52 protein-coding genes and 3 pseudogenes (2 of these 55 cut by a window edge) are annotated in these 57,671 nt (G+C 36.3%); 9 read left to right on the top strand and 46 right to left on the bottom strand.

Annotation, left to right across the window (positions count from 1 at the left end; all coding sequences use genetic code 11):
- The 8 genes from FCI53_RS09560 to FCI53_RS09535 form a co-directional block, all read right to left on the bottom strand.
- Positions 1-579, bottom strand: partial view of an amino acid ABC transporter ATP-binding protein gene (locus FCI53_RS09560; RefSeq protein ID WP_138418210.1) — the 5' portion only. The gene continues 144 nt to the left of window position 1, outside the view; 579 of the gene's 723 nt are visible here — the first part of the coding sequence; its start codon is at positions 577-579; its stop codon lies beyond the left edge, outside the window.
- On the bottom strand, positions 580-1,242 hold the full coding sequence (locus FCI53_RS09555; RefSeq protein ID WP_138418208.1) for an amino acid ABC transporter permease: 663 nt from the start codon (positions 1,240-1,242) through the stop codon (positions 580-582).
- A gap of 81 nt (positions 1,243-1,323) precedes the next feature.
- Complete coding sequence (locus FCI53_RS09550; protein WP_138418206.1) at positions 1,324-2,097, bottom strand: transporter substrate-binding domain-containing protein; 774 nt, start codon at positions 2,095-2,097, stop codon at positions 1,324-1,326.
- A gap of 190 nt (positions 2,098-2,287) precedes the next feature.
- Positions 2,288-2,506, bottom strand: coding sequence for an HIT family protein (locus tag FCI53_RS22040; protein ID WP_171038126.1), 219 nt, complete (start codon positions 2,504-2,506; stop codon positions 2,288-2,290).
- Positions 2,487-2,627, bottom strand: a complete 141-nt coding sequence (locus FCI53_RS22035; protein WP_281279521.1) for an HIT family protein — start codon at positions 2,625-2,627, stop codon at positions 2,487-2,489. The genes FCI53_RS22040 and FCI53_RS22035 overlap by 20 nt, the downstream gene beginning before the upstream one ends.
- A 193-nt stretch (positions 2,628-2,820) precedes the next feature.
- On the bottom strand, positions 2,821-3,687 hold the full coding sequence (locus tag FCI53_RS09540; RefSeq protein WP_138418204.1) for an Rpn family recombination-promoting nuclease/putative transposase: 867 nt from the start codon (positions 3,685-3,687) through the stop codon (positions 2,821-2,823).
- 18 nt (positions 3,688-3,705) lie between these two features.
- The gene (locus tag FCI53_RS22030) at positions 3,706-3,831 is read right to left on the bottom strand and encodes a hypothetical protein (RefSeq protein ID WP_281279520.1); all 126 of its coding nucleotides are present in this window, start codon (positions 3,829-3,831) and stop codon (positions 3,706-3,708) included.
- Between the two features lie 234 nt (positions 3,832-4,065).
- Positions 4,066-4,413, bottom strand: coding sequence for an HIT family protein (locus FCI53_RS09535; RefSeq protein ID WP_138418202.1), 348 nt, complete (start codon positions 4,411-4,413; stop codon positions 4,066-4,068).
- 198 nt (positions 4,414-4,611) lie between these two features.
- Here FCI53_RS09535 and FCI53_RS09530 point away from each other — a divergent pair, with 198 nt between their 5' ends.
- Positions 4,612-4,827, top strand: a complete 216-nt coding sequence (locus tag FCI53_RS09530; protein ID WP_138418200.1) for a hypothetical protein — start codon at positions 4,612-4,614, stop codon at positions 4,825-4,827.
- Positions 4,828-5,209: 382 nt separating this feature from the next.
- On the opposite strand, the gene FCI53_RS09525 is transcribed toward FCI53_RS09530, so the two are convergent.
- From FCI53_RS09525 to FCI53_RS21850, 6 genes and pseudogenes are all read right to left on the bottom strand, one after another.
- Positions 5,210-5,506, bottom strand: a complete 297-nt coding sequence (locus tag FCI53_RS09525) for a hypothetical protein (RefSeq protein WP_138418198.1) — start codon at positions 5,504-5,506, stop codon at positions 5,210-5,212.
- Positions 5,507-5,737: 231 nt separating this feature from the next.
- Positions 5,738-6,838, bottom strand: a complete 1,101-nt coding sequence (locus tag FCI53_RS09520; protein ID WP_138418196.1) for a GerAB/ArcD/ProY family transporter — start codon at positions 6,836-6,838, stop codon at positions 5,738-5,740.
- A complete protein-coding gene (locus FCI53_RS09515; protein ID WP_138418194.1) occupies positions 6,835-8,055 on the bottom strand; it encodes a Ger(x)C family spore germination protein in 1,221 nt (406 codons plus the stop codon). The genes FCI53_RS09520 and FCI53_RS09515 overlap by 4 nt, the downstream gene beginning before the upstream one ends.
- Positions 8,056-8,078: 23 nt before the next feature.
- On the bottom strand, positions 8,079-9,803 hold the full coding sequence (locus tag FCI53_RS09510) for a spore germination protein (RefSeq protein ID WP_138418192.1): 1,725 nt from the start codon (positions 9,801-9,803) through the stop codon (positions 8,079-8,081).
- 369 nt (positions 9,804-10,172) lie between these two features.
- Positions 10,173-10,547: pseudogene (locus FCI53_RS09505) on the bottom strand (nucleoside triphosphate pyrophosphohydrolase).
- A gap of 69 nt (positions 10,548-10,616) precedes the next feature.
- Entirely contained in the window at positions 10,617-10,820 is a 204-nt protein-coding gene (locus FCI53_RS21850) for an HIT family protein (protein ID WP_246050072.1), read from the bottom strand.
- Between the two features lie 312 nt (positions 10,821-11,132).
- Here FCI53_RS21850 and FCI53_RS09495 point away from each other — a divergent pair, with 312 nt between their 5' ends.
- From FCI53_RS09495 to codB, 3 genes are all read left to right on the top strand, one after another.
- A complete protein-coding gene (locus tag FCI53_RS09495; RefSeq protein WP_138418190.1) occupies positions 11,133-11,348 on the top strand; it encodes a hypothetical protein in 216 nt (71 codons plus the stop codon).
- Positions 11,349-11,823: 475 nt separating this feature from the next.
- Positions 11,824-13,083, top strand: a complete 1,260-nt coding sequence (gene codA / locus FCI53_RS09490) for a cytosine deaminase (protein WP_138418188.1) — start codon at positions 11,824-11,826, stop codon at positions 13,081-13,083.
- 35 nt (positions 13,084-13,118) lie between these two features.
- On the top strand, positions 13,119-14,360 hold the full coding sequence (gene codB / locus FCI53_RS09485; protein ID WP_138418186.1) for a cytosine permease: 1,242 nt from the start codon (positions 13,119-13,121) through the stop codon (positions 14,358-14,360).
- A 243-nt stretch (positions 14,361-14,603) separates the two neighbouring features.
- Here the strand turns inward: codB and FCI53_RS21415 are convergent, their stop codons facing one another.
- From FCI53_RS21415 to FCI53_RS09385, 21 genes are all read right to left on the bottom strand, one after another.
- Positions 14,604-14,744 (bottom strand): hypothetical protein, encoded by a 141-nt coding sequence (locus FCI53_RS21415; protein ID WP_171038125.1) that lies wholly within the window; start codon positions 14,742-14,744, stop codon positions 14,604-14,606.
- Positions 14,745-14,817: 73 nt separating this feature from the next.
- A complete protein-coding gene (locus FCI53_RS09480; protein ID WP_138418184.1) occupies positions 14,818-15,984 on the bottom strand; it encodes an MFS transporter in 1,167 nt (388 codons plus the stop codon).
- Positions 15,985-16,012: 28 nt separating this feature from the next.
- Positions 16,013-16,465, bottom strand: coding sequence for a hypothetical protein (locus FCI53_RS09475; protein ID WP_138418182.1), 453 nt, complete (start codon positions 16,463-16,465; stop codon positions 16,013-16,015).
- Positions 16,462-17,490: an Ldh family oxidoreductase gene (locus FCI53_RS09470; RefSeq protein WP_138418180.1), complete on the bottom strand. Its 1,029-nt coding sequence runs from the start codon at positions 17,488-17,490 to the stop codon at positions 16,462-16,464. Before FCI53_RS09470 ends, FCI53_RS09475 begins: the two co-directional genes overlap by 4 nt.
- Positions 17,491-17,511: 21 nt before the next feature.
- Positions 17,512-19,005, bottom strand: coding sequence for a tripartite tricarboxylate transporter permease (locus tag FCI53_RS09465; RefSeq protein WP_138418178.1), 1,494 nt, complete (start codon positions 19,003-19,005; stop codon positions 17,512-17,514).
- Positions 19,006-19,017: 12 nt separating this feature from the next.
- Positions 19,018-19,473: a tripartite tricarboxylate transporter TctB family protein gene (locus FCI53_RS09460; RefSeq protein ID WP_138418176.1), complete on the bottom strand. Its 456-nt coding sequence runs from the start codon at positions 19,471-19,473 to the stop codon at positions 19,018-19,020.
- A gap of 76 nt (positions 19,474-19,549) precedes the next feature.
- Positions 19,550-20,509, bottom strand: coding sequence for a Bug family tripartite tricarboxylate transporter substrate binding protein (locus FCI53_RS09455; protein ID WP_171038124.1), 960 nt, complete (start codon positions 20,507-20,509; stop codon positions 19,550-19,552).
- 2 nt (positions 20,510-20,511) lie between these two features.
- The gene (locus tag FCI53_RS09450) at positions 20,512-21,381 is read right to left on the bottom strand and encodes a prephenate dehydrogenase/arogenate dehydrogenase family protein (protein WP_138418172.1); all 870 of its coding nucleotides are present in this window, start codon (positions 21,379-21,381) and stop codon (positions 20,512-20,514) included.
- Between the two features lie 43 nt (positions 21,382-21,424).
- Positions 21,425-22,090: an RraA family protein gene (locus tag FCI53_RS09445; RefSeq protein ID WP_138418170.1), complete on the bottom strand. Its 666-nt coding sequence runs from the start codon at positions 22,088-22,090 to the stop codon at positions 21,425-21,427.
- Positions 22,091-22,244: 154 nt separating this feature from the next.
- On the bottom strand, positions 22,245-23,192 hold the full coding sequence (locus FCI53_RS09440; RefSeq protein WP_138418168.1) for a hydroxymethylglutaryl-CoA lyase: 948 nt from the start codon (positions 23,190-23,192) through the stop codon (positions 22,245-22,247).
- 16 nt (positions 23,193-23,208) lie between these two features.
- Positions 23,209-24,417, bottom strand: a complete 1,209-nt coding sequence (locus FCI53_RS09435; protein ID WP_138418166.1) for a CaiB/BaiF CoA transferase family protein — start codon at positions 24,415-24,417, stop codon at positions 23,209-23,211.
- Between the two features lie 16 nt (positions 24,418-24,433).
- Positions 24,434-25,135 (bottom strand): FadR/GntR family transcriptional regulator, encoded by a 702-nt coding sequence (locus FCI53_RS09430; protein WP_138418164.1) that lies wholly within the window; start codon positions 25,133-25,135, stop codon positions 24,434-24,436.
- A 781-nt stretch (positions 25,136-25,916) separates the two neighbouring features.
- Positions 25,917-27,245, bottom strand: coding sequence for a 6-phospho-beta-glucosidase (locus FCI53_RS09425; RefSeq protein WP_138418162.1), 1,329 nt, complete (start codon positions 27,243-27,245; stop codon positions 25,917-25,919).
- A gap of 48 nt (positions 27,246-27,293) precedes the next feature.
- Positions 27,294-28,649 (bottom strand): glycoside hydrolase family 1 protein, encoded by a 1,356-nt coding sequence (locus FCI53_RS09420; RefSeq protein WP_138418160.1) that lies wholly within the window; start codon positions 28,647-28,649, stop codon positions 27,294-27,296.
- A 159-nt stretch (positions 28,650-28,808) separates the two neighbouring features.
- Positions 28,809-29,708 (bottom strand): ROK family protein, encoded by a 900-nt coding sequence (locus FCI53_RS09415; protein WP_138418158.1) that lies wholly within the window; start codon positions 29,706-29,708, stop codon positions 28,809-28,811.
- A gap of 171 nt (positions 29,709-29,879) precedes the next feature.
- Complete coding sequence (locus FCI53_RS09410; RefSeq protein WP_138418156.1) at positions 29,880-31,319, bottom strand: glycoside hydrolase family 1 protein; 1,440 nt, start codon at positions 31,317-31,319, stop codon at positions 29,880-29,882.
- Between the two features lie 111 nt (positions 31,320-31,430).
- A complete protein-coding gene (locus FCI53_RS09405; protein WP_138418154.1) occupies positions 31,431-32,972 on the bottom strand; it encodes a response regulator transcription factor in 1,542 nt (513 codons plus the stop codon).
- An 11-nt stretch (positions 32,973-32,983) separates the two neighbouring features.
- On the bottom strand, positions 32,984-34,726 hold the full coding sequence (locus tag FCI53_RS09400; protein WP_246050066.1) for a sensor histidine kinase: 1,743 nt from the start codon (positions 34,724-34,726) through the stop codon (positions 32,984-32,986).
- A gap of 33 nt (positions 34,727-34,759) precedes the next feature.
- Positions 34,760-35,632, bottom strand: a complete 873-nt coding sequence (locus tag FCI53_RS09395; protein WP_138418152.1) for a carbohydrate ABC transporter permease — start codon at positions 35,630-35,632, stop codon at positions 34,760-34,762.
- Positions 35,633-35,647: 15 nt separating this feature from the next.
- Complete coding sequence (locus FCI53_RS09390) at positions 35,648-36,523, bottom strand: carbohydrate ABC transporter permease (protein WP_138418149.1); 876 nt, start codon at positions 36,521-36,523, stop codon at positions 35,648-35,650.
- Between the two features lie 68 nt (positions 36,524-36,591).
- Positions 36,592-37,887: an extracellular solute-binding protein gene (locus FCI53_RS09385; RefSeq protein ID WP_171038123.1), complete on the bottom strand. Its 1,296-nt coding sequence runs from the start codon at positions 37,885-37,887 to the stop codon at positions 36,592-36,594.
- A 500-nt stretch (positions 37,888-38,387) separates the two neighbouring features.
- Here FCI53_RS09385 and FCI53_RS09380 point away from each other — a divergent pair, with 500 nt between their 5' ends.
- The 3 genes and pseudogenes from FCI53_RS09380 to FCI53_RS09370 all read left to right on the top strand — a co-directional run bounded on the left by FCI53_RS09380 (position 38,388) and on the right by FCI53_RS09370 (position 41,699).
- A complete protein-coding gene (locus tag FCI53_RS09380) occupies positions 38,388-39,134 on the top strand; it encodes an SDR family NAD(P)-dependent oxidoreductase (RefSeq protein WP_138418147.1) in 747 nt (248 codons plus the stop codon).
- 457 nt (positions 39,135-39,591) lie between these two features.
- Positions 39,592-40,401, top strand: a pseudogene (locus FCI53_RS09375) (RNA-guided endonuclease TnpB family protein).
- Between the two features lie 365 nt (positions 40,402-40,766).
- Complete coding sequence (locus FCI53_RS09370) at positions 40,767-41,699, top strand: glycine betaine ABC transporter substrate-binding protein (protein ID WP_138418145.1); 933 nt, start codon at positions 40,767-40,769, stop codon at positions 41,697-41,699.
- Positions 41,700-42,269: 570 nt separating this feature from the next.
- On the opposite strand, the gene FCI53_RS09365 is transcribed toward FCI53_RS09370, so the two are convergent.
- The 11 genes from FCI53_RS09365 to FCI53_RS09315 form a co-directional block, all read right to left on the bottom strand.
- Complete coding sequence (locus FCI53_RS09365) at positions 42,270-42,896, bottom strand: RraA family protein (RefSeq protein ID WP_138418143.1); 627 nt, start codon at positions 42,894-42,896, stop codon at positions 42,270-42,272.
- A 166-nt stretch (positions 42,897-43,062) separates the two neighbouring features.
- On the bottom strand, positions 43,063-44,412 hold the full coding sequence (locus FCI53_RS09360) for a dihydroorotase (RefSeq protein WP_138418140.1): 1,350 nt from the start codon (positions 44,410-44,412) through the stop codon (positions 43,063-43,065).
- 144 nt (positions 44,413-44,556) lie between these two features.
- Entirely contained in the window at positions 44,557-46,320 is a 1,764-nt protein-coding gene (locus tag FCI53_RS09355; RefSeq protein WP_210238490.1) for a CocE/NonD family hydrolase, read from the bottom strand.
- Between the two features lie 87 nt (positions 46,321-46,407).
- Entirely contained in the window at positions 46,408-47,457 is a 1,050-nt protein-coding gene (locus FCI53_RS09350) for a TRAP transporter substrate-binding protein (protein WP_171038122.1), read from the bottom strand.
- A gap of 14 nt (positions 47,458-47,471) precedes the next feature.
- On the bottom strand, positions 47,472-49,226 hold the full coding sequence (locus tag FCI53_RS09345) for a PucR family transcriptional regulator (RefSeq protein WP_138418136.1): 1,755 nt from the start codon (positions 49,224-49,226) through the stop codon (positions 47,472-47,474).
- Between the two features lie 24 nt (positions 49,227-49,250).
- On the bottom strand, positions 49,251-50,525 hold the full coding sequence (locus FCI53_RS09340) for a TRAP transporter large permease (protein WP_138418134.1): 1,275 nt from the start codon (positions 50,523-50,525) through the stop codon (positions 49,251-49,253).
- Positions 50,522-51,118, bottom strand: a complete 597-nt coding sequence (locus FCI53_RS09335; protein ID WP_171038121.1) for a TRAP transporter small permease — start codon at positions 51,116-51,118, stop codon at positions 50,522-50,524. Before FCI53_RS09335 ends, FCI53_RS09340 begins: the two co-directional genes overlap by 4 nt.
- Before the next feature lie 41 nt (positions 51,119-51,159).
- Positions 51,160-52,686, bottom strand: coding sequence for an aldehyde dehydrogenase (locus tag FCI53_RS09330; RefSeq protein ID WP_138418131.1), 1,527 nt, complete (start codon positions 52,684-52,686; stop codon positions 51,160-51,162).
- Position 52,687: 1 nt separating this feature from the next.
- Positions 52,688-54,316, bottom strand: coding sequence for a carbon-nitrogen hydrolase family protein (locus FCI53_RS09325; protein WP_246050071.1), 1,629 nt, complete (start codon positions 54,314-54,316; stop codon positions 52,688-52,690).
- A 62-nt stretch (positions 54,317-54,378) separates the two neighbouring features.
- A complete protein-coding gene (locus tag FCI53_RS09320) occupies positions 54,379-55,392 on the bottom strand; it encodes an amidohydrolase family protein (protein ID WP_138418127.1) in 1,014 nt (337 codons plus the stop codon).
- On the bottom strand, positions 55,373-56,041 hold the full coding sequence (locus FCI53_RS09315) for a cysteine hydrolase family protein (RefSeq protein WP_210238489.1): 669 nt from the start codon (positions 56,039-56,041) through the stop codon (positions 55,373-55,375). The genes FCI53_RS09320 and FCI53_RS09315 overlap by 20 nt, the downstream gene beginning before the upstream one ends.
- A gap of 1,065 nt (positions 56,042-57,106) precedes the next feature.
- Between FCI53_RS09315 and FCI53_RS22205 the strand changes: the two are divergent.
- Positions 57,107-57,651, top strand: a pseudogene (locus FCI53_RS22205) (YqcI/YcgG family protein).
- Positions 57,587-57,671, top strand: partial view of a YqcI/YcgG family protein gene (locus FCI53_RS21835; protein ID WP_246050069.1) — the 5' portion only. The gene runs 74 nt beyond the window's last position; only the first 85 of its 159 coding nucleotides appear in the window; its start codon is at positions 57,587-57,589; its stop codon lies off the right edge, out of view. The pseudogene FCI53_RS22205 and the gene FCI53_RS21835 overlap by 65 nt, the downstream one beginning before the upstream one ends.

The following is a 57,671-nucleotide window of genomic DNA, read 5'->3' as shown; positions in this document are numbered from 1 at the left end:
TGTCACTACAACCATTGTCATACCTTCTTCGGCTAAGTCTTTCATTACTTCGAGAACATCTCCTACCAATTCAGGATCAAGAGCAGATGTTGGCTCATCAAACAACATAACTTTAGGATTCATAGCAAGTGATCTGGCAATAGCTACACGTTGTTTCTGCCCTCCTGACAGACTATCAGGGTAATCATCTGCTTTATCTGATAATCCCACTTTATCAAGAAGTGGCAAGGCAACATCTTTGGCTTCTTTTTCAGAGAGATGTTTCACCTTTATTGGACCAAGTGTGATATTTTCCAAAACCGTTCTGTGCGGGAATAGATTAAAATGCTGGAAAACCATCCCCACCTGAGATCGCACCTCATTAATATTGACAGTAGGATCAGTTAACTGGGCTCCGTCAATGATTACTTCGCCCGCTGTAATGTCCTCAAGAAGATTGAGGCATCTAAGAAAAGTACTTTTACCAGAACCAGACGGCCCAATCACACACACCACTTCACTCTCTTCAACAGTTGCATCAATACCCTTTAATACCTCTAAATCACCAAACGATTTGTGTAAATTTTTTACTGTAATCATTTATACATCCAGCTTCCTTTCTAGTCTGTTCAAATAAAGCGCTGTTGGAATCGTTATACATAAGTAAAGCAAACAGACCATAACTAATGTTTCAAATATCTCAAATGTAGTATTGTAGTATTCTTTTGCCATAAATACGACATCATGTACTACTATAACAGAAAATACTGACGTATCTTTTAAACTAATAATAAACTGATTTCCAAGTGGAGGAATCATTCGCTTGAAAGCTTGAGGCCATACAATATATCGCATCGTTTGTTTTTCTGTTAGTCCCATAGATCTGCCTGCTTCATGCTGCCCTTTATCAATTGAGTACACGGCACCACGCACAATCTCTGCAATATATGCACCAGCATTAACTGCAATTGCAATAACACCCGCAGTAAAAGAAGTTATGTTCAAACCAATTAAATCTTCGGACACGCCATAATAAAGAAATAGTGCTTGTGCCAGTATCGGCGTCCCGCGGACAACTTCAACATACACCGACCAAAACCCTCGGATAAATTTGTTTTTAGAAAGTTTTCCCAAACCAGCTAATGATCCAATAATCATCCCAAAAAATAGACCTATAATCGTAATACTTACCGTAATCTTTAAGCCCTCTATTAAGAAAGGCAAACTTTTAATATATGCAGTATCCATAATCGTAAAAATCATTCCGTATCTCTCTCCTTAATAGAACAGCGTAACAAGCAATTACTTGTTACGCTTGATTTATAGTCTACATAGGTGACTATTCTATTCTGGTGGCTCTGTACCGAACCAATTCTTATAAATTTCTGCATACGTTCCATTTTCCTTTATTGCTTCCAATCCTTCATTTACCGGATCAACAAGATCTGAGCCTTTTGGCAATGCAATTCCATATGGCTGACCTTCCAATACATCCCCAACTGTTTTCAATTCGTCGGGTGCATTTTCTTTAATATAGTATTGTACGTTTGGTAGGTCATATAAAACTGCGTCAAGACGCCCTCTTTCTAAGTCCATGTATGCAGTAACAATCTCTGGGTATGCTTCAACCTCAGCATCTGTATTATTTTTTAAATAGTCGTTACTTGTTGACCCTTGACGTGTCCCAACTGTCAATCCGTCTACTTCATCTATTGATTCAATATCAGAATCTTCAGGAACAGCTAAAATCAACCCTGAATCGTAGTATTTATCTGAAAAATCAATAAACTCTTTACGGTCTTCCGTAATTGAAATCCCAGCGATACCTATATCATTTTTTTCTGTTCTCATTGACGCAAGTAATCCATCAAATTCCATCGTTTCAAATTCTACATTAAAGCCTGATTCATCAGCGATAGCTTCTATCAACTCAATATCAAAGCCTTCCATTTCACCAGTATCAGGATTTTTATATTCAAATGGCTGAAAGTTTGAATCTGTAGCAACTGAATAAGTTTCTTCTCCGTCTCCCTCACCACTACTTTCATCTGATCCACAAGCAACGAGTAGCCCAATAGAAATAATTGCAATAAGTAAAAAAAATAATTTCTTCTTCACCTTCCAAATACCCCCTATCTTTTCATCTTGTCACACGTCACATTATATTCCGAATTTTCAAAATTATGCTTGAAGCAATAGTAAAGTATAAACTTTTATATATCGGATTCTTATAAGTTTAGTGCCTTTTTTTACAATAAGTCGTATATACTCTAATATTATCCAGTAAGCAAAAATTCGGTTATTACACCTAGATTAAAGCGGTCAAATCACGGGTACTATGACTGATGTCAAACTTATATCGTGGAATCAGATGAAAATGAAGATGATGAATCGTTTGTCCACCATACTCCCCAACATTCACCCCAATATTGTAACCATATGGGGCATACGCATCATCAATTAGCTCTTTTCCTTGTTTTATTAATTCGTGAATAGCGGCTATCTGCTCACCTAAAGCATTCCACATGTTGCTTTGGAATGATTAATAGATGTCCTTTTTGAACAGGGTATTTGTCGAAAAAAGCTAGTGCTAGCTCGTTTTCTAATTCGATTGTTAACGTTTTAATATGACCAAATGGACAAGTCAATCTTATTTGCTCCTTTTTCTATTGTTCGCCCCATTTTAACACATTGAAAAAGGTACCTGGTACTATTGGTGGACAGGTGTCCATGTGTACCAGGTACCCTAATTCATTTGAACAGCAATTAACAATAATCTAACCCCACCCCCATTTTTGTAAAACACGACTTTTTTAGGTGGTGTCAAGCGCTGGTATATTTTTAGATATTTCGCCAAATCTCAAGCACTCTTTCTTTGGTAAGTTTCGTGTTTTTGGCAACCAATTCAATATCCATGCCGTTTTGTAATAGGCTTTTTGCAATTTCTTCCCTTGCTTCCTTCTCTGCACGTTGTTCAACTTGTTGTGCACGTTCTTCAGCCTGCTGTACACGTTTGTCAGCTTGCTGTATACGTTGTTCAGCTTCCTGAATACGTAGTTCGGCTTCACGTTGTGCAGCTTCTTCATCCAAAACTCGTTTTAGACGAGATTCATAAGCAAGATATTCCTCTTGTGTCATGCTTAATTCCTCCCAGTTTTGAAAAGCATTTTTTAATGATTTATCTTTCATAGAAATTTCCTCCAATTCACGAAAAATATCACGATAGACTTGATTATTCCGGTGATCAACCATCCCTAACATTAGCAGCCATCTTGCCAAAACGTTATTCCATGGATCTAATTTATCCTCTTTCCAATATTTTATCAATTTAACCATCTCGATAAAATGGAATTCCATCACATTTGTCAACTTAAATTTTTGTTTGTCTTCATACAAATGATACGTTGTATGAAATTGTTCTGTTTGTTGAAATAAGTTAAAGTTCAAAATGTTAATAGCGATGACTGGTCGCAATTCCTTATATGTTTTACCCTTTTTCATGGGCTGCCGGTACGCACCGGACCAATAGTAAATGGATCGTTTCACCATATCATACTTATTTGTGAACTGGATTTCTACATTAATCCATTCGTCGGCATTCGTGACAACTAACAAATCTAGAATTGCATTCAAAAACACAACCGTTATATCTTTGTTCTTTTCACTTCCAAACAGCTGTTTGAAGGCATAGTCCACTTTCAAATCCATCAGTCGTTCCAGTGGAATTCATTTGAGTAGTTTCGTTCTTTTCTCTGAATCTGGATCATGGTTAGAATAGTCGGTAGGTTCTTCTTTTACAGTGAATAGTGTAGCAGAATTTGGGGCATAAACTCGTTGTTTAATTAACGGCATTTTACACACATCCCTTTTAAACATGAGGACTTACAGAGGTGTGCTTCTGTTTCTATAATAGCAGAGAGAATAAAATCGAACAAGTGTTCTTTTTTGTTTTACTGAATTCACTAACGTTATATATATGGAGGAGATCGGGCCTGAAAAAGACAAAAGGGCGACAATTGAGAAAACAGTAACAGGTTCTCCTAACAACAATCGTACACTTCGTTAGCCAGGTATTGTTAGATTTCTTTATGGATACGGCACCAGTTTACGCACACCACCACGCGGATCCTCAATGTCACCCTTATACCGTGGAATTAAATGAAAATGAAGGTGGTTAATTGTTTGTCCACCATACTCCCCAATATTGTAACCATCTGGGGCAAACTGTTCGTCTATCAGCTGTTTTCCTTGTTTTATTAAATCATGAATGTCCGCAATTTGCTGACTGGAAGCATCGAAATAGGTTTCCACATGTTGCTTTGGAATAATTAATAGGTGTCCTTTTTGAACAGGGAACTTATCGAAAAAGGCTCGTGCTAGGTTGTCTTCTAATTCGATTGTTAAATTTCTTGTATGGCAGAAAGGACAAGACATTATTATTTACTCCTTTCCTTCATTGTTCCCCTATTTTAACACATCAAAAAAGTACCCGGTACTATCGGTGGACAGGTGTCCATGAGATGTAACAGGTACCCTAATTATTATGTTTCCTTTTTCACAATGGCAAAATAACCCGTATATTATTCTATCATTTGGACATAATAGTACTATTTTATGGAAGGATGATAATGTATGAACGTATCTTATTCTCGTTCTCGTGCACACGGGGATCCTGCATTGTGGAACACTTTGGAGGTAAAAAATGGTTTCAAACTACAACAACACGATTATATCGATTATTACAGAATTCTAGATCCTGAAGAATACCGCGTTGATATTGGCTTGGACGAGCAATCGATGTTGAACTCATTTTTGGAAATCGCAGAACAACACGATAGGATACATTAGGATGGCATGGGAACAGTTTTCTGGCCCATGTCCAACCTTACAACTATATTTATGGCCTAATGATATAGAGCGGATATCGATTTTGATGCTCCCCCTACTCTACTTTCCCTATACAACCGCGCCTATGGCCACCACTCGAAATATATCGAAAACGACAAAAAGAACGTGTGGTGCCACTATTCTAATGAGCTTCACTCCAAGTATTTATGCAAACGCGATCTGGTGCTAGGTAGTGACAGCACAAATTTTATTGCTTTAAGCTTTTGCATTTAACAGTACTTTGTTAAATCAAGAATTGATGAATAATTTTCGTGTGCCATAGGCAGTAATTCCGTTAAAATCTAAAATGGCAGGTCAAAATCATCTATAGATCTCCAATCTTTTACTTCCTCCCTAATTTCTTTTGTTTTCTAGCTACTTTTCTTCTCTCAGTTGCCCGTTGTTTATCGAGTTGGTCTTGCTTTAAGTTTTGCTTGTATGTATCACTAATTTGATAACCGAACTGTTCTAGCTCATATACCGCACATAAATGATTGACTGCAAAATGTTTGCTGTTTCCTTTCACCAAATTTTTCCCATTATATTTAGGTATCCAATGTGGTGCAGCTTGTAGCCTACGCGAACGGTCCATTCTTTTATGCCAAGGGGTATTTGAATTTCTCTTTTTCCGTTTGCCCATGATAGATCATCCATTTCTAGTATTTTTCGTTTTATACTTACTAGAATAAAGGATATAGAATTTAGCTGTCTAGAACCGGTGTCTGGCTTGCCCCGAACTTTTAATTGCATAAACGTCGCCATTTGTTACTTTAAAAACCACCACCGAATGATCACCGATTGTTACTGGAACACCCACACGGACAGGAATGTCTTCTATCGGACAAAGGGGGCAGACACCTCCTCCGCCCCACTATCCTTTTTCTGATTTGAACTTCTTTTTCAAAAAGAAGCCTAGAATCCAAACTACTCCAACCACTCCAAGGGTAATGGATAATGAGAGGCTAACCCATGAATTTTCAAGTATGTCCATTGCGTGATTATGACTTTGAACCACCCAATATCCGTATCCCCCCATGATAAGTGAAACAGGAATGATCAACGGACGGAAATCCTTTAGACCAAACAGCTTTGAAAGCGCCACAGAACCACAAAGAAGCGCTATTGCTATTTGCGTTAGAATCGAAATACCAAAAAAGGCAATCATAAACATTTCATACCTGTGTAAGAAAAATCCTAAATGTGCACTTCTGGCCATTTGCATACAGGCAATTAAGTATTGTGATGTTACCTGTGAGGTTAACACTCCTGTTTCTAAAATAGGCCACATTACAATAAAAATGAAAGAAAAGATAACTCCAACTAAACTTGATCTCCCCCACTCTTTTTGGTTATCTACCAAGGGTAAAATAATCAAGCACATCATAATTACAATCGACCAATCAGCTAAATGGTGACGACTAGCAATAACTGGCTTGGTTATCCCAAACTCAAAGACGGGTAGTAATTCACGAACATCAAAATCCTCTAGCGCCCCTAAGATTAACAGACCGTTTAATAATAGGATAGAAAACACACCTATTAACGCCATTCGTGCAATAACCTCAATTCCAAAATAAATAGCAAAGCCACCAACCAAAACAGCTATGAATACAAATAAGAAAAGAGGTGCTTCAGGTAAAAAGAAGTCCTTCAAATGAAAAACAAATGTCACCATAATTGGTCCAAATGAAAGTGTAAAAAAGATAAAAATTACTAGACAAATTAACTTGCCAACCCATGGGCCTAACATGGCTTTGCTTTGATCAAAAATATCAGCTTTAGGCATTCGACGAATAATCATAACTGTTAACAAAATGAGTAGCATAGCTGAAACAGTAGCAATAATAGTTGAAATCCACATATCACTTCCAACGTCTCTTGCTATGCTACCTTGAGTCACCCCGATTGATTTCGCATAGACCATATTTATTATTAAAGCCATATACATTCCATTCGTTATTTTTATCTTCATTCATCAGCCCTCTTATTTGATTCTGTTGGTTCGATTAGGAGCGCACCACTTTTAATCTCTGCAGTTATATCCACATGAAAGGTAGCATCCTGAAAATGGTCATCCCAATTCACTCTCATTTCTTTCCATTTACTTGGTAGTTTATTGTTAAATGAATTACCTGCTTCCAATATATCTACACCGTATTCCTGTTGAATTTTGTCTAGTACTTTGTTAATATCCTTTTTAAATTTTTCTTCGATGTTACTTTCCAACTCTTTTATTTTTTGGTCATCATCAAATCCAATAGCACAATCTGTTTCAACTAATTTTCCTGTTGTTTTGACTTTCAAAGTAAATTCAGGTGTTCCCTCTTTATAATCGGGAATCACTTTTAGTTCTTCATGAACCAATTCAAAGGTAGTGACATCTTCTTCATTCTCGGCACATGGAATAATGGATACCCCTGATTTGATATTTTCAACAAATAATAAAAGACTACGTGTTTCTTTTGCTGACAATGTTCCTACTAATTTGTCATCCTTAAATACACCAGTACCGGCATGCGTTACATTCTTATACATTTCACCTTGTTCTGGTGTCTGATTGGATAATTCATTAGTTTCAAGCTTTAAACGTGCAACGTACGGTTGCGTAGCGTCACTTAAGTAAGCTGCATGTAAATCAATCATTTGTGATCTCGGAGCCGCTCGAGTTATATCACTATATTTGAATAAACCTTCTATCGATTGCCCTGGGATAACCTCAAGACCAGTCAACGATGAAACTAGTTCACTTGCATCATCAGGGGTAACAGTGACCCACGTACGCATTCTTAACTCTGGATTTCGGATAAAAAAATCAATAATATCTTTAATCCCGTTTTTAGCAAGGTCTTCATTAATGACGATGACATACGAGTGCGCCCAAAAGATTCTTCGTGATGAAAGGTTTTCTAACTTCCTGATTGCTCCAAAAATTGATTTATCTGTAGCGGAAATAGACCATATTGGCTCCCCCGTTTGTCCAGATGGTGCACCTGTTTGACCTCTGGCATCTGCTGGCCTAGCAATTTGTGCTGTAACCTTAACCTCTTCTTCTCCGTTTTTATTTTCGACTAGGTCCAGCCCAACGCCCATCACCATAGCAAGGTCATCGATCTCCCTTTTTCCCACACAGCTAGTTAATATGAACATTATAGCCATTAAAATCACTAACTTATATAATTTTCTGATCATAGCCAACATTTCTCCTTAGGAGACTATTCATTGTCTTGACTTTTCTGGTCCTCATCATTTTTATCTTTCATTAAATCTTTTAATTTAACTGTTTTTCTCTTTATCCGCTTTGACTTCTTTCTTTGAACAGATGCATCTTTCTTATTTGCTGTACTAGTAGTATTCGCATCACTATTCATTTCATCGCTTATCTTGTTTGATGCGGTTTCGCTGTTTCCCTTGTCTGGAGGTGCTGGCTTCTCGTTTGCTTCACGAATTCCATTATCTGCTGCTAGCTCAGGTCTATTCTTCATATGCCACCAAGGAAAACGAATTAGCAAATCCTTTTGATCTTTCGGTTTAAATGGGGTAGCAGGTGCTAAGTATGATTCACCAAATGAACGAATGGATACGGCATGAATTGCTAGTAGAAAAAACATACCTATAAACCCTAACAATCCCAATGTTCCAGATGCGATCAATAAAGGAAAACGAATTAATCTAATTGAATAAGAAGCAGAAAAGTTTGGAATTGAAAATGAACTTATTCCTGTCAATGCTACAATAATTACCATAAAAGGAGATACAATCCCCGCTTGGACTGCCGCTTGACCAATGATAAGCGAACCAACAATACTAACTGCTTGACCAATAGGTTTGGGCATACGTAACCCCGCTTCTCTCATAAGTTCAAATATTATTTCCATCACTAGTGCTTCAAATAGTACAGGAAACGGGATGACCTCACGTCCGGAAGCGATCGTTAGGGCAAGTGCTGTTGGAATCATCTCTTGATGGAAACTCGTCAATAATACGTAAATAGATGGTATTGTTAAGCTAATAATGAACGCGATATAACGTACCCATCTAATAAATGTCCCAGTCAAAAAATTCAAGTAATAATCATCACTTGCCTGCAAAAAATCCCAAAAATGTGCTGGCACAACGAGCACAAATGGGGTGTTATCAACGAATATGGCCACTCGCCCTTCTAATAGTGCGGCGGCAACTTTATCCGGTCGTTCTGTGTTTAAGACTGTTGAAAAAGGAGAGTATGGTGCATCACGAATCATTTCCTCTATATAATTACTTTCCAATATCCCATCAATCTCAATTTTGTTTAATCTTTGTTTTACTTCTTCAACTAAACTTTCTTTTACAATACCGTTAATGTAGGAGACATTAATGGTTGTCTTTGTTTTTGTGCCTAACTCGAGCCCTTCTACTTTTAGATGTACATCACGAATTCTTCGTCTAACAAGTGCTGTATTTGTACGAATATCTTCTGTAAATCCATCACGTGGCCCTCGAACGACTTGTTCGGCCATCGGTTCTTCTACAGATCTTTTCTCTCCACCCTTTCCAGAGAAAATTAATCCTTGTTCCGATTGGTCAATAATGCAAAAACAGTCCCCTAGTAAAATACCATTTATCCCTTCTTGTAAGGTGTTTGCAACTTTTACTGATGAGTTATGGGACATATGGGTCTGGATAGACATTGCCAGGTTAGATTCAGTACTTGTTGTCTGTACAGCATTGCTATTTGCAGAGCTAGTGTACATCAGATCCTTCAATGCTCGTTCTATTTTATCGGTGTCAACAATTCCTTCCACATAAAATAAGGTACCTTTATTCCCTTGTTGATTAGGTAAATAAAATGTACGTTCGACAACATCATCATTTTGTTTCAGTAGACTTTGTATCACTTTGACATTAGTGTCTATATTTCGAGATAAATTTTGGTTCATTTTCTGCTCTACATTTGACATACCTTTCTCCTTTAAGAAGCTTCCTCTCTTCTTCTTTATTGCCCAATTATACTAAGTTTATAACATTTTTGAATAAATCGAAGAAAGGTTGGAGATTATTGTGGTAGGACATAGGGAAGGAGTATAGGCCATGAACTTTTATCACTTTTGGATTTACGAGAAAGTAATCAATACACAATGGTTCATGTGGAGCGTTGTGGTTGTAATATTTGCCTTAAATTTCATTTCTGCTATTTTATTATGGTTCATTATGAGTGGAACATCACTAAAGATTCATCTCAGAAAAAAGAGAAAGAGTAGGGACCAGGGATCCTAATTCTCCAAAAAGGTACCTGGTACTCCTTAAAGTACAAGGTACCTTTTTCGCGGTTATATCCTCGCCGTGATGTATGTTTCTTTTAACTCTCCAATCTTGAGTATATGACTTATTTTCAACCTCAACCTAGAAGTTTTGTCCTTTAACCCACCACGTTTTTCAGCTTTTTGCTGATGTACTTGTTCTACCTTTTCCATAGAAACACCATCTATATAAGCAAGGGCATGGATGACTTCTAAGACATCCGTTAACCTCTAAACGATCCTGGTCGTTATCGGCAGCAAAATATTCTTCCACTTCTTCCCCCAATTTAGAGCCTAATCTGTTATGTAATCCTCTTCATCTAGTATTTTCGTTTCATACTTTTTTCCCGATTGCTCAATGATTTGTGGAATCAAATCTCGCACTAATTTATTGTATTCTGGCATGGTTGTCTTCCTTTCTATTTATGGATACGGCACCAATTTACGAACGCCACCACGTGGATCCTCGATGTCTCATTTGTATCGTGGAATTAGATGAAAATGAAGGTGGCTGATTGTTTGTCCACCATATTCCCCGACATTCACCCCTATATTGTAACCATCTGGGGCAAACTGTTCGTCAATCAACTGTTTTCCTTGTTTTATTAAATCGTGAATTGCTGCAATCTGCTCATTGGAAGCATCGAAATAGGTTTCCACATGTTGCTTTGGAACAATTAATAGGTGTCCTTTTTGAACAGGGAATTTATCGAAAAAGGCTAGTGCTAGATTAGATTATTTTCTAGCTCAATTGATAACTTTTCTGTATGACAGAATGGGCAGACCATACCTATAACTCCTCTATTTCAACTTTTCACCATTTTAACAACACATAGTAAACTGTTCTTTAACTTCATTTTTTACACAAAAAGGAAGCATGAACCGCCCCGATGCTTCCTTTTATGTTTCTTTTACTTAATGGCACAATGACCCGTATATTATTCTATCATTTGGACATAATAGTACTATTTTACGAAAGGATGATAATTTATGGACGTGTCTTATTCTCGCTCTCGTGCACATGGGGATCCTACATTGTGGAGCACTTTGGAGGTAAGAAATGGTTTCAAACTACAACAACACGATTATATCGATTATTATAGAATTCTAGATCCTGAAGAATACCGCGTTGATATTGGTTTGGACGAGCAATCGATGTTGAACTCATTTTTGGAAATTGCTGAACAACATGATAGGTTACATTAGGATGACATGGGACTAGTTTTTCTAGCCCATGTCTAAGCTATCCACTACATTTATGGCAAAATGATATAGGGCGGATATCGATTTTGATGCTACATGTTTTATATAAAGCTTCTTTATAAAGTTAATGACAGCTATATCCTTTATATTCTCCATAAACTTCTTGACCACTTTCAATGTAAGACGACAGCACTTTTAATTTTACAAATTGATTAGGATATAATTCTCTAACCATACAACCACACAACGACTCAATTTTATTACCTTAAAATTAAAGTAAAAATGCAGGTGACTGCTTTTTTGTCCACCACACTCCCCTTCGTCGATCCCAATAATATAATGGGTGTCATCACATCTATCGATTTCTGAATTTTCATAAATTGTTTGTTAAGAAACCTTACATGATTGTAGAAGTGCCCTATTAGTTGATTTAGTATTTAATCTATCAAAAACACAAAAAGCAAGGAGATTAAATTTTATGATTATTAAAAATGCTAAATTATATGGGCAGGATGAATTCGTACATATTGAAATTCATGGAGATAAAATCCATAAGCTACTACCTTTCGAAACGCCTGTAGAGTCTAGTGGTCATGAAATCATGGATCTAAATGGAAAGATTGTGTTGCCTCCCTTTGTTGAACCACATATTCACCTTGATTATGCGTTAACAGCTGGAACGCCAAAGTGGAATCAATCTGGCACATTATTTGAAGGGATCCAACTTTGGTCTGAAAGAAAACAATTGGTTAAAGAAACAAAAGCTGATGTGAAAAAGCGCGCCAAAGAAGCACTAGAAATGCAGATAAAACATGGCGTGCAACATGTCAGAACACACGTTGATATAACAGAACCAAACTTTACCGGATTAGAAGCACTACTTGAAGTCAAACAAGAGTTGAAACCTTGGGTAGATGTCCAAATTGTGGCCTTTCCACAAGAAGGAATATATGCCTATCCAAAAGGGGCTGCACTGCTCGAGGAAGCATTAAAAATGGGGGCAGATGCCGTTGGTGGAATTCCACATTACGAGTTCACAAGGGAAGATGGGGTTCAATCCGTTAAAAAGGCACTAGATCTTGCCTATAAATATGACAAACTAGTCGATATTCATTGTGATGAAATTGATGATGAACAATCCAGATTCGTTGAGGTCTTAGCCGCAGAGGCCTATAAATTAGACATGGGAGAATTGGTTACCGCAAGTCATACAACTGCTATGGGATCTTATAATGACGCGTATGCTACCAAACTATTTAAGCTCCTTAAAAAATCCAATATCAATTTTGTTTCCTTACCAAAAGCAAACTTACATTTACAAGGAAGAATAGATAGTTATCCCAAACGAAGAGGACTTACTCGCGTAAAAGAATTGAAAGAAGCAGGTATGAATGTTTGTTTTGGGCTCGATTCAATTATGGATCCGTGGTATCCACTCGGAGATGGAAACCTATTAAGGGTCGTTGAAATGGGATTACACGCCAGCCATATGACAGGCTATAACGATATCAAGACCGCTTTAAACTTAGTAACTGAAAATGGCGCCAAAACGCTTCATATTGCAGAAGGTTATGGTGTAAAAGAAGGCAATAAAGCCAATCTTGTCGTGCTAGATACAACATCTGAGTACGATGCCATCAGACGTCTTCCACCGGTAATCTATTCGATTCGTAACGGCCATATAATCGCCGAAACCAAGCCAGCCGTCACTACAATTAATGAACCAATTTTTTCATAAAAAACATTTCATATTACAATAAGGGGGATTTTTCAGTGAGTAGCAATGATAAGGATTTTGCCTTACAACCTATTCCACAAGATAAACGAAAAGGATTTCTTTCGATGTTTTTTGTAATGCTAGGTTTTACGTTTTTTTCTTCCAGCATGGTTGCAGGGGGAACATTAGGTCAAGGGTTAGGAATGAGTGAATTTATCGTCATCATCCTGATTGGTAATTTGATTTTAGGAGTCTATGCTTCTTTACTTGGTTGGGTTGGCGCTAAAACTGGTTTGACCACGCATTTACTAACAAGTTACTCGTTTGGCACAAAGGGATCGTATTTGACCTCTTTTTTACTAAGTGCCATTCAAGTGGGCTGGTTTGGTGTTGGGGTCGCTACTTTTGCTTTAATGGTTAATAAAGCAACCGGCATTAACCTAACACTATTAATCATCCTATCTGGTATATTAATGACCTCTACAGCGTATTTAGGCATGAAAGCTTTGACCGTTTTAAGCATTGTTGCGGTACCCGCCATTGCGATTTTGGGGAGTTACTCCATTTTCGAAGCTACCGAGAATGTTGGTGGATTTAGTGCTTTAATGGGAATGGAGCCAACAGAAAGTATGGCATATACCGTAGCACTAACGACGTGTATCGGTTCATTTATTGGTGGAGCGACACTGACCGCAGATTTCACTCGCTTTTCCAAGACAAAAAAGTCCGGCTTCATCACGACCTTTATCGCCTTTTTCATTGGAAATTCACTCATGTTTGCTTTTGGAATGGTCGGTTCCCTTACAACAGGATTTGCCGACATTTCAGATATGATGTTAGCACAGGGTCTGATTATTCCAGCTATTTTAGTATTAGGCTTAAACATCTGGTCAACTAATGATAATTCTCTTTATACTGCAGGTTTGGGATTTTCACATATTACGAAATTTCCCAAAGATAAGATAGTCATTGTAAATGGACTACTCGGAACAGTACTTTCTATGGTCGTTTACAATAATTTCATAAGCTGGTTAACGCTTCTCGGCACAACGATTCCATCTATCGGTGCTATCATCATAGCAGATTACTTCTTGCTACGAAGAAAAGATGGATATGACCATAGCGCAATTAGAAGTCTGAATGCTAATGCAATTGTTGCATGGGTGATTGGTATTTTAGCCGGTAACTTCATGCCAGGCATCCCACCAGTAAACGCCATTGCAACTGCAGTCATTGTTTACACATTCGCAGTCATTCTCAAAAAAGTCGTCGTGCGAGTACCAGCCACCACTAGATAAGTGGGAAACGGGGTGCTGCTGAAAGGTACGTGTTACTCTCTCCATGTGAGTACCAGGTGCCTTAGTACGCTTTTTGTTACAGAACCTTCTCGACCTCTTCCATCGTTGTACCGTCTTTATGAGCAAGGGCGTGGATCACTTCTAGCACATCTGCTAGTTCCTCTAATCGATTCTGATCATTGTCAGCGCGAAGTATTCCTCGACTTCCTATCCTAATTTCGCTCCTACTGCGGTTATGTAGTCCTAATCATGATTAGCTTTTTTCTCTTTATGGACAGGCCGAAATTTTAGCAATGATTTTTTATAGTTCATATCTATAACTTCTTCTAATGTTTTTGATACATTTCCTGCTCCTTTTCGTTTTTCAAAGGTTAACAATTTCATGAAATCAGTTCCATTTTTTCAGGGTTTATTATTGCACAAAAATTGTAGAAGTATGGAAATAGAGCTTTTTTCCCTAAATAGAAGTACGAGAACTGTCCCCCACCTTCTTAAAATAGACTAATATACCACCTACTACAATAAATCCAGTAAAATAAAACACACCACCGATTCCAACGAAGCTTGCAATTCCTCCTAATGAGACAGGTGTTACTAATTGGGTTAGACGATTAATGGTTAACCTTAATCCTAACCCTTCTCCAATTTTATTACTAGGTAGGGATTCAACCGTTGTTGCAATAGATAATGGCTGACCGATCCCTAATCCTATCCCTAAAATAAAGGACAAAACGATTAGCAAAAAGGTTGAACTAATGAACGGGTGTAATAAAAAGATGACTCCAGATAATAGTATAGAACTATTAATAATTGTTCTTCGGTTCATGTGACTAATTAAAAATGGTAACATTAATCGAATCAATATACCTGCAGCTGCATTAAGAGAAACAATCAACCCAATCATTGATTCATTGATGCCATAATCCCTCGCTAATAATGGAAAAAATGCAATATAGGTGTCTTTTGCAAGCAATATTAGAGCACTTACGAGAAAAGCATATTGCAGTGACTTGATTTTAAACAAACCTACTAATTTAAAATCCTTTTCTTTCCTTTTTTCTTCTTTGGTCTGAGTTTTTTCATCATGGTCCTCAACCCATTTCACAAATGGGATCATACTAATTAATAGCACACCACCACCCAATAAAGCGATTGAGAAGCCATAAACTTCAGCTATAATCCCTCCAACCAAAGGGCCCAAGAAGCTACCTAAGGCCACACTAATACTAAACAAATTTATAAAATATTCTCTCCATTCCTTCTCGGCAAAACCACCCGCAAACGATTGCATCGCTACCACATAGACAATATGAGCCAATCCAGCAAAAATTTGGGATAAAATCACACCAACTAAGTTATCAAATAAAAAAGGGAATATTAAAGATATCCCCCCGACCAACAAACTTATACCTAGGAATTTTTTACTCCCAGACTCATCCACAATCTTTCCTAATTTGACCGATAAAAACAATGGTAAAAAAGAAAATAGTGCGACAATTAGTCCAATTAAATAGTTAGGAGCTCCTAAATCCTCTGCATACATAGGAATAAGTGGGCGACTTCCAGTTATGCTAAACATAAATACTGAAGTTAAAACAATAATTAAAATTTTTATTCTTCTCACCACACTCACCCCATCCTTCTAAATGTATCTATTTTAATTTAATCTTTAATGTCTTTCTGTATTTACGGTTGCTATATGCCACAAAGACATAATTCAAACAAAATAGCAGAAAATAATGCTGGTATTCATTGGAAGACCTTTTTTTTTCTCCGGGAAATTTTTTTTCCAAAAAAGCTCTATATTCATATGATAGACTTTGTTCCAACTCATGATCGATCACACACTGTTCGTTGTAAAAATCAATATATTCTTCGATCTTAGATAATTGACCTTGTGGAATAGTTTCACGTAGATACTTAACGATTAAACCATTCTCTCCTTTATTAAATGTAACTATTAATAACTGAATAAATTGTTTTAAGGATTGCCCTTTATCTACTGATTCATCAAATAACATTCTCATCTTTTCAAGATTATCTCTTGTACTATTATTAGTTTTGAATTTTGCAAAAATAATATAACCTCCTATCGAGTTACTCATACTTGTCTTTGTGTTGCTAAATTTAATATACCTTCATACACAATTTCATCTAAACAAATGATGTCTTTGACATTTTTTTTTCTATTATCCTCAATCTCCCCTGGGATATAAATTTCCTCAAACCCTTCCCGTGTCTTTGAATTTTTAAGATTTTGGAACCAATCTCCCATTCTAGTTTGAAAATTATCTAAAGGTATTAAATCATCAATATTTATTATATAGAAGAAGTGTCCAATATTGGCGTTCCTTTTAGCACTACCTACCGATACTGTTTCATAACTCAAAGAGGCACCTGATAAACCAGCACATAAAGAATCAATCATCATTGATAGACCATATCCTTTGTGATTTCCAATTGGTAGCATAGTTCCATTGATTGCTTGCTCTGGATCTTCTGTATCATATCCTTGATGATCTAAAGCCCATCCCTTTGGAATGGATTCTCCTTTATTTTTAATTGCTCGTATTTTTCCTTTTGCGGAAGCACTAGAAGCTATATCTAAAACAAAATTTGAATTTTCAGCAGGAAATGAAGCACCCAATGGATTCGTACCTAATAAAGGCTCATATCCCCCCCATGGAGCCATGGTGGGGCCCGCATTTGATGAAATGATAGACAAATAACCTTTGTCTGCTACTTGTTTGCTATAAAATGCAGTAGTTCCGAAGTGATTGCTATTCTTTACCACAGCTGTAACTGAACTATTATTTTCTAGTTTATCAAAACAGATCTTTAATGTTTTATGAGCCACCACCTGACCTAGACCATTGTCCCCATCGATAAGTAATACGGAGTCAAGATCTTTATCAATCCTGATATCAGGTTTCACATTAATAACTCCAGCCTCAATTCGTTGGGCGTACGATTTAAGCCGCATTAAGCCATGCGAACTTACTCCACTCAATTCAGCATCCAATAAAGAATTAACTGTTGCCTTTGCTTCCTCTTCTGTTATTCCATAAGAAACTAATATATTTTTTGAAAGGTTATATATTTCATTAATATTAACCTCTACTTCATTCATAATTTTTCCTCCATTCCTTGTTTAGGATGATTTAATTTTTCTATTTCTTAAATAGTCTCTTACAAATGGTGTGAAGAACGTAATGACAGCTAATAGAAGAAAGACGAATGCAATTGGTCGTGTGATAATGTAGGCGAAATTATCTCCTTGAAGTAGAGACTGTCTTAAGCTTTGCTCCGCAATAGGAGCTAAAATTATTGCTAAAACTATTGGGGTTACAGGTACATTTATCAATTTGAAGATATAGCCAATTATGCCAAAAGCCAACATAACCCATATATCAAAATAGTCATTATGAATAGCAAAGGAGCCAACTATGCTTAGTATTAATATAATGGGTCCCATTATTTGGGCAGGTACTTTTAAAATTGTTGAAAAATACTTGGCACAAGAAACACCAATGATTAAAAATAGCAAATTAGTAATAATCAAACTAAAGAATAATGAATAAACCACATCTCCATGTTCTTGGAATAACATTGGCCCTGGACGTAAACCGTGAATTAAAAGGCCACCTATTAGTATGGCTGTCACAGTATTACCTGGTATCCCTAAAGTTAATAAAGGGATCAAAGCACCACCAGTAACTGCATTATTAGCGGCTTCAGGTGCAGCTACACCACCTAGTTCCCCTTTACCAAATCGTTCAGGATGCTTCGACCAGCGCTTGGCTTCATTGTATGAGATAAAAGCTGCTGGATCTCCACCAATTCCAGGTATAATACCGATAAAGGTACCTATGATAGAAGACCTAAATATATTAGGTAAGATCTTAGTAACTTCTTTAATAGATGGTAACACTTGACCTTTAACGTCCTCTGAATCTTTTGTTTCTTTTCCTTTTTCAGACTTCTTAATTAAATGGAAAGCTTGAGAAGCTGAAAATAGTCCGATTAGAACAGGAATTAATGAGAATCCCGTTGCCAAGAATGGAGACCCAAAAGTAAATCTTGGATAACCATCGATCGGGTCCATTCCTACGGTTGCTATTAATATGCCGAACGTACCAGCGATTAAACCCTTTATAGGATTTATACCACCTAAACTCGAGACAACCGAAATCCCAAAGATGGCCAATGCAAAATACTCTGGAGCCCCAAATCGTAAAGCTTGCTCTGCAAGTATCGGAGCAGTAAAGGATAAAATTATTGCACTAATAACCCCTCCTAATCCTGAAGCAACTGCTGAGATACCAAGGGCTTTACCACTTTTTCCTTGTTTTGTTAATTCATATCCATCAATCACTGTTGCTGCGCCAGCTGGTGTACCTGGTGTATTTAATAGGATAGCTGAAATTGACCCCCCAAAAACTGAGGCACAATAAATGGAACTAAGCAATATAATTCCAGCAGCTGGTTCCATTGAAAACGTAAATGGAATAATAATCGCTACTGCCATTGTTGAACTAAGACCTGGTAATGAACCCATTAATATACCAAATATTGTTCCAAATAGGATAGTAATTAATATAGAAAAGGAAAACACATTCACTATCGCTTCGAACCACATTTGCATTGTCATACCTCCTTAAATAAAAATCTCTTCTAATATGCCTTGGGGTATTGGTATGTTAAGCATATATTGAAAAATAAGAATTACGGATATAGTTACACCAAATGCAATAAATAAAATAAGTTTATTAGATTTATAACCAATTAATTTAAAAAGCACTATTAAAAATATTGGGGTTAACAATAAGAAGCCAAAAAACTCTAATATTATTAAATACAGTATAGAACCAACAATGGTATAGACGACATAACTAGTCTTACCCATATCCTGGTTTGATTCACTCGCCTCACTTTTCTCTCGATTAGGATTTTTATGTGAATCTACAATAAGTGCTATACATAATAGAACTAGAATAACCACAAAGAACTGGGGCCATTGGGCTGCATCTTCTGTATAACTTAAGCTTAATACGTAGAAAAATAATGCTAATAAGCTCATAGTAATAGCAAAAATGTAATTAACCCTTAACATACTAAACCTCCTCCTACTATAAATAAATTTTATATGTGGTCCCTCAACATTATAAGGAGGGACCACAACATCCCAATTATTCTGTTGCTTGACTCATTCTTTCATAGTACTCTACTACTCTATCTTGAAAATCTTCAGGACCTTTATATTCAGTATCCATACCTAAATCACTCATTTGATTTTGATAATCCTCATCATCAAAACCTTTTTTAAACGCTTCATGAAGATGTTCTATAATTTCACTTGGAGTTCCTTTTGGTGCTGCGATCCCTCTCCAAGAAGCCTCCGTTACTTCTAAACCTTCTTCAATTGAAGTTGGCACATCTGGATAAACATCTGTTTGTTCATCTCCTAACACAACCAACGGCTTGAGGTTACCAGATTGAACTTGACCTTCAGCAGCTGCAAAGTTACCAATTGTAGCTTCATCATGACCTCCTGAGGTGGATGCAATTGCTTGCGATTCACCATCATAAGGAATTGCTTCAGCATCCAGACCTAGTTCTTCTATTATTTCTAGGGCTGCATAATGGTCAGATGCTTGTGCTCCTGATGTCGATATTGTAACTTCGCCTGGATTATCTTTTGCATACTCAGCAAATGATTCAAGATCATCATATGGTGCATCTGCATTTACATATAGATATGAAACATCACTAACTAGTTGAATAACTGGTTCAAAATCTTCATATGTGAACGAAGTTTTATTAAAAATAGGGTTTGTAACTGCTGAACCAGTAATTAAAAGTAATGTATATCCATCATTATCAGCAGAAGCTACATACTGTTGACCAGCAGAACCTCCACCACCTTCTCTATTTTCTATTACTAAAGATTCACCGACATGATCTTCCGCATATTCTGAAATGGTCCTAGCTGTTGTTGTAGCTCCACCTCCAGCAGCGAACGGAACAATTATCTTAACTGATTCTTCTGGATAATTTGATGCACTATCACCTGAGGAACCACCACACCCCGCTAATATAATAGACATTATAAAAGCAGTAACAATAGACTTCATACCTATTTTTTTCATTTTCATCTCTCCTCATTTATTTTATTAAACACGAGCTTCCAATCATCTGGCGCTTTACTATTAAAATGCTTTTTCAAACCTAATTTGGAGATCCATCTTAACTTATCTAAAGTTGCCTTTGACATATGGGCATGCTTATTATTCGTAGTTATAAGATTGATGACATTTTCCATTTCTTTCATCCTTCTTTCAGAATGAATTGCAGTTCCAGAGACTAACCTCGTTACCGTTTGTTCAAACGATCTACTATCAAGCGTTTCAGATATAGAATGTATCACATTATCTCCAACGTTTAGATGATCAGCAATATCTAAAACTTCATACAGTAGAGATGCCATACCTTTCATAAAGATACTTCTAACAAATTTGATATTTGTGGCATCACCAACTTCATCACTTATTTTTTCAATATTCATGTTGAATTCTCCCATTTGATCCACAAAAGCGCCTACTCCTCTACCACTGGCAATGATTGGGACTTTATGTTTATATATTGGAAGTGGCCCCATTAAGGCCGCATCTATAAACTTTTTGTCTTCACCTACTACTTCTTTGGAAATCTTTTGTTTTGTAGTGGCATCAGCTGTCGTCACGTCTACATATAAAACATTTGATTTCAGATATTCTTTTAAACCCTCCCAAACATTCCACGTTTTGTTAGCAGGAACTGCAACAATGACCATGTCAACTTTTTTTATTACATTCTTTGGTTGATCTACTAATGTAACGTCCACTTCTTTCGCACGATTTTGTATAAAAGATTCTTTATATAATGGGTCAAATGCTATTACTTGAATATTTCCTTCCTCTTTAAAACCTTTTGACATTTCATATCCGACTTCTCCAAATCCAATAAAACCGATCCTTTTCATAAAATCACCTATCTACTTTCGAATTTTATTTCTCTGTCGTTTATTAAATATATTGATCAATTTTTTCATCTAGCCATGATGGTTTTTTTAAATCAGCACTTTTTCCACTTTTATATTCATTAATTGAATTGATACGTTCTATTTCATATTTCAATTTGCTTTCCGCTTTAACTAAGGCTAAATCAATTTGATCTTTAGGTACTACAGTAACCCCATCATCATCACCAACAACTAAGTCACCTGGTATTACTTGAACATCACCACATTTTACAGGAACATTAAACTTCCCAGGCCCATTTTTGAAAGGTCCACTTGAAATAAACCCCTTTGCAAAGATTGGAAAATCTAGTGCAGATAACTCATTTCTATCTCGAACTAATCCATCTATTACTATTCCATCTAAACCAATTGCATGAGCAGAGTGTGCCATTAATTCGCCTAAATAAGCACGATCTGTATGACTTTTACCATCACAAACAATGACATAACCGCTTTCACCTGAATAAATTGCATGGTGTAAAAAAAGATTATCTCCAGGGGCGACATCTACAGTCAATGCTGTCCCCACAAAACTCATGCCACTTTTCACTGGCTTAATGTTATAATCCATTGTAGTTGTACCATTAAGGGCATCTGCCAACAATGTACTACTGAGCTCCTTTGCCCTGCTTATCACATCATTTGGTAATAAATTCGGTAATTTATTCATTCATAACCCCCCCCTTCAAAGAACATCATTACAGCGCTTACATTTTGATTTTTCATAGCCTTTATCCCCCCTAATGTAAAGTACTATATTTACATATCCCTGCGTAACATTCAATTTGATACTATTTATAATATTCCGAAAAATTTAAAGCAAACTAATACCTATTACCAATTTTGTTTTGACCCCTAGGAGATAGATGTAAATCTGAGTTCGTACCTGCTTTTAAAATAAAACTGTCAGTGTGCTGGCTAAATTTACTTTCAATATATTTGCTCACTTCAATTAATTTATTTAAAGAAATTCCTGTATTAATCCCCATTTCTTCAAATCCGTGAACCAAATCTTCTGATGAGATATTCCCACTTGCATTGGGGGAATATGGACATCCTCCTAACCCTCCAGCCGAACTGTCAAACTCTCGAACACCTTGTTCATAGGCCGCAACAGCATTTGCAAATGCCATTCCCCTAGTATTATGCAAATGTAAAGTGAATTTAAAATCATTAAATCTTCGTGTTAATTCTCGAATTACTTTTTTAGTTAAAACTGGATTAGCCATTCCTGCTGTATCTGCTAATGAAATTTCTTTCACACCTAGTTCTCCATATTTCTCACAGATAAATAACAATCTATCAAGTGATACCTTTCCCTCGTAAGGACAACCAAATGCAACAGATATAGATCCTGTTATTTTCACACTACTATTTAATGCTCTGTTTAAGATTGGTTTAAAATTTTCCAGTCCTTCTATAGTGCGACAATTAGCGTTACTTAAACTATGTGAATCCGTTGCAGATAACATTAACTTTACTTTATCGACGTTTGAATTAATTGCTCGTTCTAACCCTTTTAAATTAGGAACTAACGCACGTAAAGAGACATTATTATTTTTTTTCATCTTGTTAAATACTTCCTCAGCATCTTTTAATTGCGGTATTGCCTTTGGATGTACAAATGAACTAACTTCCATTTGCTTAAAACCGCAACCTATCAAACCATTAATGATATTTAATTTCTCCTCAGTGCCTATAAACTCTGGTAGACTTTGAAACCCATCCCTTGGACATACTTCTGTAATTACAACTTCATCTGTTTGAGTCATTATAAATATTCAACTCCTAAATCACACTATTTTTCTTGAAATTACGAATTTCATCACAATCATAACCAAGTAAAGAAGTTAAGACTTCTTCATTATGCTCACCTAAGTCTGGACCTACATGCTTCACTGAACCTGGAGTTTCTGAAAATTTTGGAACTATACCAGGCATTTTTATTTTTCCCAATCTAGGGTGGTCAACTTCAATTATATTTTCTCTTTGTTTGTACTGTTCATCCTCAAAGATATCCTCAATACTGTATATAGGACTAATTGGAACGCCATAATCATCAAGTAATTTTTGTAATTCATCTCTATTTTTTGTTTTAATCCAATCGGCTACTATTTTATTTGTTTGATCAAAATACTTTAGCCTTACCGAATTTGTACTAAATTTCTCATTATTTAACAAATCTTCTCTTCCCATAGCTTGAGTTAGCCTTTCAAAAGTACGATCTGAGCTTGTAACTAATACCACCCAATGATTATCCCGTGTTTCAAATGTTCCTGCCGGTGCCGAGTGACCGCTTAAACCTGGAGTCCTTTCTTTAATCAACCCATTTTGATCATAGTCGGCAACCAAGAATTCTAACATTCTAAAAACTGATTCATATAAACTTACATCTATATATTGGCCTTTCCCGTCTTCTATTACATCTCGGTAATATAAAGCTATCATTGTGGAAAACGCTACGTATATCCCCGTAATATAATCCGTTAAAGAGAAAGAAGGACTGATTGGTGGTCTATCAGGATAACCGTGTAGGTATGTGAAGCCACTAAATGCTGTAGCTGGAGTACCAAAGCCAGCCTTGTTTGAGTATGGTCCCGTCTGTCCATAACCAGTTACCCTTGATACAATTAAATTAGGATTTATTTTTTTTAACTCTTCATAACCTAACCCCCATTTCTCTAGTGTACCAGTACGAAAATTTTCAATAATCACGTCTGATTTACTAACTAATTTTTTTAAAATCTCCTTCCCCTCTTCTTTGTGCAAATCTAAAGTTATTGATTTTTTATTCCTAGATAATCCAGACCACCTCAGAGGTTCTTTTTCCGAAAACGGTCCTAAACTTCTCAAAGGATCGCCCTTTCCAGGTAATTCTACTTTTATTACTTCTGCTCCAAAGTCACCTAACAAAGTTGCTCCAAATGGTGCTGCGATAACTGTTGATAAATCAATAATTCTAATACCACTAAGCGGCTCTTTTATATTCAATTTCATTCTCCTTTCTATGCATTTATTTTAAATCGCAATTCTTAATAACGTTTTCTTTTAAATTCCGTAAATGTGTGTTAGTCTTCTCTACTGCTTGTAAAACATCTCTATTTTTTATAGCATCAAATATCTCCGTATGTTCTTTTACAGATTCTTGATATCGATCAGGATTTTTCATAATTTTTTTTCTTACTTCCCTAATCATATTTATGTTAGTTTCCATCATCGATACAAACACAAAATTGTGCGTAGCTTCCGCTAGAGAAACATGAAAGTTATTATCTGCGGATATTTTAATATCAGGATATTTTAATTTTTCCTTCATAATTTTTAAAGCGTTTTCAATTTTGCTGATATCTTGATTATTTGCTCTTTTACAAGCAAGTTCCACTATGCGAGGTTCAAATGCTTCTCTTGCTTCAATGAAATATACCATTGCTGACTTTTCTAACAAGTCTAATGTATTAAAATTCTCGCCATTAATGATTTTTTGATCTACATTTTGAACAAACCTTCCACCGCCAGCCTTAGATATAATCAATCCTTTTGATTCTAGGACCCTGAATGCTTCCCTTAAAGATGAACGACTACAACTTAAAGTATTTGCCAAATCTCTTTCTGCCGGCAATCTCTCACCTGACTTCAAATCACCTTCTTGAATTAATTCATATATCTGATTAACAATTTTTTCATATACTCTTTCGTTTTTTATATTTTTAAACACAACATGATTACCTCCATTTTGCTTTACATTACCTACGTTTTTTTGGAATGCTGGTTAGCTGGTTAGCCCAATTTCACAATTTTTTAAACTACCCATAAGGTAGTTGTGTAAATTATTTTTATCTTCAACCTGTTATATGACTATACTATTCTATCCTTTTTCTGTTATGACAAATATTTTTTATTAGTGGAACGGTACTGGCACGACTAAAAAATATTAAATGCTGTTTCACTTATCACAAACTGTCCCACAGGATTTACCTATTGTCCTCCATCAAGATGAATAAATGTACACACTTGAGTCGGGACTTAATGCACGTAGGATTCATACGTTTCATTTGTGGAATACAAGCTATTTATTTACTTTTATTTCTACTTAAACGGAAGCACGAAAGCCGTCCCAATGCTTCTTTCAAGTATAATGTTTCTCTATTCCAACGAACTGTGTAATTCATAGATAAGACAGATACCATTTGGAGAATATTTGGACATAGAAAAAAGGAGCTGAATCGCTCCTTTTTTCTATGTCCGTTTGTTTAAAATCATTTTATTTCACTTTCATGAACTGCTAGTAAAAAAAGGCACCTGGTACTATCCATAGACAATTGTCCACGAGAAGTACCAGGTAGCTAATACCCCGGTCTTTTTGATCCTCCTTTATGAACACACACTAAAAGTCATTTTTGATAACGTTGACTTGTAGTTCAACATGTATTTCATCATCCGCTATTCTTTCCGAGACAAATTCATTAGAACTGAGGTAATAGATCCCTCTGTTCTTTCTAAACTAATGTCTTCTCAAAAAATTTCGGTAAATATTCTTTATGTGCTTCTAGCATTTCATCTACAATTTCTTTTGCAATAGAATCAGATGGTGTTAATGGATTAATCGTTAAAGCTAGCACGGCTTTGTTGTAGTCACCTGTCACCGCTGCCTCTGCGGATATGCGTTCAAATGATTTGATTTGCTGGACAAGCCCTCGAACTTGAACTGGTAAATCTCCCATTGTAATTGGTTTAGGGCCGTCTTTCGTAATCACACAACTTACTTCTACAGCTGACTCATTTGGAATACTAGCAATTGCGCCATTATTTCTAGTGTTTACTGGTTGAATATCTCTCTTATCCGTATAGATCGAAGTAATTAAACGTACAGCCGCATCTGAATAATAGGCACCACCGCGCTCTTCTAGTTGGGGTGGTTTTACTGCAAGGTCTGGATCTTTATATAGTTCAAACAATTCATTTTCTAATTTTCGAACTACTTCCGCGCGAGTCCCTTCGTCTGCTGCATTCTTCATAGCCTTTTCCATCATGTCTTTTGTCTTGTAATAGTACATGTGGTAAGGACAAGTTAACAGATTTAGTGATTGGATAAATTCAGGTTCCCATCCTTGTCCATCAATGTTCTTAACAAAACTACTATTTTCTGGATCTGTAATTAATTCCATCACCTTATCTTTAACACTTATACCATCAATATAAATATCTAGTCCATAAACCATATGATTCAAACCAGCGAAATCAATACGAACACGTGAGTGATCTACATCAAATAATTTGGCAATACCCATTTCCATTCCTATCGGTACGTTACACAATCCAACTACTTTTTCAATAGTTGAATAGCGTAGCACTGCTTCTGTTACCATACCGGCTGGGTTCGTAAAGTTGATTAGCCATGCATCTGGGCATAATTCTTCGATATCTTTACAAATTTCTAAGATTACTGGTATGGTTCGTAATCCTTTAAATAATCCACCAGGTCCATTCGTTTCTTGACCAAGAACACCATATTTCAATGGGATCCTTTCATCTTTGGCACGTGCATCCAATAACCCAACACGGAATTGTGTCGTAACAAAGTCAGCATCCTTAAGCGCTTCTCTTCGGTCAAGAGTTAAATGGACATCAATTGGTAGACCCGCTTTTTCAATCATTCGTTTTGCTAGATTACCAACGATTTGTAACTTTTCTTTTCCTTCTTCTATATCTACTAACCATAGCTCGCTAATTGGTAACTCGTCATACCTCTTAATAAATCCTTCTACTAATTCAGGAGTATAACTGGAACCGCCACCAATTGTTGCAATTTTGATACCTTTTGTCATTATTGTACACCTCCACTCCTATTTACCACTGATAACGGGCATAACCCATTATAGCTTCACTCCGTTCGTAGCAATGACTTGTTTAAACCAATCAAAACTTTTCTTTTTATAACGTTTCAGATCCCTAAGGTCTTGTTCATCACGATTGACAAAAATAAATCCATATCGTTTGCTCATCTGTCCGCTAGAACTTAGAATATCTGTTGCGCCCCATGTAAGATAGCCAAAGATATCCACACCTTCTTCCATCGCTAGCTTCATCTGTTCAATATGTGCTTTTAAATAATCGATACGGTAGTCATCTTCAACCGTATTGTTTTCATCCAACTCTTCTCTGACACCGATACCATTTTCTGTAACAAATATTGGTAATCTGTAACGAGAATACATGTCTTTCAATGCTATTCGAAAACCAATCGGATCGATTGTCCATCCCCATTCCGTCGCTTCCAGATAAGGATTCCTAGTTAAACCAGCATCAGAACCCTCTTCATTTGATGCTTGAACAGTATGGCTTTGATAATAACTTATAGATAAATAGTCTACTGTATTCTCTTTTAATAATTGCTCATCACCAGCTTCAAATGTCGGCATAATTCCTTTTCTTTGTAACTCACTTGTTACATACGTAGGATATTCCCCGTTTGCAAACACATCAAAATAAAAGTCATTAAGTAATTCTTTTGCCTTATGATTTGCAATTGCATCCTCAGGCTTTGGGGTTAATGGATACGTAGTAAAATAGGTGATCATCCCAGCCATTTGTCCATCTGGTATTATTTCATGCAGCGCTTTTGTGGCTCTCGCATGTGCAATAAAGGCGTTATGGCACACTTGATACTTCAATTTTTCAGAATCCTGATCTCTCGTCACTCCCCAGTACTTTGGTTTAAGTAACACAAGGTTTTGTTCATTAAAAGTCAACCAGTATTTTACTTTGTCCTTATAACGTTCAAAGACTGTTCGTGCATATTTCTCAAACAAATCGACTACTTCCCTTGAAGCAAATCCATTGTATTTTTCTGCTAAAGGTAAAGGCAAGTCAAAGTGACACAGTGTAATAACAGGTTGGATTCCATTGTCTAACATTTCATCAAATACCCTGTCATAAAATGCTAACCCTTCTTCATTTGCTTCCCCTTCACCATCTGGAAAAATTCTAGACCAAGAAATACTTGTGCGATATGCGTTAAATCCCATCTCTTTAAATAAAGCAATATCTTCCTTATAGCGATGATAAAAGTCTACTGCTACCTTCCAATCTGAATGTCCATCAGGAATAGATCTTGCATCAACTGTCGATGGGCCTTTTCCGCCTTCATTCACCGCACCTTCAGTTTGAAAGGAAGTAACAGCACCACCCCATAAAAAATTCTCTGGTATGATATTATTTGAACGTTCCATTCCTTTGCTCCTCTCTTTATTTACATGCTCGATTTTGAAATACAACCTAACCCCACCACAGAAAACGTTTTCACCTTCATGTTAACAGAACCTTTTGTTTCAAAATATCCAACATATCTATAATATTAACCAATAAATTTACACTTTTTAGGTCATTGATCAACTATTTTTCACTGAATCCTTTTCTTTCATAAGTCCATACACTGCTCCTAAAAGATTAGCATTTTGCCGAAATTTACAAGTATCAATGGATGGTTTTATTTTTGCAAGAGGAATCTTGGATGTTATCTGATCAAGTTTTTCGTTCATTTTCTCGATTAAATCTTCACGAGCACTAATTCCTCCACCAATTAAAATGATTTCTGGGTCATACATATATTGTAAATTATAAATACCTACCGCCAGTAAATGATAGAACCGATCTAAAGCATTGATACAAATTTGGTCACCTTGTTCAGCAAGTTCAAATATTTTTTCACCATTTAATGTTTCTTCGTTCACCTGTTTTTGTTTCGCAACGTTTCGAACCAACGCTTGTGTGGAAGCAACTCTACTCCATGTATCATCATCACCATTAAAATCAGAAGATAATAACATATACCCGAACTCACCACCGTGTAGGTTGGCACCTTTATGTATCTCGCCATCCTTTATCACTGCACCACCGATACCAGTTCCAATTACCATCACTAGTACATCGTGTTTACCTTTGGCAGCTCCATTCCAAACTTCTGCATACCCAGCACAGTTTGCGTCATTTTCAAGGTGAACCGTTTTTCCAGTATATTCTGCGATCAGTTCTTTCATATTAGGCCCATGAATAAAAGGAATTGCACTAGAACCATAAATGACACCATGATCCGAAACAGCCCCTGGAGAGCTGACAGCAATACCTTCCACATCAGGATACTGTTCACTTATATCACTAATTACTTTCAGAAGTTGATCCATTGATTTAGGTGTCTTAACTTTACTGTTATCCGTCATTACTGCATTTTCTTGGACAATCCCATATTTAATAAATGTCCCACCAATATCGAATGCTAAATATTTTTTCATCTCCATCACCTCTATTTGTAGTGCTACATATACTAATTTTGAAATTATAATTCAAATTTCCGTTAGAGCTTTACAATATTACAAAAACGACTAACGCGTCTTAAAGAAAAATGTTTCACTAATAAACAGTGAAACATCTTTGAACAAAAGCACTAACTCCACAAATCCAACCTATTTATTTATCGCATCGTTTGCTGCTTCAAATTCCCTCGTTTCAATGATCGATTTATACCATGATGCAGATTTTTTTAATTTGCGGTTGCGGTTATCGTCGAGATTAATTTCTACTAATCCATAACGATTCTTAAACGCATTCATTGGTGATACACAGTCAGAGAACGCCCATAGCATATATCCTGTGCAATTCACACCTTCTTCCACTCCTTTTAGAAGCCATTTCAAGTGCTCGCTAATAAACTCAATTCGGTAGTCGTCTTGGATGACGCCTTCTTCGTCCTTAAATCGTTGTTCATTTTCGACACCCATGCCATTTTCTGCAATAAACCACTCAATATTCCCGTACTCTTCTTTCATGCGTTTGCCCATATCGTACATGATTTGTGGATAGATTTCCCAACCACGGTATGGATTCATTTTCTTACCTGGTAATTCAAATTTTTCATAATAATACGATGGATGGAATGGAATCCGTTCATTCCATCCAGATGTACGGGCTTGAACCCGGTGTGGGAAATATAAGTTCAACCCAACATAGTCAACAGTATTTTCCTTAATTACTCGCAACTCTTCCTCTGTATAGTCTGGTGTAATATCATGCTTCTTCATTAAATCAAATAATTCTTGTGGGAATTCCCCTTTAATTGCTGGATCTAAAAACGTACGATTAAAGAATAGATCATACATACGAGCAGCTTCTTGATCATGCGGTGCGGTAGAACGAGCATATGTTACTTCTGGATTTAATATGGAACCAATTTTCGCACCATATTTTTCCCCAAGCCCTTTTTCTTTAAATAACTTAACAAGTCTAGCTGTCGCTAAAGCTTTATTATAATTCCACTGCATCCATTTCTTTGTGTTTTGCTCAAATGGCCACCGGATCGAATCTAAATATACTCTTGTTTGCACAACTACTGGTTCATTAAAGGCAAACCAATGTTTCACACGATCACCATAACGTTCAAATACTTTTTCGGCATATTTTATATATAGTTCTATTACATGTTTAGAACCCCAAGCCCCATATTGTTCAAATAATTGTGCTGGTACTTCATAGTGTTCAAGCGCAATCATTGGTTCGATACCATTTTCAAGTAATTCATTAATGACATCATCAATATATGCTGCATAGTCCTCATCAACTACAGCGTTTTCATAGTCGGTTAAAAAACGTGACCAATTAATTGATGTCCGAAAATGGGTAAGACCGATCTCCTTCATATACCCAATATCCTCTTTGTATCGATTTCTAAAATCTGTTGCAACAGCCGGACCATATCCATTGTGCCAAACATTTTTATTGTTTTTATACCAAAGATCTAAATAAGAATCTTGCCCATCTTTCTTTCCTGACCAACCTTCTGTTTGCCACGCTGAAACTGCTGCTCCAATCTTAAAGTCTTTTGGTAAATGATGTTTTAATTTTTCCATGCTAGTGATCCTCCTTAGTTTTCTCTATTACTTGGTATCTATCAAAGCTCAATATATTTCATAACCCCGTCCTCCGTTACCAACCAAACATATCTTTCAATACCTACAAATTCACACTGTAAATTTACGAAATTTTGTTGGGGTAACACCAGTAAATTTTTTAAATACTTCAACAAAGTATTTGTATTCGTGAAAACCTACCATTTCTGATATTTCACTTACTTTATAAGGCGTTTCTGATAGTAATTTTTTAGCCTCTTCCACACGCATATGATTGATATACTCATTAAATTTTTTCCCTGTTTTTTGCTTAAACAAAGAGCTAAAATAGTTTGGAGAAATATTAATCACATCCGCAACTTCTTGTGCTTTAATTTCATTTTTATAGTAAGTTTTCATATAGGTAATTGCTCTATCAATTAACCAATCTTTGTGATCTGCTTCTCTTATATTGAAAGTGGTTAGAATTTTCTCTATATCCTGTTCCACTATTTGTTGGAATTGTTTATATGAATCAACGAATAAAACATCTAAAGGTTGATTAACAGTAAAATCAACATCAACTGCTTGCTTTTGTAAAAGTACCTCTAACTGACTAACAATCTCTTCCACTATTTTTTTACAGATTGATACTGATTGACTGATCGATAACTGGTTACGATGAAGATAAGAAAACAGTTGGTCAACATATTCGTTTACATTTTTTGAATTAAACTGAATGATGGATTTTATTAAGTTTTTTTCGATGTCATATGGTTCGCTAACTTCTGAACATTCAAGCTCATTAGTATGAAAGATTCCACCTTTCCCAAAAGGTATGTGCTTTATACTTTCTTGAAACTGATTGAATACTTGATCAAGTTGATTAAACATAATTTTTTCATCATATAAAATGAATGCATATTGATTTAAATTTAGATTTTTGACTCTATTCGTGATATCTTCTATCGTCAATGTATTAGAGTTGTCTACCACACACGTCAACAACTGGTTTTCACTAACAAAGATGGATACAATCGACAGTTGGTTCGATAAAAAACCTTTATTAATAGAACACTTCCAGTCAGACTTAAGTTGTTGCACTTCTTCAAGTTTCATTAATCGGGTGATGTCCAAGTAATTTTTCGTCATGGATAGGAATGGATAAATGGCGACGTTTTGCAATGCTTTTATATCACTATCATTAGAAACCTCACGTTGATAATCATATACGTGATGATAAACTGCATTCATTAAATTAGATTGTTGAAGTTGCTCAAACTCAAGCTGTTGTTGTTTCATTTTTGCTGTTAATTTTCCTACAACATCTATTAGTTCATCAATACCTACTGGTTTTAATAAATAGTCTTTGACACCTAGTTGTATAGCTTGTTGTGCATATTTAAATTCATCATAGCCACTAATGAGAACCATTTTTGTATATTCATAATTTTCAGCTAGGAAACGCGCCAACTGCAGACCGTCTTTTTTTGGCATTTTGACGTCAGAAATAACGATATCGACACCATTGTTCATTTCAATTTTCTCAATGGCATCACTTCCATCATAGCTCACACCTACCACTTCAACATCGTATTTCTCCCACGGTATCGTTGCTGTTAATCCTCTACAAATAATAGGTTCATCATCAACAATTAACATTTTGTACGTCATTGTATCCACCCTTATTCTTTTGACATTTCTTTGCTCTCAAATGGATAAACAATTGGTATTTTCAACCGAACCCATGCTCCTTGTTCAACATCTAACCAATCCATTTCAAAGTTTTGATTAAAAGCAATTTTCATTCTTTCTTTCAAATTGCTTAAGGCATAGCCCGAGTGTCTTTGCTCGTCAAAGGAAGTTGCATTATTTGTGAATCCTCTTCCATTATCAATAATATCAATCCAAATCATCTGGTCGACTTGATAACAGCGGATATAGATTGTGCCTTGCCTTGATAGATCTTTAAACCCGTGAACAATACTATTTTCCACTAAAGGTTGTAGTAGTTGCTTTATTAAATAATATTGTTTTACTTGTTCATCATAATAAATGGTGAATTTCATACGAGGCCCCATTCTACTTCTTTGAAGCTCTAAATAATTGTAAATATATGTGAGTTCCTCTTCTACCGTCACCCACATGCTACCCTTATTTAGGTTCATTCTGAATATTTTTGAGAGCCTTTCTATCAATTGTCCTGTTTCCATCGCATTTTCAATTCTTGCTGTCCAACGAATCATATCCAATGTGTTATATAAAAAATGAGGATCAATTTGATTTTGCAATGCTTTTAGTTCTGATTCTTTCTGTTCAATCTTTAACTTATATTCTGTATCAATATGTTTCTGTATGGTTGATACCATTTTATTAAAACGTTTACCTAGTTTCCCTATTTCATCATTAGAATTAACAAATACGTTTGCTGTGAAGTCTCCTTGCCTAAATTGTTTCGTTTGATCGGACAATTCTGTAACTGGTTTAATGATCCAATAGTAGAAACCAATAAAGGCTATGACACCTAGTAATGCTAACAAAATAATCAAATTGAGAATGGATGATCGAACGCTGTACAGGCCTTGTACAACTTCTTTTTCATTCACCATAACGACAGAAAACCAATCGGTACCTGCTACTTTGTTTTTGACAACCAAGTAATTATTGTCACTCGTTGAAAAAGTTTGTGTTCGGGGTTCCCTATTTATAATTAAGTCCATTAATTCTCTATTTGGAAACAACTCACCCAGTAATGAATTATCTTGATGAAGAACTACTTCCCCTTGTTCTGAGAGGACAAAGTACTCCCCTTGCTGATTGGAGCTTAAATCAATTGTTTCATACATTTCCTCTCCATCAAGTCGGATCGTTACAGTCCCTATTGGTTCTGCTGTATTGATATCATTAATCACTCTATTTAAACTAATGACTTGGTTTGCTCCATTCCACTCACTTGCAATGGTATATACATTACTCCAATACGGTGCTCCCTGCTTTTGCTTGGCCTTTTCGATAAGCTTTTCTTCGTCTGTAATAACAGGATTACCAATCAATAATTGGTTACCTTGATTGCCCGTTAATTCAACCGAATCAATATAGTTATTACTCATCATTTCAAATGTAAAATATCCTCTAATTGCATCTTCTGCCTCTCGCAAACGCTGAGCATCTTCGATTGGTGCTGATAAAAATGTTCGGACATTCTCATCATAAATCATATAGGAAGAAATATTTTCTGCGCTTCGTAAAATCGTTGTAAGATTTTCTTCATTTTTTTCTAATCGTGAGGTAATATTTTGCTCTGCCTGATCTTTAAACGCTTCAGTAGCCTGATAATAAATAATCATTCCAAATAGGATTGTAGGTAGTGAAATAAATATTAGAAATATAGTTAGGAATTTTTTCTTTAAGCTCCAATTTCGAATCATCGTCATCAGCCTTTTCTATTTACTACCTTTATATTATCCTTTCACTGCACCAGCTGTCATTCCTTTTACAATATCTTTTTCTAAGAAGAGATAGAATGCTAGAATTGGAACTAATGACATCGTTAAACCAGCCATTTGGGCACCATAGTTGGTTGTAAACTGACCAGCAAAGCTAGCAAGACCTAACGGTAATGTTTGTAGCTCTGGATCATTTATTAAAACGAGAGCAAAGGAAAATTCATTCCAATTATAAATAAAGTTTAAAATTAGCACTGTGGCTAGCGCTGGACGAGACATCGGTAAAATGATCGACCAGAATACCCGAAATATGCCACAACCATCCATAATAGCAGACTCTTCAATATCTTTAGGGAATGCTTTCATAAAACTCGTTAATATAAAGATTGTAATCGGTAAATGAAATGCGATATATGGAAATATTAAAGTAATTGGTGTATTTAACAACCCTATATTTCGCATTAGGATAAACATGGGTACTAATGTGGAGTGAATTGGGATCAACATACCAAATATGAAAAATGTATAAACAAATTTATTCATTTTGAATGTAAATCTTGATAGAAAATAGGATGCAATTGCTCCGATTAAAACGGTTAAAGCTGTTGCAGTCACAACAATAAATATACTATTGGTAAATAACGTTCCTAGGTTAGCAGTTTGCCATGCACTGAAGTAATTTTCCAATGTGAATTCTTTTGGCAAACCAAATTGGTTATTTGCAAAATCTTGTGATGTTTTAAATGAGTTAATCACCATCCACAGAATTGGATAGGCATTGACAAGTGCAAATAGTATTAACACCGTATAAATAATTGGGTTCTTCCATCTGAGTTTCTTTTTTTCTTGTGTTTTAACTTTGGTTGACTGATCTAATACTGGTTCCATGCTGAATCCCCCTCCCTAAATCATTTTTTGTCCTAATAGTTTTCTAGATCCTGCAATTAAAATTAAACTAAAGAAGAAAATAAATACGGATACTGCACTACCATATCCATACTGAAGTTGACTAAATGTTTCATTGAACATATATAACGCCATTACATCAGTTGAATGCGCAGGTCCACCATTTGTCATAACGTAAATTAAGTCAAATGTTTTCAAGCTACCTGCGATACACAAGATAACAGCCACAATAATTGTATCCCATATCATTGGAACAGTTATTTTCCATGTAGTCGTCCACTCATTTGCTCCATCCATTTTTGCAGCTTCTAGCACTTCATCTGGTACATTTTGTAGAGCTGCCAAGAAGATAATGAGGTAAAGACCAACAAATTGCCAGATGACTACACCTAACACAGAAATCATTGCCCAATCCGGGTCTCCTAGCCAGTTTTGCGCTAAGCCCCCAAGTCCAATTGCGCGAAGCAATTCATTAATCAAACCATTTTCAGAATTTAAGATTAAATTCCATGTTAGTGAGATAACAACTGTTGATAACACGACTGGTAAAAAACCTATTGTACGAAATATTTTAAGCCCTTTAATTTTTCGATTTAATAAAAGTGCAATAAATAAAGCGATCGGAACTTGACCAAATACAGATGCCAATACTACATAGATGTTATTTTTTACAGAGTTCCAGAATAAAGGATCTTCAACCATATCAGAAAAATTTCTTAGGCCTACAAACTTCATATCTGAAAATCCATCCCATTCCATAAAGGAAAAGTAGAAAGACTGTAGTATGGGTAAAATGGCAAATATTAGATAGATAACCATTGCAGGTAGCAAGCCTAAAAAGATAAAAAACTTTCTATTTCTAGCCGCGTTCATATTCTCACCCCTTGATGTTAACAGGCTGCCAACATATTTTTAGCAGCCTGCCTAGTTTGATATTTTTCTTAATTAGATTCTGCTTCCTCTTGCATTTCTGCAGCAAGGTCTTCTGGTGTCTTTCCACCAACTGTTATGGATTGAAGACCATTATTGATCATATCTGTCAATTCAGGTGTCAGTGTTGCGTCATACACTGGAGCTAACCCACCTTGTGCTAGCTCATTTGCTGTTTGGAATACTTGTGGAATATCGTCACCCATTTCTAAGTTAACTGGTACAATGATATTTGCTTCTAACAATTGTTGATACATTTCATCACTGTAGAAGAATTTTAAGAACTCAAATGCAGCTTCTTTTTCGTCACCGCTTAGTTCACTGTTAAGAGCAATACCACCACCAGCAACTCCTGCGATTTTAGCTGGGTCTCCATCTCCTCCAGCAAAACTAGGGAATGGTGCAACACCGATGTTATCCAAATTTTCAGCATCATCTAAAATTGGACCTACCGCCCATGAACCAGCAAAGTGCATCGCAGCTTTCCCAGCGATAAAGTTATTACGAGATTGTGCTTCATCCAATGTATTCATATCTCCATTAAACGCTTCCATTTCATTTAATTCTTCAATAACACTTAAAGCATCAATGAATTGTTCGTTTTCAAATGATTCTTCGCCACTTAATGCTTGAGGTAAGAAATCGCTCCCTGTAAAACGATCAGCAATTGTAGAAATATAAACTGACTGTAATGGCCACGCAGCTTTATTACCTAATGAAATTGGTGTAACCTCTTCTTCATTAAGGACTTGAATTAGCGATTTTAATTCCTCATATGTTTCTGGAAATACATCAAAACCAGCCTGACTAACTAATTCTTTGTTATAGAAGATCAAGCTTGTTTCACTGATATTACCTGGGATTGCATATTGTTTTCCATCAATAGCGTAGTCTCCCATGATACCTTCTGGAATTGATCCATCCCAGTGATCCACAATTTCATCTAACGGAAGTACCGTGTCACCATTTACAAGTGGCTCAAGACGGGTACCAGGCCATACACGGAACATATCTGGTAATTGTTTACCAGCAGCTTGTGTCCTAAGCTTTGTTTCATAATCATCATGTGGAATTGCTTCAACAATTACTTCAATATTCTCGTTTTGTTCATTAAACTTTTCTACCATACCTTTGTATGTTCTGTTTTCTGGACGATCCTCTGTCCAATCGTTCCAAACCGTTAGTTCTATAACTTCATTGTCATTATCATCGGATGATGACGATGTATTTTCATCCCCTCCGTTACTACAGGCAACCAAACCGATTGTAATAATCAAACTGAATAGCATAAATAACCATTTCTTCAACCTAATCCACTCCCTTTTTTTAATTTAAGCTGTTACATTTCATATTGTAAGCGTTATCAAGAATTAATAGTATCCTTCTGATCTTTAAAAATATCCAAATTTTTACACTTTTAATATGAATAGTAGATTAGTAATAGTATCCTCTATGGTAAATACACATCATCTGTGGGGTGATTGGTGCCACTATAGTGGGGTTCTATAGAATCGGAACTAGGAAAAAAGGTATGCTACCAATAATCAGAAGGAAATTTATGAAAGATAAAAGAAACACTGCTAAACCCTCTACCCATATAAGTTAAAACAACACCTGGTTCCCTATATAAAATTATACTGCCCAAGGCATAGAGAGCATCAAAATTTTCCCTTGTTTCATTAATTCTTGAATGGGTGATTTTCCTTGGAACATTATGTCTTTCCAGTCAAAATAAAAGCTTTAATACTTACTTGTATGAAGTGCCATATAAGCAATACTTAGTGATGACGAACGAAGGAGAGTATATATGCCGAACTTAAAAGATCAAGTTATTCTAATTACTGGAGCTAATCGGGGCCAAGGAAGATCTATTGCGCAGCACCTTGCTACATTGGGGGCTAAAGTAGTGATTGGTGCGCGTAACTATGATGAGGCTAAAGAAGTGGTGAACACGATTGGAGAAGAACAGGCTTTTGCCGTTCCGTTAGATGTTACAAATAAATTGGAGTGGGAATCGGCAGTCGAGAAGATTATAGACAAATTCAAAAAGATTGACGTATTAGTAAATAACGCCGGAGTGTTAAAACGAAAACCATTCACAGAAACAACGGTGGAAGACTACCAACAGTTGATTGATGTGAATCAACTTGGCGTTTTTATGGGGATGCAAGCAGTCATTCCACAGATGAAAAAACAGCAAAAAGGATCGATCATAAACAATGTATCGATTTCTGCCTTTGCTCCTATTAGTAACTCTTCTGCTTATGCTGCGACAAAAGCATCTGTCGTTGCCATGTCAAAAGCTGCAGCGATTGAATTAGGAGCAAAAGGAATTCGAGTAAACATGGTGCATCTTGGGGGAATCGAAACAGACATGGCCACACAGGGTAAAGGTGTTCCAGCTGCTTATAAGTCCGTACCACTTGGACGTATTGGACAACCAAATGAAATTGCTCAATCGGTAGCATTCCTTGCCTCAGATGAAAGCTCTTATTGTACAGGCACAGAATTAGTTGTTGATGGCGGCCTGACATTAGGTACAGCGGACGAGTAAAAACTAGAAAACGAAGAGAATAGGTGCCTGGCACGCCCCGAAATTCTTGTTTCTCAGATTGTTTCACGTCACGTATTTAAAAACTTCCCTCTGTTAAAAATTGTTTCTTTGACATCAGATTAACAGCTAAAAGAAGTTGTCCACGAGAAGTACTAATCCAGCATTCCATTTTATCATTAGAGGCGAGAAGACTCCATCCTCAAGGAATGAGAAGGGCGTTGGCCCAATGAGTAGGGTGGAGATGAATCGCCTTCGGACAAGGGATAGCTTTAGCTATCTCAATTGTCCGACTAACTAGTCTAAGGTTCTAAAGCATTTTTCAACTCTCACCCCCCTAACGCAAACAAACGTTTGTTTTTGTTGAGTCATCGTGTATAATAGAAAGAAAAGGGAGGTGACTGTTTTGCTTGGCCATAGGGCTTATAAATACAGAATCTAACCTAACCGGAATCAAGCTATCTTAATAAATAAAACCATAGGATGTTCTCGTTTTGTGTTCAATCATTTTCTGGCAGAATGGAATGCAACGTATAAGAAAACGGGAAATGGTTTGACCTACAACATGTGTTCTTCTCAACTCCCACAACTAAAGAAAGAATTGGATTGGCTAAAAGAAGTGGATAGCATTGCTATTCAATCCACCGTTAAAAACCTTTCCGATTCTTTTGCCAGGTTCTTCAAAAAACAAACCAATGCTCCACGTTTTAAGTCCAAAAACAACAAGGTACAGTCCTAGACAACAAAATACACGAACGACAATATTGCAATTGTTGGAAACAAAATCAAATTACCTAAACTTGGACTTGTGAAATTCGCTAAAAGTCGCGAAGTAGAAGGTCGTATTTTAAATGTTACGGTGAGACGTAATCCAAGTGGTAAATACTTTGTTTCCATTCTTGTTGAAACAGAAATACAAGCATTACCTCCACGACATAGTTGGTATAGAGGCTTTGCAAGTATCCAATATACTGAAAAATCATAAGTTAGCAAAGTCAATTAGCGACGTAAGTTGGTCACAATTTCGAACAATGCTTGAATATAAAGCAATGTGGTATGGGAAACAGGTCGTAGTTGTCGCTAAAAATTACCCTTCTAGCCAACTTTGTTCCTGTTGTGGCTATCAAAACAAAGACGTTAAGAATCTCGCATTGCGTAAGTGGGATTGCCATCTTGTGGTACACATCACGACAGGGATCTTAACGCAAGTTCAAATATTAAAGATGAAGCAATAAGACTTCTAACCGTAGGTCCTACGGGGGTAGCCTAATTAAAACCGGCTTTTAGGTTGGTGTTCTTAGGAATCTCCCACTTCAAACAGACCCTAAGGTCGTTAAGTGGTGAGAGGGTTCAATATTTCCTTTTATGCTACTAAAAAGGAAGCACAACAACCGTCCCCGTGCTTCCAAGATTTAAACTTATTTGGAGAAAAATGTATTAAATATGCGTTGTAACGCTTAAATGTATAGTAAATTTTAAATTATGCATACTATACATACAAAAATTAATGTAAATGCTGTTTGTGCATCTAAAGTTGAAAGCGTAATATGATAATCAGTTGTTTATATCGTATCGTTCGATCAAGTACGATACAAATTACATAGCACAAACAATAACTAAGGAGTGTCAGACAACATGTTTAACTCAAATTGGAAGAAATTGGGGATTGTTAGTATTTTAGCTTTATCCCTTTTAGTAGCTGGATGTGGACAAGCAGAACAAGAGGATCCCGACGGTGGAGATGAGCAAAAGGAGACCACCGCAAATGTTAGTGAAGAACTAGAATATACCATTACTGGTATTGAACCTGGTGCTGGTCAAACAGAAACAAATGAAAAGGCAATAGATGAGTATGAAAGTCTTGCTGGTTGGGAACAAGAAACATCTTCAGCAGCTGCCATGCTAACAGAGCTAGGAAATGCTATTGAAAAGGAAGAGCCCATCGTTGTGGCTGCTTGGTCCCCACACTTTATGTTTGCTAAACATGACATTAAGTACTTAGAAGATCCTAAAGGGGTTTTTGGTGAGGAAGAACAAATTACAACAATTGCAAGAAAAGGCTTGAAAGACGCCATGCCTAATGCTTATACAATCCTTGATAGAATTCATTTTGATCTTCCAGTATTAGAAGAAGCTTTACTTCAAGCCCAACAAAACAACTTTGACTTTGAAAAAGTATCCCAAGAGTGGGTAGATGACAATCAAGAAACTGTTGCAGAATGGACAGAAGGGGTAGAAACTGTTGATGGAACTTCAATAGATTTAGTTTTAACTCCATGGGATGCAGAAAAATTCACAACGAATGTAGCTAAAATTGTATTACAACAACAAGGATTTGATGTTACGCTTACACCCGTTGATCCTGCCGTTATGTTTGAGGCAGTAGCGACAGGTGATTCAGATGCTTCTCTATCACCATGGATGCCAGCAACACATGGTAAGCTCTATGAAGAATATGAAGGGCAGTTTGAAGATCTAGGAGAAAACGTAACAGGCGCCAGGATTGGATTAGCTGTACCAACTTATATGGACATCGAATCCATCGATGACCTTGAACCAAAAAATTAAATCGGATACGGGCACAGTGAATTATTGTAAAAACGGTACCTGGTACTATCATGGACAGTTGTCCACGAGAAGTACCAGGTACCGCACTATAAACGTTCTGCCAATCATTTTAAACCGTAAAAAATGTCCCATTCAAACTTGTAGAACTAGAATTATTGCTTGAAGAAGTAAAAAATAGAGAAACCAGAAAAGGACTTCTTGCAGGGGTAACAGATCGTCACCAAAATGGAGAAAAAGTTATTCCACATGTATCCATTTGGAAGATCAGTGATATGAATTATTACCAATATTAAAAATGATTGTTCTCTGAGTTACATCTACTTGCTCTTTATTATGTCATGTATCCTTTATCTAATATCCACTAACACACCTTACATTTCCTACATTTCTAGTTACAGCACCATATTGAGATTTCACTATCTAAAAATATAAAACAACCGCTCTTCTTATAGATATGGAGCGGGTTTAAAGTATTAAAAATAAGGTTGTCTATTCAAGCGGTGCTGGCACCACTTGAATTGGTTTGGAAACATGGGAAACGTCCCCGCTTTTCCAACACAAGCATGCATGTCACCAATTTAATTCGATAAATCCATCTTTTATTTCTTGTAAGTGCTTTTCTTCATCTTCCATTTTCATTTCTGCTTTAACGATTATCTCCTCCACTCTTTCTCTTGGAACTACGACTACTCCATCACTATCCCCAACGATTAAGTCTCCAGCGTTAACTGCTACCTCTCCACATGAAATAGCAATATTTATTTCACCAGATCCACCTTTTTGGGGACCTTTAGGTGTATAACCTTTACAAAATACTGGCAGATCTATTTTAGAAAGAACATCTGTATCTCTAACCAATCCATCGATTACAATACCCTCTAACCCAGCTACTTTAGCAGCTGTGGCCATCATTTCTCCAAAAACAGCGTTTGGCACATCTCCTTGGCTATCAACAACTACCACATACCCATTTTTTCCTCGGCTTATCGCCTTTTTAAAGTACGTATTGTCGCCACCTTCCATCCGAACGGTTATAGCAGTACCGATTACGTTTACCTTTGATGACACGGGACACATAGTATGTTCCATTGCCCCCTCCCCCATTGCATCACTCAAAACCGTAGTACTTAACTTTTCCACCCTTTCGATAATGTCACCTGTAAAAGGCTTAGGCATCGTTCGATGATCTATAGTCAAAATTAGCACCTCAATTCAACCTTATTTTAATTATTTAAAAGAATAGGAATACCCTGATGAAAGAAGTTCCATTTCCAGACATACGTTACATTTGATAGGAAACATACATCATCCTGTTCGTAAACAAAGAAGCAAGTAGGGTTATAGCCCCATTGCTCCTTTCCACTTATACTAAAACCCCTTTATTTCTTTTGACTGGTTTACCTATCCCTGGTTCACCAATAATGACTCTATCCTCAACCACAACGTTTCCTCGTACTAAAGTGTACATAGGCTTACCTTTAATCTGTAGGCCATCATAAGGTGTCCATCCTGATTTAGATACAACATTTTCGTTTTTGATAGTCCATTGTTGCTCTAAATCAACAATAACCAAATCTGCATCTGCCCCTACCGTAATGCTTCCTTTTTGCGGATATATGTTAAGAGCTTTTGCAGGAGCCTCACTATACAACTCAATCACACGTTCTAATGTAATTTTTCCTTGATTCACTAGGTTTAGCATCATTGGTAAAGTAGTTTCAACTCCAGGTAGACCAAAATTACACTCCCAAATCGAACCTTCCATCTTCTGTTCAGCTGTAGAAGGTGCGTGATCGCTAGATAATACTTGAATACTCCCATTGTTAATCATTTCTAAGAGTTTGGTTTGGTTACTTGCTGCACGTGCAGGTGGAGTAAACTTGGCAAATGGTCCTTGTTCGTCCACAGTTTTATCATCTAAGAAAAGATATTGTGGGCAAATTTCGCCTAGTAATTTCGCACCTTCCTTTTGTTCACGTTTAATTAAATCGACAACTAGTGGATGACTAATATGTGCAATCATTGCCTTCACACCAGTTAATCTAGCCATCAGTGCAACAGTCGAAACGGCAATTTCCTCAGCAGTTTCTGATCGCCATTCCGATATAATCGCATTATCCTCACGTGAATCTGCTTTTAACCTTTCTTCATTTCCTTCTGTAATAGAGTCATCTTCACAATGAACCAAGCAAGTTCCACCAAACGATTCTATCTCTTCAAATGCTTGATAAAGTTGATCGTTATTCATGGTAGGAATTCCGTGCGTTGTACAGGTGAAAATTTTGAACAGGGAAACCCCCGCATCCCACAACTGTTTTAATCCCCCAATATCATCGGGAAAAACATGTGCTGTTAAACCATAGTCTACTAGGGAGCGATTGCTTAAATAGGAATTTTTTTCATGAAACCTTTCCACATCTCGTACAGGATACGCATGCGTATGTTCCACTACTGTTGTAACCCCACCTACTGCAGCTGCCTTTGAACCAAAAATAAAGTCTTCTCTATCTATTTCACCCGGATCCATAAAATGCACATGCTGGTCAATCATTCCTGGCAGAACATGCATACCTTCTGCATCAATGTAATGCTTTGCGTTTAATAACGGAGATGCACTAATTGCTGCAATCTTACCATTAGTAATAGATATATTTCCCTTAAACCTCTCTTTAGATGTTACAATTGTTGCATTTATAATTTCTAATTCAAACAAAACCAATTCAACCCCTTTGTAAAAGCTTCCTCTTGAAAGGACTCTTAAAGTTTAGGTAGTCTTTCTGCAGAAAGACTACCTTTCTCCCTTTATGATGGTAAGCATTATATTATTCAAGTGCATATTCTAGAAGACATAATAAATCTATTTTTCTGGGATCACAGGTAGTAAAAGATAGGAATCTTTTTCTCCACCAGTATAAAGCGTAACTTCTCCATCAAATTTCTCAGCAGGGCGATCACGAGGATCATCATGCCAGTATGCTCCAGAACCCTTCATTTCCTTAGAGTGGAATTTAGTTCCTTTATCTGTATTTTCATAATCCTTACCACCAATAGTTAAACCAAGTGTATAACCCTCTGGGATAACTATTGATGTTGGCCATATTTCAATATCCAATTCATACACTTCATTTGGTGTTAACGGTTGCTCTTCATCATGTGTATGATATGGTTGATACTCAACACTTCGTTCTACATCAAGTTTCCGATGAGAAGCACGGAGCCAACCTTGTGCTATTGGAGTTCGTGGATCCATTGCACCTTTAAATAACACTTCACTTCCATCAGGACCAAACAATCTAACAGTTAAAAATAAGTCAGCGTCTTCGTTCGTTGCAGACATAAATATCTTCGAAGCCATCGGACCAGTCAGTTCTGTCTTGTTTTCAAATGGTTGGCTCATAAATGTAACACCCTCACCAGTTGTGTCATAAGTTACTTGATCCTTCGTATCCACTACGCCACTACTAAATCCCATATTAGAAGCATCAAGATACATTTTCTTCCAGTCTGTACGAGCCAATGGCCATTCTTGCTCCGATCGTTCGGTAAATGTTTCATCTACATGTCGAACCTGTAATTTAACCGGGGAATCTTGGTCTAGACCATTGTCTTCACCTTTTAAATGGTAATCAAAGAAACGTCTTTGAATGTTAACACCATAATCTGTATAGAAATGGGTCCAGTGTTCTAATCCATGTACCTCAAGCCACTTTTGTTTGGAAGCAGCAAGTTGAAAACCAGTAAAATTACCACGAGAATGTAGCCCTACTCCCCCCCAATTCGCTGCAGATAATAATGGAACAGTGACCTTACTCCAATCAACACTTCTTTCTTTATAATAGTCATCATTAGCTAATGGATGCGATAAGATATCTTCTTTAAAGTCCGTACAGTTTTCTGCTAATTCTGATTCAGACAAGGTAACTGGACCACCCACAGGTTTTCCAGTGTTAGGGTTGATCGGCCCATTTTCTCCAACACCATGTTGGACAATTAAAACTTGCGGTTTATACCAAGTAGACCAAAATGTGGATACAATCCCACCATGGTGAGTTGCATCCCGATACCAATCTGCACACCCTTCCCACGGGATAATCGCTGCAAGGTGTGGTGGTTGCATCGCAGCGACTTGCCATTGATTTGTCGCATAGTAGGAAATGCCATTCAATCCAACCTTACCGTTACTCCATTCTTGAACCCCAGCCCATTCAATACAGTTGTAATAGTCTTTGGTTTCACGTGGAGAAAAAGGACTAAAATAGCCTGGTGAGCTACCGATTCCCCTTGAGTCAACACGGACACAAACATATCCGTAAGGAACCCATTTCTCAGGGTCTACTGCTTCCCAGTTTTGGTATTTATTTGTTGAACCTGCTTCTACATCAGGATGAGATTCTGTCATAGCCTTCCATTGACGTGGAAAACCTTCTTGAAAGGATAGTCCCTTCCCATATGGACCATAGTTTAATACAACCGGATATTCTCCAGCTTCAATTGGTCTAAATACATCGGCTCGAAGGACAATACCATCTTCCATCTGAATCGGTACGTCATAATCAATTTTCATCCCATCTGTAATTACTGTTTCATAGTCTTTCACTTCTACCACTTTTTCATCTTTCAATTTACTTCACCTCATTTTATTTTTTACTAGTCATAGTTCCATAGAGTTAGAAATGGGGCTATGGTGACCCCATTTTCTTACATCAAATTAAAGACCTTTAATTGCGTCTTCAATACCTTTTAACAACTCTTCACCTTTGTTCCCATTTTCTTCAATGTAAAAATCTTTAATGCCTTCAGTTGCTTCTTTAAAAGCTTCTCTTTCTTTTTCTGTAATCTCAACAATTTCAACATTTTCACTGTTTTTCAAATCCTCTAAAGAACTATCAATCTTTTCATATGTTTTTTCTAAAGTAGCTTTTCTACCTTCTTCAAACGCCTTTTGCATAGCTGCTTTTGTATCCTCATCAAGCCCTTGATAGAAAGCATTGTTCACCATAATTAACTGATCAAGTACACCATGGTCTGTCATCGTAATAACATCTTGAACTTCATGGAATTTCATATCAACAGTAGTATCAATTGGGTTTTCTTGTGCATCAATTGTTCCTGTTTGTAATGCATTGTAAGTTTCAGAAAAAGCAATGTTAGCCGGAGTCGCACCAAGTATGTTAAACTGCTCTTCGATAATTGGTGATGGCATTGCACGGAACTTCAATCCTTTAAAAGCTTCCGGATTATTTAATGCAACCGGACCTGTAAATTCTTTAAATCCTGTGTGCCAAATTCCTAAAGTCTTAATACTAACATCCTTTGTTGTATCCAAAAGACTAGTAATCGCATCAGATTTATGAAGCTCCACTAATTTATCCTTTTCACTTGGTAAAAGGAAAGGAATATCTAGTAAAGATATAATTGGCTGGAACCCGCCTAAGAATGAAGAAGGTTGAATAACCATTTCTTGATTTCCCATTTGAACTGCTTCAATCTGTTGTGTTGATCCACCAAGTTGGCCTGATGGATAAACTTCTACTTTATATTTGCCAGCAGTCTCAGCCTCAAATATCTCTTTAAATTTATTGGCCCCAGCATCTCTTGCACTACCTGGTGCAGAACTGTGACCAAATTTAACGACAATTGGTTCTGAACCATCTCCATCAGACTCACTATCCGCAGTACCATTAGGCTCATTATTTCCACAACCAACAGCGACAATAATTAAAAGCAAAATAGTAATAAACAATAATGATTTTCTCAAAATTAACACTCCTTTTAATTTTCTGATAAATTAAATTGCAATTCCTTTCTTTTTCCTAGATTAGTGTTCACCAGGAAAAGATTCTTTACAGTTAAAGCGAGTTGAAGATTTAACCTTACTTGTGAATCATTGAGATCCTTTTGGAGTATCGCTTTTATTTTTTTTAAACGATATGATAAGGTATTGGAATGAATATTTAACAATTTTGCACTTTCTTTAATATTACAGTTCGTTTTTAAGTAAATATCCAACGTTTCACACATCGAATCATCATTTGAAAAGTCATGTTGCATGAGTTCGCCTATCAAATCACTGCAATATTTTTCTAGTTCACGATGATTTTTCACTAAGGATAATAGCCTTATTACACCCAATTCATCATAAACGGCTACTTTTTTCCCTTGTAAAAATTTCCTTCCTAATTCTAAAGATGTTTTAGCTGTACTGTAAATTTTTTGGATATCTTGAATATCTTCACTTGGATCTCCAATCCCTGCAAAAAAATCTTTTCTATTGAATCTTTGTTCTAACTCTCCAATAACTTTCAATGTAAGTCTTTTCACCTCATTGGTTGCAGCTTTATTAGAAAGGCCTTGGGAGTAATGATAGATTACTGTACAGATATTCTCATTGATGTTTACAAAGACATTATGATCATTTCTCATATAACAGCTTTTGATTAATTGAAATGTTTTCTCTTCCTCATGTTCTATGAAAAAATTCTCATTTGCTTTATCCATCCAAAACTGCTTTAAATTGGTTAGGTTAAAAATCACCATAATGGTTGGTTGAAAAATTTCACTATCGACAAAACCCCATTTCCGGTAAGAAGCAATTGCCTTATCGACATTCCCGTCAATCAATTCATTTAAAAAGAGATTTCTCATTCTACGCTCATAGTCTAGTGTAATCCTATTTTTCATCATATCTAGAGCAATGGTAGTAGACCCGTGTTCTAAAGCAACCTTATCAACTTCATTAATCTTTTTATCCTTAGAGATAAGGGAGATGAACCCATATAGAACATGATTTGCAATAATTGGAAAAGTAATCTGTGAATACATTTCTTTTCCTTCATAATTAATATTAATCGTAATGATCTTATTTTCACGAAAATTAATAATATCTTTCACTTCATTTTTCCGCTTAAACCAATTTTTAAAATCCTCTGATTGTCGATATTCTATAAATTTATTCATATAGTCAGACGATTGTTTATCTTCGGAGACGGCCATTGTTTTAAACATGAAATCTTCCACCACGATAGGACTTTTCACTAAATAACTTAACGTATCAGCTATTTCCTGAATTCCTTTTCCTTGCAATACAATGTCTGTTAATTGCTTGTGAATTTCTTCTGTTTTTTTGATAATATAGTTTTGGCTGTTTTGAATTAATTCGGTTGTATCTTTGATTAAGTCTGACCAAAAGCAAGTCAGAGGTAACTCTATTAGTGGAAATCTATACTCGGAAGCAACATCCATTAGATCTTGGCTAATAGAACCAATAAATCTTCCTGGTTTAATCGCTAATGCAGAAGCCCCTTTTTCTATTAGTTGCTTCAACCATTTCACTTGGTGATCGCCATTTTCTTTCATATAATATCCTGTAGTCATCACCAATTCTCCGCCGACTAGCCATTCAGGTGCATCTGGTAATTCCGAAACAGTAACGGATGTTATTTTTCGATCAAGACCATTCTCACCAGCTACCACTTTGCTACCACTAAAAGAGTCTAGTTTCATAATCTCTTCTATTAGTACATACATTCATTCCCCCCCCATGTCGAAAAATTAGTTCAATAGATTTGGTAACCACATGATAACACCAGGTGCTAAGTTGATTACAATTAACACTCCAATTGTACAAAGGATAAAAGGAATAGTACCTGGTATGATTTTTGCATAAGGGATCTTAAATGCACCTTGTGCTATAAACAAATTTAAACCAAATGGTGGTGTAATCATACCAATGGATAAATTGAACACAATAATCATTCCTAAATGAACTGGGTCAATGCCCATAGTTGTCGCGATTGGCGCAACTAGTGGTGTCATTATTATAATGGCAGAGTTCGGATCAATAAACATACCAACGATTAAGAATACAAAATTAATTAATAGTAAAATTACTAGAGTAGAGTAATCACCTAAGAGTTGACTAATTAATTGAGGTAACCCACCCATTGTCATTAGGTAAGAGATTGCTTTTCCAGCGGAAATCAATACAAGTAACATAGCAATCAGGGTCCCTGAGCGAATAGTTGTTTTATATAGATCTCGTATAGATAACTCTCGGTATACAACCATTTCCACAAATAATGCGTATATGACTGCAATTGCAGCAGCTTCTGTAACAGTCGTAATACCAAGATAGATACCTAACAAAATAATTACTGGTAAACCTAGAGCCCAACCAGCTTGTAACAAAGCTTTAAATAAATTCCCAAAACCTACAAATTTATCTCTTGGAATATTATTTTTTATTGCGTAGTAACAGCTGTAGGTCATGAATACTCCTCCTGTAATTAGACCAAGAAGAATACCTGCTGCAAACATATCCTTTATTGATGAAGCAGGATAAATAGTAGAATACAAGATCATCCCAATCCCCGGAGGAATTAACATCGCTAAACTACTTGATGCAAGAATTAACCCAACAGTGAACTTAGAACCATAACCTTTTTCTATCATGATAGGATAGACAATTCCTCCAATTGCTACGACTGCTGCTGAACCTGCACCAGAAATTGCTCCAAAGAAAATACATGTTACTACGGTTGCCATTGCAAGGCCACCAGGTAAAAAGCCAACAAGTGTGTTTGCTACTTCGATTAGTCTTTTCCCAATCTGTCCTCTAGAAATGACATCAGCAGCAAACATAAAAAATGGAATTGCTAGTAGAGAATAAGTGTTAACTCCGCCAAACATTTGTTGAATTAAAACATCAATATTTTGCATAGGGAAATGGATGTCTAGAGCGATGAAACTAGGAATGAGTATTGAAAGAAAAACTGGAAATGCCAGTAGTAAAAATAGTAATGCTAATGGAATTAATGTTGCTGTCATTCATCCTCACCCCCTTCATTCAATTTTGTAACTACCTCTTTACCAAATATATTAACAATTAATAGATGTAGGAAGTTTTTGGCCATCAAGAAACAACCTACTGGTATAGCTAGATAGATATAGGCCATCGGAATTCCTAAAGACACGGACTGCTGGTTAATCTCAAACATCTTTAACGTTAAATTCCAACCATAATAAGTTAAAATCCCTGAAAACACGGTACATACTAATAAGGTGAAACTAAAGTAATATTTTTTGAACTTCCCTTTCATTCTTGCGAATAGAATATCCACCACAACATGCTCACCTTTTCTAACACAATAACTCATGCCAATGAAAGTTAACCAAACCATAATGTAGCGGGGTAATTCATCTGACCATGGTGGTGCGTAGTCAAAAAAGTACCGAGTAATAACAATTGAAAAAACAATGATCGAAAGGCTAAGCAAGCTTACTGCTAACACCAATCTTTCAAAAGCTCTTAAAATCCATTTATCGATCCAAAGCAGACCCGATAGCAAAAAATTTTTATTTCCAGTTGCAATGGGAGCTTGGTTTAATTCGATATCATTAGTAGCCTCACGATTGATCACATATATCCCTCCTTTAACCATTACTAGACTAAATATTACTATTAGCTATACCTTTTAATCTCTGAAGAGTCGTACCAATCAAAGCTATTATCGTCTTTGTTTACGATGACAGTTTTTTCATTCGTATAGGCTAAGTAAGCCGTAATACCATTTTCTTTACCAATACCACTTAACTTAATACCGCCCCATGGTGCACCTGGATCAACTCTATGGTGGTCATTAATCCAAGCAATACCACACTCTAGTTGATTTGTTACACGATGTGCTCGTTTTATATCATTTGTCCATACACTCATCGCCAATCCAAATTCAGTTGAATTTGCTAAACGAATGGCTTCCTCTTCTGTTTTAAAAGGGATTACCGTAGTGATTGGACCAAAGATTTCTTCTTGAGCAATACGCATATCATTTTTTACATCAGCAAAAATAGTAGGTTCAAAATAATACCCTTTTTCAGGAGTACTAGGTTTAGCTCCACCAGATACTAATCTAGCACCTTCTTGCAAACCTATCCTCACATATTTTTCAGTTAACTCTAGTTGTTTTAGTGAGATAAGTGGTCCCATTTGTGTTTCTATTTCTAATGGATCACCAATTTTTATGTTTTTAACCTTTTCTGCTAATTTTCCAACAAATTCTTCATATAAACTTTCGTGTACTAAGAGCCTTGCACCTTGTACACACGTTTGACCTGTAGCGATAAATGCTGCAAACGCTGCGTTATTGACCGCACTGTCTACATCTACATCTTCAAAAAACAGACTGGACGCCTTTCCTCCTAACTCGCAGCTAATTTTGGTTAAATTATAACCCGCTTGCTGCGCTATGATTCTCCCCGTTTCTGTTCCACCTGTTACGTCTATTTTCGCTATTCTAGTATCTTTGCAGAGAGCTGCACCTGCAGTTGCACCAAATCCTGGAACAATATTTAGCACACCATCTGGTACTCCTGCTTCTTTAGCGATTTGGCCAATTTTCAAGACACTTAGAGGTGCTAGTTCAGATGGCTTGACAACTAAACTATTACCACCTGCTAATGCTGGTACTAATTTTTTCGTTAATATTAATAGCGGATGGTTCCACGGAGTGATTAATCCAACAACCCCCAAAGGAAACCGTTCAGAGTATGCAAGATAAGGACCGCTAAATGGCCTTACCTGTTCTTCATGCGTTCTTAAAACACTAGCAAAATAAGTAAACCACTCTGGTAATCTAGCAAGCTGGGATTTCATTTCTCTTATCGGACGGCCTGTCTGTAGAGATTCTAGTTGTGCCAACTCACCAAGATTATCCCGAAAATTCTGTCCCATTTTTTCTAAGACAACTGCTCGTTCTTCTTTAGAGTAATTTGCCCAGACAGGGAAAGCCTTTTTCGCCCGATCAATTGCATAAGATATATCCTTCCCATCACCTTCCTCCACTTCTGCAATTTTTTCTGTGGTAGTAGGGTTCAAAACCTCAAACGTTTTTCCTGAAGCCGCCGAAATATATTCTCCATCTACAAACAGCTTATAATCCTGATTTATAAACTTTTCTACCACTTCATTTTTTTTCGTTATTTTTACCATGTTATTTGCTCACCTCATTTACTTTGGTCTTGGTTAGACTTTTGTACATAGTCGGTGTCCGGTCAAACACAACATCCGTTCCTGGAACAACTGTTTTACAACGACTTAAAAATAGAGGTAGTAGAGCTGCAGTTGCTTGTTCTGTATCAATTAAAGTAGATGCAACAACAACACCATTAGGGTCAATAATCATACTAGAAGAGTCAGATGGTTTGTCTAATGGATTCATTGTTGCTACATAAATACGGTTTTCAGCTGCTCGAGTTCTAGCGATTTTCACCTGTAATTCCAATGGAAAATCATTGATCCAAATAATTAAATCCGCACCTTTTAACGTAAGAACTCTAGGCACTTCTGGTAAGAATCCTTCCATACCATGAATAATACCGATGTTCCCCTTTGGAGTAGGAAATACAGGTAATTCATTTCCATTTGTTAGACCAGACTCTTGCTGCTCGATATGGGTCTTGTTATAGGTTCCTAACAGTTCATTTTTAGTTATTAAATAGCTAGTCTTATTAATAGATTCATTTTCTATAGTAGCTGTTAAAACAACTACTGTCTTAGGGTTGATAGTTGCATCTTGTATTTTGCCAACCCATGTTGAAATATTTTGGATAGTTGATAATGTATACTCTGGTAAAACAACCAATTCTGCAAACTGGTCTTCTAGCATCTCGATATAGCGAATTGCCTTTTCAAGATATTCTTCTTCCGAGTTATATCCAAAAGGTGCTACACTTCCTTGCAGTACCATGTCTTTAGGAGTTACTTGTTGATCGCTGAAGTCGTTGAAATGATTTTGCGTGATAGGTTCGGTTAATGTTTGGTATAGTTCTGGTCTTCTATTGTCTAAATGAAATCTATGAAGTAGAAGTTTATCACTGATGTTCTCAGGCTCAATTTCTGCATAAATGATTTCTTCTTTGTGGGGAGATGCTTCTACAATGGTTTCCCCATCAGGGTTAATGACACAGCTTCTGCCTGCATTTAAGATTGTTCCTGATTCCAGACCGCACTTGTCAGCCATGATAAACCATACCTTATTTTCTAGGGCTCTTGCTTCTAGCATATATGCGCATTGGGCATTGGTAAGAGTTTTTGCATCTTGCCCTGTTGAAGTTAAGTTGGCAACATCCACAATAATTTCTGCGCCATCTAACACGAGACATCTAATAATCTCAGGCACTCTCCCGTCTGCACATACAATAAGGCCTAATTTACCAATCTCTGTATCAACCAGGCAGTAACCCTCACCTGGTGTGAAATAATTCGAATCAAAATGCCACATATTTATCTTATTAGCTTTAGCAACTTCAATTCCACTTCGATCAAATAGCAAGCAGCTGTTGTAAATGTTGTCTTCCACCTTTTCAGCTACTCCAATAGCAATAAACGTAGCATTTAATCTTGCACGATTAGCTACTTCCGCTAAAAACTTTTCAGAAGCAGTGAAAGCTTCTACCAAGCTTACATCGTCACCGCCTAAATAATAAGCCGGAAAAACACATTCAGGAATAACAATTAAATCTATATCTCTTTGACAAGTGTCATCAATCATTTCTAAAACTTTTTTTACCATGGACGAATAGTTCACCATATCTTCGGCTTTTGGTTGAATACAGGTCACTTTTAACAATGTAATACCTCCATATGACTTATATTTTCATGTATCTCGGACTCAATATTCTGCTATTTCCCTGGAGTCATCGGTCTTGTTTTAATATCTAATAGATCTTGAACATTTTGGCTGAGAATTTTATTCTTATCACTAACTTCAATTCCTAATGAATGAATTGTCTGAACAGGTTGGGGATCTCCCATATCAAATGGGTAATCACTTCCCATTAGTACTTTTTCAGAACCTACTAAATCAACCAAAAACTCTAGGGACTGTTTATTAAAAGTAATGGAATCAAAGTAAAATTTCTTTAACACCTCTGTAGGTGATTGTTTTAATCCATCAGCTTTGGGTTCTTCTCTTACTTTATAGCCGTGTTCAAGTCGACCAATTTGATAAGGAATATAACCTCCTCCATGCGCGAAACATACGTTTAAAAATGGAAAGCGTTGCGTGAAGCCAGAAAAAATCATATGAGCAATGGTTACAGAGGTATCTAATGGATTTCCTATTAAATTAGTTAAATAATACTTTTCAAGGTTATTCTTACTGCCAATGTAGTAAGGGTGGATAAACACCATCACTCCCAGTTCCTCCGCTTTCTTAAAGAATGGGTAGTATTCCTTATCAGTAAGTAGCTTTCCTTCAATATGAGAACCAATCTCTACTGCCTTGATGCCATATTCCCTCACAACTCGATCCAATTCTTGGCAAGCAAGTTCGACATCATTCATTGGAACAGTAGCCATTGCGCGAAAACGAGTTGGATTCTTCTTAACAAAACTAGCAACCTCATCATTAACCAATTGTGCTGCATAATGTGCGACGTCTTTATCTGCCCAATAATAAAACAAAGGTGGTGCAGTAGATAAAACTGTCACACCAATTTCTTTTTCATTCATTTCTCGAAGTTTAACTCCCTCATCATAAAACGAGTCTAAATAAGGGTAAATGTAACCTTGTTCGTGTTGGATAAATGGCTTACCGCCCTTTGTAACTAGATCCGCCTGAAAGGGACTATTCGCTTTTTTAATTTCTTTAATAAATTTTTCTGGAATAAAGTGACTATGCATGTCTATATTCATTTTTTCCGCTTCCTTTTTGTAAAGATTTAACCAATTCAATCACTTCTGAGGAACTTCTTACCCATCCAAATGCAGTAGATATCACCTTTAATGCTGCTTCATGAAGTTCCTCTCCATCCATTGTGTCGACACAATCCTCTATTACAATCGCATTAAAATCCTTTACACTTCCATCCACGGTTGTGGCTAAAACACAACTATTTGTATTGACACCTGTGAGTAGAATTGTATCTACTTCTAACGAATGTAATAGAAACTCTAAGTCTGTAGAGCGGAAGCAATTATACCTCTTCTTCGTATCTACTACATGATCTCCTTCCTTCAGTAATTCAGGAATGATTTCTGTACCTGGCATACCTATTAAATTATGATTTGCAACATTATTTCTTGTTGCATTCGGATCTTCACTTTTAAATCTCCAAGCTGGATTAGAAAGAATCTCTTCTTTATTACGATAAAGTGTTAAGACATGAATAATAGGGATATTGAGATTTCTACATTCACCGAAGAAGCGTTTATTCGCTTCTATAACCACGTCCGATTGTTCCGCGGGAAGTGGCATAGTAGCAACCTCCGGGTCTAAGTGTCCACGATGAAGATCAATTGCAATTACTGCTAATTTGGAATCTTTGTTAATAATATTCACCATTTGTTTCACTCCTAAAATATTATTTATCTTAATTTTACCAAAATTCAGATAAAATAGAATACAATTGTTCCTTATTCCTTTTGTTTACCATACACAAGTTTAAGGGCCTTTATTGTGACTCAACCACAAAATATTTAATTTTGGCTAAAGCGTAATTATTAACTGTTAACAATATTCTAGTTTGTCACTAGTAATTCCTCTACACTTTTGTCAGAATATTTAACAAATTATTTTTGTTATAAAATTACAACTTTTAAATTCGGACTAAGTTAAAATATAGTATAGCTAGTTTGAAGCTGGTAATATAAACACTATTTACATCAAAATTAGTTTGACTAAAAAGAAGTGATTGGATATTGTATCTAAGTCGTTCCTAACACTTTCAACCACTTGATCCCTCGTATAAAACAAGAACAAGGACTTTCATACAAAATAGACAAGGAATGATAATAAGGATTAACACGGATTGGAAAATTATGATTAACGAAACAAAAAAGAGTAAAAGAAGACAAAATTCTATAAGTATCCTTTCATAAATTAGTCCATTAAGGGTATATCGTATTAAGAAAAAATGCCCCACCAAACATGACATGTAATAATGGCGGTAAATTTAAAGATTTGACAATCGCAACGGTTGCAGCTAGTAGCATAACAACTAATCCGATTCTAGAGCGATAAAGCGTTTAAGTACGAATCTAATAAAAATAATTGGAATTTCTGTATAAAAGTACCTATTTAATAGAGTTCTCAAAGAACTAGACTGTCTTATATCCACTATTTTACTTTTGGTTTTTTTTGATTTATTACATGAGATTTAATTATATGGACTAAACCATTATAAATTGGTAATGCGCTCTTCACAGGTGGGTACACCAGTCTTTCTTAAGACAATTTGATGGAGGAAGGGCGGTGGCACACACCTAAAAACCGCCCATTTTCCTAAAGAAAATCACCCCTAGACCATATGACTGAATACAGTATAGGGAGTTGGAGGTGATTCGAATTTCTGTTTTATTTCAAGACAATCCCACTAACAGAAGTAAATTAAATAAATGGGAAAGAGCTATGCTAGAAAAAATCGAAATAAAAATGACCGAGAAAGACAAGCCATTCCCTTGTATTCCAGCGACCATAGGCTTTTCCATGAATCAACTACGCTATGGATTTGTTGGTGATCCAAGAGAAGATGCAACGGTTGGGCAACTAGCTGCTATACTTAAGGACTTTACAGAACAATCAAAGGAATTCGGGGACTATACCTCATTAATTATTTTTTATCAACTTCCAGACACTATGAAAAATACCTATACAGTTGAAGATTATGAACAATTATTTGGCAACAAGTCAGTGCACTAACGACTGTTGATGATGCTAAATGGCCTAAGGTTTTACCAACGAATCCACATGATCCAATTCGGGAATATTGCTTCCAGGAGAAAAGATATTTCATGTATTGTGCAACTCCAATGCATAAAAATCGGCAGAGCAGACATTTTGAAACAATGATGCTTGCCATCACGCCGAGGTGGGTCTTGCAAGCTTTTAATAGTTCCCAATCACGGGCAGAAAGAATCAAAGCGCGTATTAGAAAATCGACTAAAAAATTATGATTCTATTGGGGCACATCCCG

The organism is Aquibacillus sediminis, assembly GCF_005870085.1.
In the GTDB taxonomy this organism is placed as follows: domain Bacteria; phylum Bacillota; class Bacilli; order Bacillales; family Amphibacillaceae; genus Aquibacillus_E; species Aquibacillus_E sediminis.
This window is presented reverse-complemented; position numbering and strand designations above follow the sequence as displayed.

Bases quoted from the DNA above. Each gene is read 5' to 3' on its own strand.
- FCI53_RS09555 (WP_138418208.1), bottom strand. From the start codon at position 1,242: ATGATTTTTACGATTATGGATACTGCATATATTAAAAGTTTGCCTTTC.
- FCI53_RS22040 (WP_171038126.1), bottom strand. From the start codon at position 2,506: ATGTGGAATGCTTTAGGTGAGCAGATAGCCGCTATTCACGAATTAATA.
- FCI53_RS09540 (WP_138418204.1), bottom strand. From the start codon at position 3,687: ATGGATTTGAAAGTGGACTATGCCTTCAAACAGCTGTTTGGAAGTGAA.
- FCI53_RS22030 (WP_281279520.1), bottom strand. From the start codon at position 3,831: ATGCCGTTAATTAAACAACGAGTTTATGCCCCAAATTCTGCTACACTA.
- FCI53_RS09535 (WP_138418202.1), bottom strand. From the start codon at position 4,413: ATGTCTTGTCCTTTCTGCCATACAAGAAATTTAACAATCGAATTAGAA.
- FCI53_RS09530 (WP_138418200.1), top strand. From the start codon at position 4,612: ATGAACGTATCTTATTCTCGTTCTCGTGCACACGGGGATCCTGCATTG.
- FCI53_RS09525 (WP_138418198.1), bottom strand. From the start codon at position 5,506: ATGGGCAAACGGAAAAAGAGAAATTCAAATACCCCTTGGCATAAAAGA.
- FCI53_RS09520 (WP_138418196.1), bottom strand. From the start codon at position 6,838: ATGAAGATAAAAATAACGAATGGAATGTATATGGCTTTAATAATAAAT.
- FCI53_RS09515 (WP_138418194.1), bottom strand. From the start codon at position 8,055: ATGATCAGAAAATTATATAAGTTAGTGATTTTAATGGCTATAATGTTC.
- FCI53_RS09510 (WP_138418192.1), bottom strand. From the start codon at position 9,803: ATGTCAAATGTAGAGCAGAAAATGAACCAAAATTTATCTCGAAATATA.
- FCI53_RS09495 (WP_138418190.1), top strand. From the start codon at position 11,133: ATGGACGTGTCTTATTCTCGCTCTCGTGCACATGGGGATCCTACATTG.
- codA (WP_138418188.1), top strand. From the start codon at position 11,824: ATGATTATTAAAAATGCTAAATTATATGGGCAGGATGAATTCGTACAT.
- FCI53_RS21415 (WP_171038125.1), bottom strand. From the start codon at position 14,744: ATGAAATTGTTAACCTTTGAAAAACGAAAAGGAGCAGGAAATGTATCA.
- FCI53_RS09475 (WP_138418182.1), bottom strand. From the start codon at position 16,465: ATGAGTAACTCGATAGGAGGTTATATTATTTTTGCAAAATTCAAAACT.
- FCI53_RS09470 (WP_138418180.1), bottom strand. From the start codon at position 17,490: ATGAATGAAGTAGAGGTTAATATTAATGAAATATATAACCTTTCAAAA.
- FCI53_RS09465 (WP_138418178.1), bottom strand. From the start codon at position 19,005: ATGCAAATGTGGTTCGAAGCGATAGTGAATGTGTTTTCCTTTTCTATA.
- FCI53_RS09460 (WP_138418176.1), bottom strand. From the start codon at position 19,473: ATGTTAAGGGTTAATTACATTTTTGCTATTACTATGAGCTTATTAGCA.
- FCI53_RS09455 (WP_171038124.1), bottom strand. From the start codon at position 20,509: ATGAAAAAAATAGGTATGAAGTCTATTGTTACTGCTTTTATAATGTCT.
- FCI53_RS09450 (WP_138418172.1), bottom strand. From the start codon at position 21,381: ATGAAAAGGATCGGTTTTATTGGATTTGGAGAAGTCGGATATGAAATG.
- FCI53_RS09445 (WP_138418170.1), bottom strand. From the start codon at position 22,090: ATGAATAAATTACCGAATTTATTACCAAATGATGTGATAAGCAGGGCA.
- FCI53_RS09440 (WP_138418168.1), bottom strand. From the start codon at position 23,192: ATGACTCAAACAGATGAAGTTGTAATTACAGAAGTATGTCCAAGGGAT.
- FCI53_RS09435 (WP_138418166.1), bottom strand. From the start codon at position 24,417: ATGAAATTGAATATAAAAGAGCCGCTTAGTGGTATTAGAATTATTGAT.
- FCI53_RS09425 (WP_138418162.1), bottom strand. From the start codon at position 27,245: ATGACAAAAGGTATCAAAATTGCAACAATTGGTGGCGGTTCCAGTTAT.
- FCI53_RS09420 (WP_138418160.1), bottom strand. From the start codon at position 28,649: ATGGAACGTTCAAATAATATCATACCAGAGAATTTTTTATGGGGTGGT.
- FCI53_RS09415 (WP_138418158.1), bottom strand. From the start codon at position 29,708: ATGAAAAAATATTTAGCATTCGATATTGGTGGGACATTTATTAAATAT.
- FCI53_RS09410 (WP_138418156.1), bottom strand. From the start codon at position 31,319: ATGGAAAAATTAAAACATCATTTACCAAAAGACTTTAAGATTGGAGCA.
- FCI53_RS09405 (WP_138418154.1), bottom strand. From the start codon at position 32,972: ATGACGTACAAAATGTTAATTGTTGATGATGAACCTATTATTTGTAGA.
- FCI53_RS09400 (WP_246050066.1), bottom strand. From the start codon at position 34,726: ATGATTCGAAATTGGAGCTTAAAGAAAAAATTCCTAACTATATTTCTA.
- FCI53_RS09395 (WP_138418152.1), bottom strand. From the start codon at position 35,632: ATGGAACCAGTATTAGATCAGTCAACCAAAGTTAAAACACAAGAAAAA.
- FCI53_RS09390 (WP_138418149.1), bottom strand. From the start codon at position 36,523: ATGAACGCGGCTAGAAATAGAAAGTTTTTTATCTTTTTAGGCTTGCTA.
- FCI53_RS09380 (WP_138418147.1), top strand. From the start codon at position 38,388: ATGCCGAACTTAAAAGATCAAGTTATTCTAATTACTGGAGCTAATCGG.
- FCI53_RS09370 (WP_138418145.1), top strand. From the start codon at position 40,767: ATGTTTAACTCAAATTGGAAGAAATTGGGGATTGTTAGTATTTTAGCT.
- FCI53_RS09345 (WP_138418136.1), bottom strand. From the start codon at position 49,226: ATGTATGTACTAATAGAAGAGATTATGAAACTAGACTCTTTTAGTGGT.
- FCI53_RS09340 (WP_138418134.1), bottom strand. From the start codon at position 50,525: ATGACAGCAACATTAATTCCATTAGCATTACTATTTTTACTACTGGCA.
- FCI53_RS09330 (WP_138418131.1), bottom strand. From the start codon at position 52,686: ATGGTAAAAATAACGAAAAAAAATGAAGTGGTAGAAAAGTTTATAAAT.
- FCI53_RS09320 (WP_138418127.1), bottom strand. From the start codon at position 55,392: ATGAATATAGACATGCATAGTCACTTTATTCCAGAAAAATTTATTAAA.
- FCI53_RS09315 (WP_210238489.1), bottom strand. From the start codon at position 56,041: ATGGTGAATATTATTAACAAAGATTCCAAATTAGCAGTAATTGCAATT.